Source organism: Microbacterium hydrocarbonoxydans (assembly GCF_000956475.1).
Taxonomy (GTDB): Bacteria; Actinomycetota; Actinomycetes; order Actinomycetales; family Microbacteriaceae; genus Microbacterium; species Microbacterium hydrocarbonoxydans_A.
Window position 1 is genome coordinate 633359 of the sequence record NZ_JYJB01000009.1, and the last position, 56054, is coordinate 689412.

Here is a 56054-nt window from a genome sequence, read left to right on the forward strand (position 1 = left end):
GGGTGCATCGAGCGCCGGATCGCCAGCAGCCGCTCGCCCTCCTCGCGATCGTGCGAGACCTGAACGACTCCGTCGTGGGCCGCGAGTACGGCGACCACGGCATCCGCTTCGGCGGCGGCCGCAGGTCCGTCGGTCTGGATCGTGAGCTGGGCGGTGCCGGCCGAAGGAGAGGGAAGACCGAGCAGCGACGCGACGGCGGCGAGGCTCGCCGCGTCCATCAGCTCCATGATGGCGGGCTGGATGCCTGCGGCGGTGACCGCGGCGGATGCTGCGGCCGCTGTCCGCACGCCGGGAAAGGTCGCCGCGATCGTGCACGTCGTGCCCTCGACGAGACGGCGCAGTTTGAGGGTCGCACCGACGATCACGCCCAGGACCCCCTCCGACCCGATCACCAACGAGGTGAGGTCGAGGCCGGTCACGCCTTTGACGCTGCGATGGCCGAGATGCAGGAGCCGTCCGTCGGCGAGGACGAGGTCGACGCCGAGCACCGCGTCTCGTACGACGCCGTACTTCGCGCAGAGCAGGCCGCCGGCGCCGGTGGCGATGTTGCCGCCGACCGTCGAGATGCTGCGGCTCGCGGGATCCGGCGCCCACCAGAGGCCGTGCGGAGCGAGCATGTCGTTGAGGTCGGCGTTGAGGATGCCCGGCTCGACGACCGCGAGCAGATCGTCGGGGCGGATCTCATGCACCGCCGTCATCCGGGCGGTGGACAGCACGATCTCGCCGGTTCCGGCGTTCGCGCCCCCGGCGAGACCTGTCCCGGCACCGCGGACCACGATCGGAGTGCGGGTCTCCGTGGCGATGCGGCATACCTGCTGCACGTGTTCGACGGTCAGCGCATGCACGATGGCGAGCGGAGTCCCCGACGCCGTGTGACCGGATCGGTCGCCACGGGCGACCTGAAGCGCTGCGGGGTCGGTGTCGACGATGTCGCCGAGAGCCTCCCGCAGCTGCTCGATCGCGTTCATGACAGGTTGCGACGCCCGCTGACGACTCCAGCGCCGACGGCGACAACGGCGAACGCCAGACCGATGAATGGCTGGTCCATGAGCCACCAGGCGATCGTGACGCCCACGTAGATCAGGAGCTCGACGGCGGCGCGCAGGAACGGATGCAGGCGCAGGACGGCCTTGGGAGAGAGGAACAGCGCCCAGACGAGCAGCACGACGACCGGTGCCCCGATGCCGAGGACGATGTTCCATGGCATCGGCCAGGTGGCGAAGCCCCAGAGCGCGAGCGTCGCGATCGCCACCACCAGGACGATGGCGCGGATGACGTCGAGAACGGTGACGTTCGGACGGTCGACGCCGGGCACGGGTGCGGATTCCTGGGACATGATCCCAGTCTATTCGCCGCTCGGAGGCTATCCGGCCGGTGTCGACGCGGCGTCGACACCGGTGAGAGCGGTGTCGGCCACGGTCGTGAGAAGGCTCTGGGCTTCGGGCACGGCCGCCGCCGCCGGGGCGGGCTCGGGGGCCGGCGACAGATCAGCCGGAGCGGTCTCAGCGGGTGCGGGCTCGGTCGCAGGGGGCGCAGGCGTCGTCTCAGCGGGCGCAGACGTGGTCTCTTCCGGGGCCGGAGCCACGGTGTCCGATGTCGTGGCCGGGTCGGCTGTCGTGGCCACAGGCGCGGCCGCGGCGTCGGGCTGGAGAGTGGAATCCGTGCTGCCGGACGTCTCGAAGATGACGAGAAGGCACGGGATCACGCCTGGGTAGTAGTCGTTGAGATCCCACAGCGTGGTGGATACGGCTTCGCCGTGCAGACCCTCTGCCGTGTAGAAGAAGTCGACCGTCGCATTCGCGCACATCTGCGCGAGGGTCGGTCGCAGATCGATGGTTCCCGCCCCCACTGCCGGGTCTGCCTCGGTCCCCACCAGCGCGGCCTCGCCGTTGCCTCCGGTCGAGCCGTCGATCAGGGTCGTGACCGTGACGCCCGCTGTGCCCGTGACAGGCACGCTGTAGTGCGTCGTGATGTCCCCTGCAGCCCACCAGACCGATGCGGCGCCGACCGTCGGCGTGCCCTCGGGCGCGGTGGGAGTCGGGTCGGTCGGATCTGTCGGGTCGGTGGGGTCGGTCGGGTCGGTCGGGTCCGTGGGGTCAGTCGGGTCGGTGGGATCGGTCGGCTCCACCGGGGGAACCGGCGGTGTGGTCGGCGCAGTCGTGACGGGTGCCTCTTCGACGGCGGGCTGCTGCTCGATCACGTCGGCAGGGGGAGGCGTCGGCTCTTCGGCAGGCGGAGTCTCGATCACGACGGGCGATTCGGTCGTCATCGAGTCATCGGGCGCGATGTCGGTCGAGATCGACGACGACGAGTCTGCGGCTGCCGCATCCGGCAGGGACATCGCCGGTCCTGCTCCGGAGAGAGCCGGAAGGATCGTGGCCGCGGCGACCACTCCTGCCACCACGAGGACTGCTGTTCCCGCGCCGACCAGGGCGCCCATTCCGGTGAGCGCGCCGCCGACGGTGCTGGCTGCAGCCCCCGCCGAGCCGCCGGCGCCTGCCGATCCGCCCGTTCCTCCGGTTGACCCGGTGCCTGCAGCGACGCCCCCGGCGACGCTCCCGCCCGCGACCACACCGCCCTGGATGACGCTGGACGGCATCGCTGCGAGTGCGACGATCGGCGTGCCGCCGCCTTGCAGCGTTGCCAGGTAGCCGGCCGAGCCCGCGATGCCGAGCACGAGCGGCAGCAGCACGAGAGCGAGACGCGTCGAGACGTCCTTCGCCTCGGCCGCGACGATCATGCACCGGGCGCATTCGTCGAGGTGCTGCTCCAGGCGCTTGTGATCGCGCGTGCCGAGGTTGCCTCGCGAGTACGCGCCGAGGTGCTCGATGGTCCACTGGCACTCGGAGCCCGGCTCAGCGCTGCGCAGATGGGCCTGGATCCACGCCTCGCGCAGGCCCTCGCGTGCACGGAAGGCGAGCTGCGACACGGCGCCGGCCTTCATGCCGAGCAGCGGCGCGACCTCGTTCGGCTTCATCTGCTCGATCTCGGTGTACCAGAGCACCTCCTGCCACCGGGAGGGAAGGCTGCGGAACGCCTGGGCCGTCAGGCTGCGATCGAGCGCCTCGTTGGACGCCTGCTCGGTGCTGTCGGGATCGGCGACGGAGTCGAGCTCGTCGATGGCCGACTCGCGGCGCGAGCGTCCCCAGGCTGCGGCTGTGTTGCGGATGCTGGTGAACAGGTAGGCGCGGAACGAGCCGTTGGGCCCACCCCCCTTGATGATCGCCTGGTAGATGCGGGTGTACGACTCCTGCACGAGGTCGTCGGCATCGATCGACGAGGTGATCGAGCGTGCGACGGACATGCCGGACGGGTAGTGGCGTCGCCAGAGTTCGCCGAACGCCTCGGCATCACCCGATCGGGTGCGCAGAACCAGTTCGGCATCGGCGATCGTGTCGTCGTGCAGGGTGTTCTCGTCGTCCACAGCCATCCATCTGTCGTGAAGCGCGGATGCGCCTTCACAGGAAGAGACGCGTGAGAGTCGTATTCATCACGCGTCTTTCCATTCTCACCCCAATCGCTCGGCATGGCCAGCCCTCGGGACAATCCGATCGAAATCCGTCGTGCCGGGAGAATCCCAGATCCGGGGCGAATCCTGTCGCGTGGCCGGATGCGCGACGGAAGATTCTCGAAAAACTTCTGAGAATGCGCGTAATGAATCGGGAGGAGCGTCGTCTCATCATGCAGAGACAGCTGATGGAACATCCACCGGGGGGCGGATTTCCTAGGCGCTGGTGCGAGGGGAAAAGCACCGGCAGGGCAGGTCGGGAGCCTCGGGGGAGGAGTTCCCGGCCGCCCTCTCTGACACGGGGAAATGGGGAAGAGGCTGCCGCTCTGGGGACCGGCGGCCTCCCATCCGCATGAAAAGAAGGACCGGAGTGCGCAGAGCTGCGCGTCGTCGCGCGATGCGTGGCCTCAGAGAGTCGGCCGCTCTCCCACCCATACGCGCACGACGTGCAGCTCCGCATCCAGCAGTACCGCGTCGCCGCAGCATCCGCTCCGCAGCGCTCCGAGCGCGTCGCCTGCGCCGATCGCGCGGGCCGGTGTCTCGGTCAGTGCCCGCACGGCAGCGGGCAGAGGCACGCCCGCCTGCACGGCACGACGCAGAGCCACGTCCTGTGTGAGTGTCGAACCCGCGATCGCGCCGGTGTCGTCCGCCCTGGCGACGCCGTTCTCGACGGTGACGCTGACGGCGCCCAGATCGTAGTGACCGTCGGCGCTGCCGGCCGCGGCCATGGCGTCGGTGATGAGCGCGACGCGCTCGGGCGCCGAATCGAACAGCAGCTTGATGACGTACGGGTCGAGATGCACGTTGTCGGCGATGCCCTCGAGCACGACCCGATGGTCCGCTGCAGCCGCGAGCACCGGGCCGGGCGCGCGGTGATGGATGCCGGGCATCGCGTTGAACGCGTGAGTGAGGATCGTGGCGCCGGCCTCGAACGCGGCTGTCGCGATCGCCGCGTCGGCATCGGTGTGCCCGACGGCCGCAGCGGCTCCCGCATCGACGATCTGCCTGATGGCATCGAGACCGCCCGGCAGCTCGGGGGCGATCGTCACCTGACGAACCGTGCCTCGGCCCGCATCGAGCAGTCGTGCGACATCCTCGGCGGCGGGCTCGCGCAGCAGCGAAGGCTCGTGCGCGCCGTGATGGCCAGGGTCGAGGAACGGTCCTTCGAGGTGTGAGCCGAGGATGTCGGCATCCGTCTGCATGAGATCGGCGATGGCCGACACGCTGCGGGCGAGGTCGTCGAGTGAAGCCGTGACGAGCGAGACGACGGCCCGCGTTGTCCCGTGGGCGCGATGCAGGGCGCGTCCTGTGCGGATGGCCTCGACGCCGTCGTCGAAGGACGCGCCGGCACCGCCATGGCCGTGAATGTCGACGAATCCGGGGGTGAGCACGGCATCCGCTCCTGCGATCGTGCTCGCGTCGACGATCTCGTCGGCGGGGGCCCAGTCGTCGCCCGTGCCCCGATCGGTCACGACGCCGCCCTCGATGCGCACCCAGCCGTCGTCGACGATCGCCCCGCCGTCGACGATGCGGGCGGAGTGGATGACGAGCGAGCCCGTCGGAGTGGGGTGAACAGTCATCGTGCGCTCCAAGGAACCTCTGCGCTGGGGTGGAAGCTGATGCCCTCAGCCTTCCACAGCGGGGCCATCGCTCCCAGGCGCTCGCGGAAGGACTCCCAGCTGCGCTCGGGGGCCGCACGCGGAGACCAGGAGATCTCGGCGTGCGCGGCGGCGCGCGGGAAGACGAGCTGCTCGACGTCGGTCCAGGTGCGGGCCGTCTCGGTCCACAGCGGCGCTTCGATGCCGAGGATCGCGGCGTCCGGCAGATCGAGCACGGCCGTCGGATCCCAGTCGTAGGCGGTCTGCACGTCGATCGTCCCGGCCCAGTCGAGGCCGAGCGGGAAGTCGGGGGAGTACTTCATGTCGAGGTAGGCCGCGTTCGAGGGCGACATGATCAGCGCGCCGCCCCTCGCCACGAAGCGCGCGGCTTCGGCAGCGTGCGCGTCCTCCGCCGTCGTGCCGCCCCAGTACTGCCCGACCGTGCCCTCGGCGATGTCGCCCGCCGAACCCATCTCGTGCCAGGCGAGCGGGGTCTTGCCCGCCTCGACGACGATCTGCGTCACGCGTGCGGCGAACAGGTCGAAGTCGGCCTGAGGTGTGCCGAGCGACTCGTCGCCGCCCACGTGGATGTAGGGACCGGGGGTCATCTCCGTGAGCTCGCGGACGACGTCGCGAATGAAGTCGTAGGTGCGGTCTTCGTGGATCCGCACGCTCGAATGCCCGACGCCCCACCCGGTGTACGGCTCTCCGGACACCGGCAGCGGCTGGCCGAGGCGCGCCGAATCGGCGACCAGGTCGTCACCCAGAACCGGTGCTTCCACGAGGTCGGGATAGGCGACGCCGATCGCGTGCGTGTGGCCAGGGAGGTCGATCTCGGGGATCACGATCATGTGGCGGGAGGCCGCGTAGTCCACGATCTCGCGGTAGTCGTCCTTGGAGTAGAAGCCGCCGGGGTCGCTGTTCGCAGCGCTCGCCGACGCGCGTTCGGTGAGCAGCGGCCACGAGTCGATCTCGATGCGCCAGCCCTGGTCGTCGCTGAGGTGCAGGTGCAGGTGGTTGAACTTGAGGGCGCTCGTGCTGTCGATGAACCGCTTCACGTCGGCGACTCCGAAGAAGTGCCTGGCCACGTCGAGCATGACGCCTCGGCGGGGGAAGCGCGGGGCATCCGCGATCTGCGCGCGGAGGAATCCCCAGCTGCCGTCCTCGTCTTGACGCAGCAGCTGCAGCAGGGTCTGGAAGCCGTAGAAGAGCCCCGCGTCGTCGGCGCCGATGATCTCGACCCTGTCGCCGACGGTAAGCGTATAGCCCTCGGATGCGGCGACGGCCGAGTCGACGCGCAGCACGATCTCGGCACCGCCGTCTGCCTCCACGAGGCGGATGCCGCTGCGCCGCTCGATCGCCGCGATCAGCTGCGTCGCGGCGGGCGCCGGCCCGGCGATGCGGAAGCCCGTGGCGACCGGCATCCGTCCTTCCTCTGCGGTCGCAGACACGGGAACCGGCACGAGCGGCAGAGGATACGGAAAGACCATGAACAAAACCTACCCTGCCGTGTTGCGGGCTGAACAGGGGCGGATGTCATCACGGCGTCATCGCCCGCGGCATCCGCTATGCTCGTAACCGTCGCGACTGGCGTCTGGGTGGACTACCACCGGGGAGCGACTGACCACGGAATTCGACCGCGCGCCTGGGCCGATGAAGCATCCCTTCGAATCCGTCGTCAGAGGAGCACGTCACATGACCGACCGTTACTTCAACGCCCCGCTCGCCGAGGTCGACCCCGAGATCGCCGAGGTCCTCGATCGCGAACTCAAGCGCCAGCAGACGTTCCTCGAGATGATCGCGTCCGAGAACTTCGTGCCCGTCTCGGTGCTGCAGTCGCAGGGCTCCGTTCTCACGAACAAGTACGCCGAGGGATACCCCGGCCGTCGATACTACGGCGGCTGCGAAGAGGTCGACGTCGCCGAGGAGCTCGCGATCCAGCGAGCGAAGGACCTCTTCGGTGCCGAGTTCGCGAACGTCCAGCCGCACTCGGGCGCCTCCGCGAACGCCGCCGTGCTGCACGCGATCGCCCGCCCCGGTGACACCCTGCTCGGCCTCTCGCTCGATCAGGGCGGCCACCTCACGCACGGCATGAAGATCAACTTCTCCGGCCGTCTCTACGACATCGTCGCCTACGGCGTGAACCCGGAGACCTCGACGATCGACATGGACGAGGTCCGCCGTCTCGCGATCGAGCACAAGCCGAAGGTGATCATCGCCGGCTGGTCGGCCTACCCGCGCACGCTCGACTTCGCGGCGTTCCGCGCGATCGCCGACGAGGTCGGTGCGCTGCTCTGGGTCGACATGGCGCACTTCGCCGGCCTCGTCGCCGCAGGGCTCCACCCGAACCCCGTGCCGCACGCCCACGTCGTCTCGTCGACCGTGCACAAGACGATCGGCGGCCCGCGCTCGGGCTTCATCCTCACCAACGACGCCGACATCGCGAAGAAGATCAACTCCGCGGTCTTCCCGGGTCAGCAGGGCGGCCCCCTCATGCACGTGATCGCGGCGAAGGCGACCGCGTTCAAGCTCGCGGGCACTCCCGAGTTCAAGGAGCGTCAGGAGCGAGTGCTGCGGGGAGCTGCGATCCTCGCGGAGCGCCTCTCGCAGCAGGACGTGAAGGATGCCGGCATCGGCGTGCGCTCCGGCGGCACCGACGTGCACCTGGTCCTGGTCGATCTGCGCGATGCCGCGATCGACGGCAAGCAGGCCGAAGACCTGCTGCACGACATCCACATCACCGTCAACCGCAACGCCGTTCCGAACGACCCTCGTCCGCCGATGGTCACCTCGGGTCTGCGCATCGGCACCCCGGCTCTCGCGACCCGCGGGTTCGGCGACGCCGAGTTCACCGAGGTCGCCGACGTGATCGCTCTCGCGCTGCTTCCCGGTGCGGACGTCGAGGCACTGCGCGCCCGCGTCGACGCGCTCGCCGCAGCCTTCCCGCTGTACCCCGACCTGCAGCAGTAAGCATCAGCATCCGCGATCCCGCTGCGCCGAGTGCACGGGATCTCGGCGAGTGCACGGCTTCTCGACGTGAGGAAGCCGTGCACTCGATGCCAAGCCGTGCACTCGGCGCGTGGCGACAAGGAGAAAGACGACATGACCGCGAAGATCCTCGACGGCAAGGCTGCCGCAGCCTCCATCAAGGCCGAACTCACCGAGCGCGTCGCCGCTCTCAAGGAGAAGGGCATCGTCCCCGGCATCGCGACGGTGCTCGTCGGCGCGGACCCGGCCTCCCAGCTGTACGTCGGCATGAAGCACCGGCAGTCCGAAGCCATCGGCATGAACTCGATCCAGCGTGAGCTCCCGGCGGACGCCACGCAGGAAGACGTCGAGGCGCTGATCGACGAGCTCAACGCCGACCCCGACTGCCACGGCTACATCGTGCAGCTGCCGCTGCCGAAGCACCTGGACACGGATGCGATCCTCGAGCGGATCGACCCGGCGAAGGATGCCGACGGACTGCACCCGACCAACCTCGGCCGCCTCGTGCTCAACGTGAACAACCCGATCACGACGCCGCTGCCGTGCACGCCGCGCGGCGTGATCGAGCTGCTGCTGCGCAACGACTACGACCTGGGGGGCAAGCACGTCGTCGTCGTCGGGCGCGGTGTCACGATCGGCCGACCCATGGGCCTGCTGCTGACCCGTCGCGACATCAACGCCACCGTCACCCAGGTGCACACGGGTACCCCGGACATGTCGCCGTACCTGCGTCAGGCCGATGTGATCGTGGCCGGGGCGGGCGTCAAGCACCTCATCAAGGCCGAGGACGTCAAGCCGGGTGCCGCGGTTCTCGACGTCGGTGTCACGCGCGAGACGGATGCCGAGACCGGCAAGAGCCTCGTGTTCGGCGATGTGCACCCCGATGTCGCCGAGGTCGCGGGGTTCCTCTCGCCGAACCCGGGCGGCGTCGGTCCGATGACCGTCGCGCTGCTCATGACGAACGTCGTCGAGGCCGCCGAGCGCCTCGTCTGACCGGCGCCGCGGTCTCAGCCCAGCTCGTCGAGCATGCGGCGCTGCTCGGCGGTCAGGCCGTCGTTCAGCTCCTGGCGGCCTTCTGCGGTCGCGGAGGAGTCGGATGCCGGAGCATCGCCTCCCCTCGGCCTCTGAGCCTGTCGAAGGGTCGCCGAGACGGTGTCGTAGACCTCTGCCGTCTTGGCGCGCAGCCGGTCGTCGAAGCGGTCATAGACCATCCAGCCGATCAGGAGCACGAGGGGTGGCAGAGCCAAGCCCCAGAACCCCGAGGCGCGCACGGCGCTCAACCACACGGTGAGCACCCAGATGATGAGTTCGACGATGTAGACGAGCGCGTATTGCACGGTCTTCTCGCCGACCTGCGAGCGGTCTCCTGCGGACTTCGCCGCGGAGCGCCGGAAGGCGGCGCCGAGCGCGGGCTTCACGAACAGCGCGGCGAGGGTGAGGATCACGGCCGCCCACAGTGCGTGGAATCCGACGCTGACGCGGCTGAACAGCAGGCCGATGAGCACCAGGACGACGACGTTGAACACATAGAGCGCGGCGAACCGGACGATTCCGTTCTTCATGGCTCCAGATTCCCACATCCGCGCCCTGGGCTCGGCGTCAGGCCTTCGCGCCGAGCGAGCCGTCGAAGCCGACGATGCGCGCCTGCTCGTCGAAGCGGAAACGCGCCGACCCCGAGGCATCGACCACGGTGGCCCCGGTGTAGTTCTCATCCGCCCAGGTGAGGTTCCAGCCCGCGAGGCGGGCGAGATCCCAGACCGCGGTCCGAGCGTCGGGAAGGGCGAGGCCGGAGAGGATGCGGGGGAGCGCGATGACCGCCGCGGCGACGGTGAGATCGGGCAGGGGCGCGTCGAGCAGGAAGACGGCACGCGTGCCGCCGCCGATCGGCGCCGAGTAGTAGGGGGCGCGTCCCGTGATCTCGGTCGCTGCGCCGCCGACCGTGTGCGCGGAGGCGGCGATCCAGGATTCATCTCCTGATGCATCGGCGGGGAACGGCAGCTCCGGGTCGAACAGCTCGGCGATGCCCTGCTCGAGCCCGTGCGCACGCAGTCGGCTCGCGAGCCCGTCGGCGGCGCCCTGTGGATGAGCCCAGGCCCACAGCAGGGAACGCGGTCCCGGGGCGATCGTCGCGATCAGATGCGCATGCGTGACGATCTGTCGCGAGGGATCGGCGTTCGCGGTGAAGGTGATCGTGCCGGCGGTCATGTCGGCGTCCCAGCGGTGATCGCCCAGCTCTTCGGTCGCGGTGACCAGGGCGTCCTGGCGGAGGGCGGTGAACAGGGCGGCGCGGTCGGCGAGCGACTGGAGAGCGGCGAAGGTCATGCGCTCAGTCTTATCGGGGTTGCTATGAATCCGCCAGCCGGGTCAGCGCGCGACCGCGCCCTCGATGCGTCCCATCCGCCAGACGCTGGGCACCAGCATCGTGCCCAGTGCGATCACGGCGTAGACGACCGCAGAGCCGACGAGCAGCGACGATACGTCGACGTGCCCGATCAGCCAGCCGAAGGCGAGGGTGCCCAGCGGCATGGCGACGAAGCTCGCCAGCATGTCGTAGCTCGCGACCCGAGACAGCTTGTCTCCGGGGATCTGCTCCATCTCGGTGACGTTCCATCCGGTGTTGAACACCTCGACTCCCGCGCCTGCCGCGAAGGCGGCCACGGCGACGACGAGGGCCTGCGGGTACAGCCCCATCACCGCCAGGGGAACCGCGAGAAGGCTCACCGCCAGCATCCCCCATCGCAGTGGCCGCCGAAGCGGCAGCCACATCATCAGGAGCGTCATGAGCAGGATGCCGGCGCCTTCGGCGCTGAGCACCCAACCCCATCCCGTGATGCCGAGGCGGGGATCGTTCTTGGCGATGTAGGGACCGGCCACGCCCCAGGCGCCGATGTGGATCGCGTTCATCACCATGAAGGCCAGGCAGATGCTCCACATCCACGTGCGCGACCAGAACTCGTGCCATCCCGTGCGCAGATCGCGGAAGAAGCTCGACTCGGAGGGATCGGGAGCCGGCAGCCTCACCATCGCCAGCAGCACGATCGCCACGATCCAGGCTGCCGCCTGGATCACCATGACCCAGGCGGGGCCGGCCGTGGCGACGAGCGCGCCCGCGATGATCGGCCCGCCGATCGTCGTGGCCGATCGCACGAACGAGAGCATCGCATTCGCCTGCTGCAGATGCGCGGGAGTCGTCAGCTGGGGGATGATGCCCTGCATCGCAGGCATCACGAAGGCGGATGCTGCGCCGTTCACGGCAGACAGCGCCGCGAGCAGGGGGATCGTCGCGCTGCCGGTGAACAGGAGCGCGGCAGTCGTGCCGATCGAGAGGATGTCGATCACGTAGCAGGTCTGGATCACGAGGGCGCGCGGCAGCCGATCGGCGACCACTCCGCCGAAGATCAGGAACACGACGTTCGACAGCGTGAACACCGTCAGCACGATCGCGAGGGACTCCGGCGCGTTGTCGATGCCGAGAACGGCGAACGCCAGCGCGATCGACGACATGGAGCCGGCGATCATCGTGATGGCCCTGGAGAGGAAGAACCAGCGGAAGCCGGTGTCCCGCATCGCGGCCAAGCCGCGCGTCATCGACGGGATCCGGGTCTCTGCATCCGTTCATCCTGCCACGCGGGCCGGGGCGGGAGCCGTCGGCGGACCCGTCGGCGGCTCAGGTTGGGGCGACCGCCGTCGACGAGCGCACCACCAGCTCGGCCGGCATCCGCACGTGCTCGGGCTCGCCGCCCTCGAGCATCGACAGCAGCACGCGCACGGCCGACTCGCCCATCTCGATGAGCGGCTGTCGCACCGTCGTGAGCTGCGGGACGCTGGACGCCGCCTGCGGAACGTCGTCGAAACCCACGACCGACAGATCGCGCGGCGTCGTGAGCCCGCGCTCCGCGGCCACCCGGATCATCTCGATCGCCGTGAGGTCGTTCGCCGCGAACACCGCAGTGGGCGGATCGGGGAGCGTGAGCAGGGCGTGCGCTCCCGCCGTCGCCGACGCGGCCCGGTAGCCGCCGTCGATGATGAGGGCGGGGTCGGCGCGGATGCCTGCGGCCTCCAGAGCCTGGCGGTAGCCCTCCTCGCGCTGCTGGGCCGACTCGAGGTCGGTGCGGCCGCGCAGATGACCGATGCGGCGGTGACCCAGCGAGATCAGATGCTCGGTCGCGGCCCTGGCGCCGTCGATGTTCTGCACGGCGACGGTCGCAGGCCCGTCGGGACCCGTGTGCGGGTCCACCGCGACGATCGGGACCGACGAGTGGGCGGGGGTCGTGGTCGGTGTCACGAGGATGGCGCCGTCGATCAGGGTGCCGCCGAGACGGGAGAGCGATCGTCGTTCCCAGCCCAGATGGTCGCCGGCCGATACCGTCCCCGCGTACGCCAGCACGTCGTACGGCGTGCCCTGCAGTGCGGTCGAGACGCCCTGCAGAAGCTGCAGCGCGAACGGCTCGAACTCGGCCACGAGAACGCCGATCACGTTCGTGCGTCCACGGCGCATCGAGGTGGCGACGAGCGAGCTCTCGTAGCCGAGCTCGGCCACGACCTTGAGCACGTGGGCGTGGGTCGCCGCTGAGACGCCGTCGCGATCGTTGATCGCCTTCGACACGGTGGCGACGGAGACCCCGGCTGCGCGGGCGACGTCGGTGATCGTCGGTCTGCGGTTCATGTCATCCAGTCTACGTTTGGAAAACGTTATCGATATCGATTGACACGATCGGGTTCGCAATGTCAGAGTGGGCGAAGCACATTTGGTGTGGGCGGCAACATATCAAGGCGGATGCCGCACGAGAACTCGACGAAGAGGAGAACACAGCATGAAGATGCGCAGAGCATGGGCGGCGGGCGTGAGCGTCGTCGCACTGGGGTCGCTCGGCCTGACCGGCTGCGCCGCCGGTGGAACCGATGCAGCGGATGACGGAAACGTGACGCTGACGGTCTGGCAGAACTCCACGACGGGTGACGGCAAGCAGTTCTGGGAGGACGCAGCGAAGGCCTTCCACGAGGAGAACCCGGATGTGACCGTCAAGGTCACCTCGATCCAGAACGAGGACATGGACGGCAAGCTGCAGACCGCCGTCAACTCGGGCGACATGCCGGATGTGTTCCTTGCGCGCGGCGGCGGCAAGCTCGCCGACATCGTGAGCGCAGGCAAGGTGAAGGACCTCACCGACCTCATCGACGACGACGTCAAGAAGGCGTTCGGCGATGCGCCGTTCAGCGCGTTCACGATCGACGGCAAGATCTACGGCATGCCGAGCGCCGTCCTCCCCGGCGGGATCTTCTACAGCAAGGACCTCTTCGCCCAGGCCGGCATCACCGAGGAGCCGAAGACCCTCGACGACCTCGAAGCCGCCGTCGACAAGCTGAAGGACGCGGGCATCGCACCGATCGCGCTGGGAGCGAAGGATGCCTGGCCCGCCGCGCACTGGTTCTACTTCTTCGCGGTGCGCGCCTGCAGCCAGGACATCGTGCAGAGCCTCTCGACGGATCCAGACTTCTCCGACCCGTGCTGGCTGACCGCCGCAGAGAACCTCGCCGACTTCGCGGCGATCGAGCCGTTCAACGACGGCTTCCTCACCACGACGGCGCAGCAGGGCGCCAACTCGTCCGCGGGGCTGCTCGCCAACCACCAGGCGGCGATGGAGCTCATGGGAGCGTGGGATGTGGGCGTGATCGCCAGCCTCAGCCCCGACGAGAAGCCGCTGCCCGATCTGGGCTGGTTCCCCTTCCCTGAGGTCGATGGCGGCGACGGCGAGCCCGGCGCCATGATGGGCGGCGTCGACGGCTACTCGTGCGCGGTGGATTCGCCGAAGGAGTGCGAGGAGTTCCTCAACTTCGTGTCGTCGAAGACCTGGCAGGAGAACTACGCCACCGCATTCCAGACGATTCCGGCCAGCCAGGACGCGAAGGGCGCGGTGACGGACCCCTCGCTGATCCCGCTGATGGAGGCATACGGCTCGGCTCCCTACGTGTCGCTGTGGCTCGACACTGCTCTCGGACAGAACGTCGGAAACGCCCTCAACACCGGCGTCGTCGAGATGCTCGCGGGCCAGGGCGACCCGAAGAAGCTGGTCGACAGCATCGCCAACGCGGCAGCGCGAGGCTGATCCGCGACATGACCGACACCCAGACGCAGATGGAATCCTCCGCGTCTGAGAAGAGCATCCGCACCGGAGCCGACATCTCGTCGGCTCCGGTGCGGAGACCGCCGCGGGCCGACTGGCGCAAGCGCGGCGAGATCGCGCTCCTCTCAGGCCCCGCCCTGCTCATGTTCGTCGGCTTCGTCATCTTCCCGGTGATGATGGCCGCGTTCTACGGCTTCTTCAAGTGGAACGGCTTCGGCTGGCCCACCGAATTCGTCGGCCTCGACAACTACCTGCTGATGGTGCAGGACCAGACCTTCCGCGACGCCGTGGCGCACAACTTCGCGATCGTGGTGCTGTCGCTGGTCATGCAGGGGCCGATCGCGATCCTGTTCGCGCTGCTGCTGAACCAGAAGATCCGCGGACGATCACTGATCCGCGTGCTGATCTTCACTCCCTATGTGATCGCCGAGGTCGTCGTCGGCACCGGATGGAGCCTGATGCTCCAAGACGCCGGCGCCCTCAACTCGCTGCTGGAGAAGTGGGGCCTGGGCGCTCTGCAGAACTCGTGGATCGCCGACCCGTCGATCGCGATCTGGTCGCTCATGATCATCATCACGTGGAAGTACATCGGCTTCGCCGTGATCCTGATGCTCGCCGGGATGCAGTCGATCCCCGAGGAGCTCTACGAGGCGGCCGCGATCGACGGCGCCGGGTTCTGGAAGACGCAGTGGAGCATCACGCTGCCGCTGCTCGGGCCGACCATCAGGATCTGGGCGTTCCTGTCGATCATCGGGTCGCTGCAGCTGTTCGACCTCGTGAACATCATCTGGGGCCAGTACATCGCTGCCACGGCAGGAACCTCGACGATGGCCACCTACATGTATCAGAACGGGCACCTGGCGGGGAACTACGGCTACGGCAACGCCGTCGCCGTCATGCTCTTACTCATCTCGCTCGTCGTGGCGCTGGTGTACCAGCGGTTCGTGCTGCGGCGGGACACCGAAGGCGCCCTCACCGGCGACAGCGGAAAGGCGCGCAGGCGATGACCGACACCCTCAAGACCTCGGTGGCCATCCCCGTGGCCACTCTCCGCGGGCGGCGCAATGCCGCCGGCATCCGCTGGGGGAGCCCGGGCGTCTACCTGCTCGCCCTGGTCCTCATCACGATCTGCATCACTCCCGTGCTGTACATCGTGATCGGCGGGTTCCGCACGAACTCGCAGATCACCGCCGATCCGTCCGCGTGGCCGGCGCCGTGGCAGATCGCGAACTACACCGACGTGCTCGCCAGCGAGGCGTTCTGGACGGCGATGCGCAACTCGACGATCTCGGCCGTGGGCACGACGCTCGGCGCGGTCGTGCTCGGGGTCATGGCGAGCTACGTTCTGGCCCGCTACGAATTCGGCGGCAAAAGCGTGATGTACTCGCTGTTCGCCGCCGGGCTGATGTTCCCGGTGACGGTCGCGATCACCCCGCTGTACCTGCTGATCCGCAACCTCGGGCTCGTGAACAACCTGGCCGGCATCATCCTGCCCCAGATCGCGTTCGCGCTGCCGACCACGATCATCATCCTGGTGCCGTTCCTGAAGGCGATCCCGAAGGAGCTCGAAGAGGCGGCCTCGATCGACGGCACGTCCCGACTCGGGTTCTTCTGGCGCATGGTGATCCCGCTGAGCCTGCCGGGCGTGATCACGGTCGGCATCCTGGCGTTCATCGGCGCCTGGAACGGCTACATGCTGCCGCTGTTCATCCTGAACGACCAGAGCCTGCTCACGCTGCCGCTCGGCGTGCAGAACTTCGCATCGCAGTACTCGGTCGACACGGCCCGCGTGCTCGCCTACACCTCGCTGTCGATGCTGCCCGCGCTGCTCTTCTTCAGCCTGTTCGAACGCCGCATCGTCGGCGGCCTGACCGGAGCGGTGAAGGGCTGACCCATGCTGACACACACGGAGACGACAGTGATTCCCGCTTTTCCCCAGGCCTCCGCCCGGGTGCAGTCCCTTCTCTCGCAGATGACCCTCGAAGAGAAGGCCGCGCAGATCGTCGGCTACTGGCTCGATCAGGGCGGCGAGGTCGTCGCCCCGATGCAGGGCGAGATGAGCGGCTCGGTCCCCTCGGGCGCGCTGGCCGACATCACCCGGCATGGAATCGGGCACTTCACCCGCGTCTACGGCACGCGCCCGGTCGACCCGGCAGAGCGCGCGGCGTGGCTGTGGGCCGAGCAGCGGCGTCTGCAGAGCGAGACCCGCCTGGGCATCCCGGCGCTGGTGCACGAGGAGTGCCTCACCGGCCTCGCGGCGTGGAAGGCCGCGACCTTCCCGACCCCGCTCGCGTGGGGCGCGTCCTTCGACCCCGCGCTCGTCGAGGAGATGGCCGTGTCGATCGGCGACTCGATGCGCGAGCTCGGCATCCATCAGGGGCTCGCCCCCGTTCTCGACGTGATCCGTGATCCGCGCTGGGGCCGCGTCGACGAGTGCATCGCCGAGGACCCCTACGTCGTCGGGGTGTTGGGCACCGCGTACGTGAAGGGGCTGCAGGACGCCGGTGTGCACGCCACGCTCAAGCACTTCGTGGGGTATTCGGGGTCGCGGGCAGGTCGCAACCATGCACCCGTGTCGGCCGGCCCGCGCGAGGTCGCCGACGTCTTCCTGCCTCCGTTCGAGATGGCGGTGGTCGAGGGCGGCGTGCGCTCGGTCATGAACTCCTACGCCGAGATCGACGGCGTGCCGCTCGGTTCGAGCGCGGAGTACCTCACCGCGCTGCTGCGCGAGCGCTGGGGCTTCGACGGCGTCGTGGTCGCGGACTACTTCGCGGTCGCGTTCCTCGAGATCATGCACCGCATCGCGGCCGATCGCGGAGAGGCCGCGCAGGCGGCGCTCACGGCGGGGATCGACGTCGAGCTGCCCACCGGCGATGCCTACCTCGAACCGCTGATCGAGCGTGTCAAGGCCGGGCTCTTCGACGAGGCGTACCTCGACCGCGCCGTTCTGCGGGTGCTCGGCCAGAAAGAGGACCTGGGGCTTCTCGAACCTGGCGCGTTCGCAGATGGTCCGCCGGCCGATATCGACCTCGACTCGCCGCGGCATCGGGACATCGCCAGGCGTCTCGCGGAGGAGTCGATCGTGCTGCTGTCGAACGACGGCGTGCTGCCGCTGGCGGCGACCGCGTCGACGATCGCCGTGATCGGCCCCAACGCCGATCGTGCTGAGGCGCTCATGGGCTGCTATTCGTTCGCGAACCACGTTCTCGCGCACCACCCCGAGTACCCGATCGGCTTCGAGATCCCGACCGTCGCCCAGGCGCTCACCGCGGAACTTCCGGGTGCCAGGGTGGTGGGAGCTCGCGGCTGCGAGGTCGAGGGCGACGATCGCTCGGGCTTCGCGGAGGCCGTGGAGGCGGCTCGCGCCGCCGATGTGGCGATCGTCGTCGTGGGCGACCAGGCGGGCCTGTTCGGCCGCGGAACCGTCGGCGAGGGCAACGACTCCGAATCGCTCGAGCTCCCGGGCGTGCAGCGCGAGCTGGTCGAAGAGCTCGTCGCCACGGGGACACCGGTGGTCATGATCGCGCTCACCGGCCGGCCCTATGCGATCGGGTGGGCGATCGACGGAGAGAACCGGCCTGCTGCCGTGATGCAGGCGTTCTTCCCCGGTGAGGAGGGCGCGGGTGCTCTCGCCGGAGTGATCGCCGGCCGGGTGAACCCCTCGGGGCGGCTGCCCGTCTCGCTGCCGCGGTCGGCGGGTGCACAGCCTTATTCGTACCTGCATCCGCGCCTGGGCGGCCCGTCCGACGTCACGGCGACCGATCCGACACCCGTGCGGCCGTTCGGCTTCGGCCTGTCGTATGCGAGCTTCGAGTACGACCTGCTCGCCGTCGATGAGGAGGTGTCCGCCGGCGCTGCGTTCGGCGCGGTGGTGCGAGTGACGAACACGGGCAGCATGGCGGCTGATCACGTGGTGCAGCTGTACGGGCACGATGTCACGGCATCCGTCACCCGCCCGGAGGCGCAGCTGCTCGGCTTCCATCGCCTCGCGCTCGCGGCCGGTGAATCGGCGGAGATCGCATTCACGGTGCCGACGCAGCGGTTCGCTTTCAGCGACCGCTCGATGGTCCGGATCGTGGAGCCGGGTGACGTGCATGTCTGGGCCGGAGCGGATGCCGCGACCGACGTGACGCGTCGGGCGACCGTGCGGATCACCGGCGCCGCCCACACGCTGACGCGGGCCGACCCGCGTCTCGTGCAGGCGGAGGTCGTGAGGGTATGACGCTGGTCGGCAACCCCATCCTGCCCGGCTGCCACCCCGATCCCTCGATCTGCCGGGTGGGCGGGGAGTACTTCCTGGTCACCTCGACCTTCGAGTACCTCCCGGGGCTGCCGATCCATCGCAGCAGCGACCTCTCACGCTGGGAGCTGATCGGCCACGCCATCGATCGGCCCGGGATGCTCGACATGAGCGGCATGGCCTCGTCGAGCGGGCTCTACGCCCCGACCCTGCGGCATCATGGCGGTCGGTTCTGGCTGATCTGCACCCTCGTCGACCAGCACGATGCCGCACGCGGCGGGAACTTCGTGATCACGGCGACGGACCCGGCAGGCCCGTGGAGCGAACCGGTCTGGCTCGACGTCGACGGCATCGATCCTTCGCTCTTCTTCGACGACGATGGCCGCGCCTGGGCGCACGGCACGAGACCCGCACGGGCGCCGCAATGGCACGATCAGACCGAAGTCTGGCTGCGGGAGTTCGATCCCGTGGCCATGGCCCTCATCGGACCCGAGCATCTGCTGTGGCGAGGGGCCGTGATCGGAGGAGTGTGGGCCGAGGGGCCGCACATCTACAAGGTCGATGGCCGCTATCTGCTGGTGGCGGCCGAGGGCGGCACCGAGATGAACCACGCGGTCATGGTGGCGAGAGCGGATGCCGTGACCGGCCCGTACCTCGGCGATCCCGCGAACCCGGTGCTCAGCCACCGTCAGCTCGGACGCACGGCCGACGTCGTCGCGGTCGGTCACGCCGATCTCGTCGAGGCTGAGGACGGCACCTCGTGGGCCGTGCTTCTCGGCATGCGGCCGTACGGAGGTCTGCACGCCAACCTCGGTCGCGAGACGTTCCTCGTGCCCGTCGTGTGGGAAGACGGCTGGCCGGTCTTCGCGCCGGGATCGGGGCGGGTGCCTGAGACCGTCGAGGTGCCTTTCGGACGGACGGGAGTGGCGGACGACGGATCGGTCGTCGTCGCCCCTGGCGATCTCCGGTGGACGTCGGTGCGCGCTCTGCCCGGCGAGGTGGCGGATGCCGTCGGCGAGGAGTGGCTGCTGCCCGTTCGCGCCGAGGGACCTCTGGATGCTCAGCCCTTCGCCTTCCTCGGGCTCCGGCAGCAGCACATCGATGTGGACGTCTCGCTGCGGATCACCGGACGGCTCGCCGAGGGCGAAGAGGGCGGCCTGCTCATCCGGCAGTCGGAGCGCGATCACGTGCGGCTCGCCGTGCTCGGCGGGGGAGAATCCGATGCCGCGCGCGTGACGGTCACGCTGGTGCGGCGCGGCGAGACCGTGGAACTGGGCGTGGCCACGCTCGAGGGGTCACTGGCCGACGGCGTCGAGCTCGCCTGCCGGGCGCGCGGACAGGACTACGAACTGCTCGCCGGTACCAGGGCGAACCCACCCAGGAGGGTGGCGACGATCGACGGCCGCAGTCTCGATTCCTTCTCCTCCGGAGGATTCCTCGGCCTGTGGCTCGGCGTGTACGCGACGAGCTCCGGTCAGGAGACCGAGAGCGTGCTGCGGGTCGGGAACGTGCAGTACCGAGCGCGCTGACGGCGACTCTCAGCGCACCCGCGACCGCAGTGACGCGGCGGCGGCAGCCGGGTCAGGGGCCTCGGTCACCGCGCGCACGACGACGATGCGCGAGGCGCCGGCCTCCGTCACCTCATCCAGGCGAGGACCGTCCTCGATCCCGCCGATCGCGAACCAGGGCTTTCGCGGCGCTGACGCAGCCACGGCTCGCAGAGTCGCGGTGCCGACAGCGGCGCGGCCGGGCTTGGTCGGCGTCTCCCACACCGGGCCGACGCAGAAGTAGTCGAGCGCGTCGTCGGCATCCGCTTCCGCCGCCTGCTCGACCGAGTGCGTCGAACGTCCGATGATCACCTCGTCGCCGAGCAGCCGCCGCGCCTGCGCGCAGGTCAAGTCCCCCTGACCGATGTGGAACACATCGGCGCCGACCAGGGCCGCGACGTCGGCGCGGTCATTGACGCAGAAGAGCTTTCCATGTCGGCGGGCGACCGCGGCGAGGATCTCGAGCGCCTCGATCTCCGCGCGCGCTTCAAGGCCCTTGTCGCGCAGCTGGATGATGTCGACGCCACCGGCATAGGCCGAGTCGAGGAAGTCCTCGAGGTCGCAGGTCTCAGTGCGAGCGGCGGTGCAGACGTACAGCCGAGCGGCGTCGAGCAGGGCCAGGCGCTCCCCGCGGGTGCGCAGGGGCGAGTCGGCGAGAGGGAGGAGCGCGGTCATAGCCCTAGAGTAGAGGGGTCCGCGGGAGCCCAGAGGGGCTGAGAGGGCCACGTGCCGACCGCTGAACCTGAAACGGATAATGCCGTCGTAGGAAAGGGCACGCATGCGCATCGCTGTGATCGGCGCCGGGATCATCGGCCTGGCGACCGCCGACGAGCTGGTCGGACGCGGCCACGAGGTGACGGTCTTCGACCCCGAGCCCGCGAACGGCTCAAGCCTCGCCGCGGCCGGGATGCTCGCTCACGCGGCCGAGATGTCATGGGGACAGGATGCGCTGGCTCCGCTGATGCGGGCGTCAGCCGAGAAGTACCCGGAGTTCGTGGATCGCCTGTCGGCGAAGAGCGCGCGATCACTCGGCCACCGCGCCGACGGCACGCTGTCGGTCGGCGTCGACGCCGCGGACAGGGAGGCGCTCGTCGCCCTGTCGCGGCTGCAGCGGGAGCAGGGGCTTTCTGTGGACCAGCTGACCGGCACAGCCGCCCGTGACTTCGAGGCGGGGCTCGGCCCTGCGGTGACCTCGGCCGTGTTCACCCCCGACGATCATCAGATCGATCCGCGGCTGGTGACGGCTGCTCTCCTCGAGGTGCTCGGCGACCGGGTGCGTCTGGAGAGCGTGGACGCGGTGACCCGGACAGGCGAGCGGGTGACCGGGATCAGACTCGCGTCGGGTGTTCAGATCGACGCGGATGCGGTGGTCGCGGCGGCCGGCCTCGGGACGGCGGCGATCGACGGCATCCCTGCGCTCCCGTTGCGGCCGGTGTGGGGCGACATCCTCCGCCTGCGCGTGCCCCCAGCCCTCCGTCCGCTGCTCACTCGCACCGTCCGCGCTCAGGTGCGTGGTCGATCGGCCTACCTCGTCCCGCGCGGCGACGGCACGGTGGTGGTGGGAGCCTCGGTGCGCGAGGGCGGCGTCGCAGGGGTGCACGCCGGGTCCGTGCTCGCGCTGCTGCGCGATGCCGAGACGGTCGTCCCCGGTATCGGAGAATGCGAGATCGTCGAGATGCTCGCGCGCCCCCGTCCGGCGAGTGCGGATGCCGTGCCGCTTCTCGGCCTCGTGGAGGAGGGGCTGCTGGTCTCCACCGGATTCGACCGGCACGGCGTGCTGCTCGCTCCGCTGGCGGCGGAGGTCGGCGCCGATCTCGTCGAAGGGCGACCGGTCGATGAGCGGCTCCGCTCCGCTGTGGACCCGCAGCGCTTCGCGGATGCTGCGGCGAGCCGCGCCCGAGACAACGCCGACTGGACCCCTCCCGCCGTCGTCGACCCGGTCGGCGCCGTCTCGAAAGGCTCGTCATGACGACCGCTTGCACGGTTCGCCTCAACGGCACCGAGCGCGAGGTGGCCGCAGGCGCCACCCTGCGCGATCTCGTCACCGATCTCACCGGACACCCGCTGCACGACGATGGCTCGCGTGTCGACGGCGGCCGGCTGGGCGTCGCCGCAGCCCTCGGCGGCGTCGTGGTCCCGCGCAGCCGGTGGGCGACGCGCACAGTCGCCGAGGGCGACGAGATCGAGATCGTCACGGCCGCCCAGGGCGGCTGAGCCCGCCCCCTCTGAAACGGAGCACACCATGAGCCTCACCGCACCCGTCGCATCCCCCATCCCCGCAGCCCCGGCGGCCGTCGCCGATCCGTTCCTCGTCGCAGGGGAGCAGTTCTCCTCACGCCTCATCATGGGCACCGGCGGCGCGACGAGCCTCTCGCTGCTGGAGAGCGCGCTGATCGAGTCGGCGACCGAGATCACGACCGTCGCGATCCGCCGCTTCGCCCCGGAGGCGCGCGACTCGGTGTTCGCGATGCTCGAGCGGCTCGGCATCCGGGCCCTGCCGAACACCGCCGGCTGCTACACCGCACGCGATGCCGTGCTGACCGCACAGCTCGCGAGGGAGGCCCTCGAGACCGACTGGGTCAAGCTCGAGGTGATCGCGGACGAGGAGACGCTGCTGCCCGACCCGGTCGAGCTGTACCGGGCCACGGAAGAGCTCGTCGCCGATGGCTTCCGGGTGTTCGCCTACACGAACGACGACCCCGCGCTCGCCCGGCGCCTGGAAGACGTCGGCGTCGCGGCGGTGATGCCGGCCGGGTCGCCGATCGGCAGCGGTCTCGGCATCCTCAATCCGCACAACATCGAGACGATCGTCTCGCGGGCCTCTGTTCCGGTGATCCTCGATGCGGGTGTGGGCACGGCCTCGGATGCCGTCCTCGCCATGGAGCTCGGCGTCGACGCGGTGCTTCTCGCGAGCGCTGTCACCCGAGCGCAGGATCCGGCGAGGATGGCGCGAGCGATGCGTGGCGCGGTCGACGCGGGGCGTCTCGCCCGTGCCGCCGGGCGCATTCCGCGGAGGCCGCTCGCGCTCGCCTCGTCGGCGGCCGACGGACTGATCGCCGCGCAGCCGTCCGAGGCCGACCTGTGAGCGCGCCCGCGCTCGTCGACCCAGGGCCGTCGCTGGCGCCGCACCGTGCCGCGCGCTTCGCGCGGCACCTCACGCTCCCCGGCGTCGGGGAACTGGGTCAGCGTCGACTCGCCGCGGCGCGCGTGCTCGTGATCGGCGCCGGCGGACTGGGCGCACCAGCCATTCAATATCTCGCGGCCGCCGGGGTGGGGCGGATGACCGTGATCGACGACGACGTCGTGGAGCTCTCGAACCTGCAGCGTCAGGTGCTGCACACCGAGGGCGACCTCGGGCGCGCGAAAGCCGAATCCGCGCGCTCCGCCGTCGGACTGCGCGATACCGAGGTCGAGGTGACGGCGCTGGTCGGCAGACTCGACCCGAGCAACGCCCTCGAGCTCTTCCGACAGCACGATCTCGTGCTCGACGGCAGTGACAACTTCGCGACCCGCTACCTGGCGAACGACGCCGCCGAGCTCACCGCCACGCCCGTGGTGTGGGGGAGCGTCCATCAGTTCTCCGGTCACGTCAGCGTGTTCTGGCCGGGTCGCGGCCCGATGCTGCGAGACCTGTTCCCTGAGATCCCGGATGCCGACTCGATCGAGTCATGCGCGGAGGGCGGCGTATTCGGCGTGCTGTGCGGCGTCGTCGGCTCGGCTATGGCTGCCGAGGCGCTGAAGATGATCTGCGGAATCGGCGAGCCGCTTCTCGGACGGCTCGCCCGGTACGACGCGCTCTCGGCGCGATGGGACGAGCTGCGCTTCGCCGCCGATCCCGATCGTCGTCCGGTCGTGGACCTCGAGGAGGTCGCCGTGGCGTGCCGCACGCTCTCGCCGCGGGGGCGTCCCGATGACATCTCCGCGGGGGAGGTCGCGGCGCGGCTCGCACACGGAGGCGCCGGACTCGTGGTCATCGATGTGCGCACCGCGGCTGAACGCGAAGTAGCCGCGATCCACGGCTCGATGCACGTGCCGCTCGACCGCATCCTCACCGGCGGATGGGCGCCGATCGCGGAGGAACTGGGAGAGGGGGCCGTCGACGGGCGTGACATCGTCGTCGCCTGCCAGGCCGGCATCCGCTCTGCGCGTGCGATCGACGCGCTCGCCGCGTCCGCGCCGACGGGAACCGCGCTGCGCAATCTCGCCGGCGGTATGGACGCCTACCTCGCCGCGACGAGGTCGCTGAGCAGGGGTCAGTAGCTGACGCGGCCCGGATCGTCGGATGCCGGGATGAACCGCGCCGCGAGAGCCTCGGTGGCGCGCGCGAGCAGCGCGACGTCGGCGCCCACCGCGACGAAGTCGGCCCCGGCGGCGATGTACGCGTCAGCGGCGACCGGGTCGAAGGCGTTCACGCCGACGGACTTGCCCGCCGCCTTCACAGCGGCGAAGACCTTCTCGACCGCGGCGATGAGATCGGGGTGGGTCTGCTGTCCGAGCAGTCCCATCGATGCCGACAGGTCGGACGGACCGACGAAGACGGCATCGACGCCATCGACGTCCGCGATCTCGGCGGCGGCATCCACTCCGGCTGCGGTCTCGATCTGCACGGTGAGGGAGGTGTGCCGAGCGGATTCCTGCAGGTAGCCGTCGACGCGGTTCCAGCGGGCGCTGCGGGCGAGGGCGCTGCCGACTCCGCGCACGCCCTCAGGCGGATAGCGGGTGGCGGCGACAGCCGCCCGCGCCTCGTCCGCCGACGACACCATCGGCACGATGATGTTCTGCGCTCCGAGGTCGAGCACCTGCTTGATCGCGACCTGGTCGTTCCACGGCACGCGCACGAGCGGGGCCACGGGGTACGCCGCGGCGACCTGCAGCTGCAGCAGGGTGCTCTCGAGCGTGTTCGCCGAGTGCTCCATGTCGATCAGCAGCCAGTCGACCCCGGATCCGGCGGCGACCTCGGTCACCAGCGGGCTGCCCGAGCATGCCCAGACGCCGATCAGCGAGCGATCGGATGCCGAGAGCTGCTCGCGGAAGGAGGGATCTAGACGAAGCGGCATGTGATGGTTCCCATCGGTCCGTAGTCGCACAGCACCTCGTCGCCGCGCGCCACCCACATCGGGCGTGTGAACGATCCTGCCAGGATGATCTCCCCGGCCTCGAGGCGCGCGCCGTGCTGGTGGAACTTGTTCGCCAGCCACGCGACGCCCGTGGCGGGGTGGCCCAGCACGCCGGCGGCGACGCCGGTCTCTTCGATCTCGCCGTTCTTGAAGAGCAGGCCGGGTACCCAGCGCAGATCGATCTCGTCTGGGCGCTTGCGCACCGTGCCCAGCACCATGGCGCCGTAGGCGGCGTTGTCGCTGATCGTGTCGACGATCGTGCGCCCCTCGAGCTCGATGTGCGAGTTCAGCACCTCGAGCGCCGGCACGGCGTAGTCGATGGCGGCGAGGGCGTCGTCGAGCGTGCAGTCAGGACCTTCGAGCGGATGCTTGAGCACGAACGCGAGCTCGACCTCGATGCGCACGTTCGAGAAATCGGCGGTCGGGATATCCGCGCCGGACTCGTAGACCGTGTCGTCGAACATCACGCCGTAGTCGGGCTCGGTGATGCCCGTCGCCTGCTGCATCGCCTTGGAGGTGAGGCCGATCTTGCGGCCCACGAGAGTCCGGCCCGCGGCGATCTGCGAGTCGCGCCACACTCCCTGGATCGCGTACGAATCCTCGACCGTCGCCTCGGGGTACCGGGCGGTGATGCGCGGGATCACACCGTGCGCGCGGTCGGCCTCCGCGAGCTCCGCCGCGATCTGCGCGATGGTGTCTGCTGACAGCATCCGTTCCTCCTCCTGTGCTCACATCCTGCGTTTCGTCTCGTCGCTTCGCTCCTCGCTCAACGACCGGCCGCTGATCCGGTCGTTGAGCGAGCGAAGCGAGACGAAACGTGTCGAACGACTAGAGCTGGTGGCCCAGCTTGTACTCGCCCTGCTTCCATTCCGGCATGGCGTCCTCGTCGTCCGGTCGGGTGTAGCTGAACCCGTCGGCGCCGATCGTGACGGCCATCTCGGAGCTGTCGGTGCGGGCGACGACCGGCTGCGGGTTGCCGTCGAGGTCGAGCACGAGGCTCGCATCGGTGTACCAGGAGGGGACGACGGGGTTGCCCCACCAGTCGCGGCGCTGGTTGTCGTGGACATCCCAGGTGATGACGGGGTTGTCGGGGTCGCCGGTGTAGTAGTCCTGCGTGTAGACCTCGACGCGGTGCCCGTCGGGGTCGCGCAGGTACAGGTAGAACGCGTTGCTCACGCCGTGGCGGCCGGGGCCGCGCTCGATGGCGTCCGACCGGCGCAGGGCGCCGAGCTTGTCGCAGATCGCGAGGATGTTGTGCTTCTCGTGCGTCGCGAAGCACACGTGGTGCATGCGCGGGCCGTCGCCGCCGGTCATGGCGGTGTCGTGCACGGTGGGCTTGCGGCGCATCCACGCGGCGTACACGGTGCCCTCCTCATCCTGGATGTCCTCCGTCACGCGGAAGCCCAGGTCCTGCATGAACTTCACCGCGCGCGGCACGTCGGGGGTGACCTGGTTGAAGTGGTCGAGGCGCACGAGCTCGCCGGGGATGTGCAGGTCGTAGCGCCACGACATGCGTTCGACGTGGTCGGTCTGGTGGAAGAACTCGTAGGGGAAGCCGAGCGGGTCGACCACGCGCACCGAGTCTCCGATGCCCTTGACGAAGCCGGAGGCGCTGCGGCGGACGTCGCAGCCCAGCTCGGTGTAGAACTCGACTGCCCGATCGAGGTCCTCGGGGGTGCGCACCCGGTACGAGAACACGGCGACGGCCGCGACCGGGCCCTTGCGGAGGACGAGGTTGTGGTGGATGAACTCCTCGGTGGAGCGCAGGTAGATGGCCTCGTCGTCTTCCTCGGTCACGTACAGACCCAGGATGTCGACGTAGAACTGGCGCGAGGCGGCGATGTCGGTGACCACGAGTTCCATGTACGCGCAGCGCAGCACGTCCGGCGGCGTGCTCGTGGGGGTCGGGGTGGGGTTGCCGGGATGGATCGGCGCCTCCTGGCTCACGTAAAAGCCCGAGGAGGTCAGCGTCATCTCGTCGCGGTTGGTCATGTCAGCGTCCTTGCTTTGTGTGCTCCGGTATGAATTTCTGTCGCAAAATCCGCGATTCTGCGACAGAAATTCATACCGGAGCGAGGGGAACGAGAGGAAGGGGATCAGTTCCTTCCGAAGGTGGGGTTGTGGGCGGGGCCCAGTGTGATGTGCACGCTCTGCTGGTCGGTGTAGAAGTCGATCGACCGGTAGCCGCCCTCGTGCCCGAGGCCGGACGCCTTGACGCCGCCGAACGGGGTGCGGAGGTCGCGCACGTTGTTCGAGTTCAGCCACACCATGCCGGCCTCGACCGACTGCGCGAAATTGTGAGCGCGCTTGAGGTCGTTGGTCCAGATGTAGGCGGCCAGGCCGTACTTCGTGTTGTTCGCGAGGGCCAGCGCCTCCTCATCCGAATCGAACGGCGTGATCGCGACCACGGGGCCGAAGATCTCCTCCTGGAAGATGCGCGCGTCGGGGGAGACGTCGGCGAAGACGGTCGGGGCGACGAAGTTGCCCTCCTCGAAGCCCTGGGGGCGGCCGCCGCCGGCGACGAGGCGGCCCTCGGTCTTGCCGATCTCCACGTAGCTCATGACCTTGTCGTAGTGCTCGGGGTGCACGAGCGCCCCGACCTCGGTGGCGGGGTCGTGCGGGTAGCCGACCTTCACGCGCTTCGCCTGCGCGGCGTAGCGCTCCACGAACTCGTCGTAGATCGAGCGCTCCACGATGATGCGCGAACCTGCGGTGCAGCGCTCGCCGTTGAGCGAGAAGACCCCGAAGATCGTGGCGTCGACCGCGGCCTCGAGGTCGGCATCCGCGAAGACGACGGCGGGGGACTTGCCACCCAGCTCCATCGACAGGCCCTTCAGGAAGGGAGCGGCGTTGCCGAAGATGATCTGGCCTGTGCGGCTCTCGCCGGTGAACGAGATCAATGGGACATCGGGATGCTTCACGAGGGCGTCGCCGGCATCCTCGCCGAGGCCGTTGACGAGGTTGAAGACGCCCTGGGGGAGCCCCGCCTCCTCGAAGATGCCGGCCCACAGGGAGGCCGACAGCGGCGTGAACTCGGCGGGCTTCAGCACGACCGTGTTGCCGGTCGCGAGGGCGGGGCCGAGCTTCCAGGACTCGAGCATGAACGGGGTGTTCCACGGCGTGATGAGCCCCGCGACGCCGATCGGCTTGCGGTTGACGTAGTTCATCTGCCGGCCGGGGACCTTGAAGGCGTCGTCGGCCTGCGCGACGATCAGGTCGGCGAAGAAGCGGAAGTTCTCGGCGGCGCGTCGGGCCTGTCCGAGGGCCTGGGTGATCGGAAGACCGGAGTCGTAGGACTCGAGCTCGGCGAGGCGGGCATCGCGCGACTCGACGATGTCGGCGATGCGATGCAGCACGCGGCTTCTCTCGCGCGGCAGCATCCGCGGCCAGGGCCCCTCGTCGAAGGCCCGCTTCGCCGCGGCGACTGCGAGTTCGATGTCGGCCTTCTTGCCGGCTGCCGCGGTCGTGTATGTCTTGTTCGTCACCGGGTCGAGCACGTCGAAGGTGTCGCCGTCGATCGAGTCGACGAAGGCGCCGTCGATGTAATGCTGGATGTGATCGGGCAGGTCGGCGGGGATGCGGGAATCGGTCATGAGCCTTCTCCAGGGGTGTGAGCGGTACGGGTGTGCAGCGCGTCGAGGAATGCGTCCCTCGTGCGCCAGCGGTGGTTGCGGGCCGCGAGCTCGATCTCGAGGGGATCGGCTCCGCCGCGGATCAGTTCGAGGATCTGCGCGTGCTCGTCGACGGAGTGCCTGGCACGGCCGGGCACGTACGCGAAGGTGGAGTCGCGGATGCCGGACAGCCGCGCCCATCCGCGATGCACGAGGTCGAGCAGGTGCGGGTTCGGGCAGGGTTCGAACAGCACGGAGTGGAACTGGCGGTTCAGCTCGGTGAAGGCGTGGGCGTCGAGGTGATCGAGCATCCGCGTCATCCGCTCGTTCACCTCTGCCGCCTGACTCAGCGCCGCGTCATCGAGGAGCGGTGCCGACAGTGCGGTCGCGGCGCCCTCGACGAGTCCGAGCGTCTGCATGGTGTGCGCGTACTCGCTCTCGTCGACGAGCGTCACCCGGGCTCCGACGTTGCGCTCGAAGGTGACGAGACCTTCGGCCTCGAGCCGTCGGATCGCCTCGCGCACCGGCACGACGCTCATGTTCAGCTCATCGGCGATCGAGCCGAGGACGAGGCGATAGCCGGGGCCGAACGTGTGCGCCGAGATGCGCGAGCGGATCCAGGTGTAGGCCTGCTCCGACTTGCTGGCGTTCGCGGTGGCGCTCACGGCTTGCTCCCTGAGCCGGTCGAAGGGCTCGTCGCGGACTCGTACTTCGCCCGCCACTCGGCGTTCATCGGGAACAGGCCGTCGACCGGGTGACCGGCCGCCACCTGCTCTGCGATCCAGGCATCCTCGATCTCCTGGGCGAGCGCGTCGTCGACCACCGCCTCCACCAGCGTGGGCGGGATGACGATCACGCCGTCGCCGTCGCCCACGATGATGTCGCCGGGCTGCACCGCCGCGCCGCCGCATGAGATCGTGACGTCGACGTCCCACGGCACGTGCTTGCGCCCGAGCACCGACGGATGCGCACCCTGCGAGAACACGGGCAGCCCGATCTCGGCGACGGCGTCGAAGTCGCGCACGCCGCCGTCCGTGACGACACCGGCGGCGCCGCGCGCCTGGGCGCGAAGCGCCAGGATGTCGCCCAGGGTTCCTGTGGTGTCGTCGCCGCGCGCCTCGATGACGATGACCTCGCCCTCGCGCACGGCGTCGAAGGCGCGCTTCTGCGCGTTGTAGCCGCCGCCGTGACTCGCGAAGAGATCTTCGCGGAAGGGCACGAAGCGCAGTGTCTTGGCGGTGCCGACGATCTTCGTGCCCGCGATGTTCGCCGAGACGCCGTCGATGAAGCACGAGTGGTGTCCGCGCTTGCGCAGCTGGGCGGAGAGTCCGGCGGTGGGCGCCTCGATCAGCTTGGCCCGCAGCTCGGGAGAGAGGCCAGGCTTGTCGGCCGGTGGCAGCCCCGCTGCTTCGCGTGAGCCCCACGCCTCGGTGCGCTGCAGGTCGTCGACCGCGGGGAGCGAGCCGATCCTGTCGTCGAAGGGCAGGTCTCCCTGCGTCACGGTCGTTGCCAGGGCTCCGGATGAGGGGGCACCGGGCGCGTTCGGGGCATCGACCTCGACCTCGACCACGTCCCCAGGCACGATGACCGACGACCCGGCGGGAGTGCCGGTCAGGATCACGTCTCCCGGTTCGAGTGTTAAGTGCTGGGAGAGGTCGGCGACGAGCTGCGCGAGCGGGAAGATCAGGCCGGTGGTGGTGTCGTCCTGGCGGAGTTCGCCGTTCACCCACGTGCGCACACGCAGTTCCGCAGGGTCGACGGCGCTCGCATCGATGTACTCGGGACCGATGGGCGTATAGCCGTCGCCGCCCTTGGAGCGGACGTTCGATCCCTTGTCATTGGCGCGGAGGTCGTACAGGCCGAGGTCGTTCGCTGCCGTCACCCAGCCCACGTGGGACCAGGCGTCGTCGAGGGAGACGCGACGCGCGGCTGTGCCGATCACGAGCGCGATCTCGCCTTCGAAGGCCAGGAGCTCGGTGCCTGCGGGGCGCTCGACGGTGCCGCCGGAGACGCCGAGGGAGCTTGTGGGCTTGAAGAAGTAGGAAGGGTGGGCGGGGCGCCGGCCGCGCTGGTCGGCGCGGGAGGCATAGCTCAGATGGATGGCGATGATCTTGCCGGGGCGGGGGATGGATGCCGTCACGGATGCGCCTCCTCGCGCTCTTCGTCGAAGCCTTGTGCGTCGTATTCGAAATCATATATCATCTGTTCATCCCTCGGCAAGCACTTCCGATTCCCGACCGAGTGGGTTGACGCCCCTCGGAGGTGCGCCGTGACAACGCAGTCACCAGCAAAGGAGACACCCATGACAGGGCAGTCATACGACGGGTTCACGCCCACCGGCACCATCGCGACCGCGGCCGATCGCCGCCGCGTCGTCTTCGCCACCGTGGTCGGCACCACCGTGGAGTGGTACGACTTCTTCATCTACGCCACGGCCGTCGGGCTGGTGTTCGGGCAGCTGTTCTTCGAGCCGCTCGGCGCGAACAGCGGGCTGATCGCGTTCGCGACGGTCGGAGTCAGCTTCCTGTTCCGGCCTCTCGGGGCGTTCCTGGCCGGCCATTTCGGCGACAAGCTCGGGCGCAAGACCGTGCTCATGTGGACGCTGATCCTGATGGGCGCCGCGACGGCGCTCATCGGCGTGCTTCCCACGTATCAGGCGATCGGGATCGCAGCCCCGATCCTGCTCGTGCTGCTGCGCATCATCCAGGGGATCTCCGCCGGTGGCGAGTGGGGCGGTGCGGTGCTGATGGCCGTCGAGCACGCGCCCAAGACCCGGCGCGGGGTCTTCGGTGCCTCGCCGCAGATCGGCGTTCCGCTCGGGCTGCTGCTCGCCTCGGGTGTGATGGCGCTGATGACCGTGATCGCACCGGGTGATCAGTTCATGTCCTGGGGCTGGCGCGTCCCGTTCCTGCTCAGCGTGGTGCTGATCCTCGTCGGGTACTACGTCCGCCGCAAGGTCGAGGAGAGCCCGGTCTTCCAGGAGCTGGCCGAGCGCAAGGAGAAGGCGCGGATGCCGATCGTGCAACTGTTCGCCAAGCACGCCCTGCTCGTGATCATCGCCGCCCTCGTGTTCGCGGGCAACAACGCCGTCGGCTACATGACCACCGGCGGCTACATCCAGGGCTACGCCACGAACCCGGAAGGGCCGATCGGGCTCGAGCGCGGCCCGGTGCTCTGGGCGGTCGCGGGCTCGGCGGTGACCTGGCTGATCTCGACGCTGTTCGCAGGGTGGATCTCCGACCGGATCGGGCGCCGCACGACCTACGTCATCGGATGGATCCTGCAGCTCGGTGGAGTGTTCGCGCTGTTCCCGCTCGTGAACACGGGGTCTATCGGCCTGCTGTTCGCGGGACTCGCCATTCTGACGATCGGGCTCGGCTTCACCTACGGGCCGCAGGCGGCCCTGTACGCCGAACTGTTCCCGGCGAGCATCCGCTTCTCCGGTGTCTCGATCTCCTACGCGATCGGCGCCATCGCCGGTGGTGCGTTCGCACCGACCATCGCGACCGCGATCGTGAGCGCCACCGGCTCGACGCAGGCGGTCACCTGGTATCTCGCCGGCATGACGCTCATCGGCCTGATCGCCACACTGCTGCTCCGAGACCGTTCCGGCATCCCGCTCGGGCCTGATCACGAAGCCGAGCAGGCCGTGAGCCCGATCTACGGGGTCGCGAAGGCCTGAGCCGAGGAGAGGTCGTCCGGGCGCGCAGGATGCGCGTCCGGACGACCACCCTCACGAGGCGCGCTTCGGGAACAGTCACCCGATGCGCGCTTTGTCGGGAGGTTTCGCGTTCGTCGGTCCGATCCGGCGCGACACGCCGGGATGTCACGCGTCGCTCCCGACGGAACGACTGTGGCATGCGTGATGTGCGGCGGCGCCACTCGGGCAGAAGGCGTTCGCCACGGACGACCGCGTGCCCGATCACGGGCTGACCTGATCAGCCCTCGAACGCCTCGCGGATCGTCATCGCCGAGCGCTGCAGACGTTCGGCGATCTCGGTATCGGCGATGCTCGTGGCCACATGCACCACCGCGATCGCCGCCGGGCGCTGGCCGCGCAATGCGAGGGGTACGGCCACTGACTGCAGGGTGGGGATGACCTCGTCATGGCTCGTCGTGAAGCCGCTGGTCTGCGCGGCGGCCACTTCCTCATGAAGACCGGCGGGGGCATCTGCCGGCCAGTCGGCAGGACGCAGCTGGGCGAGGATCGCCTTGCCAGGGGCCCCGACGGTGACCGGATGTCGGGCGCCGGGGCGCTGCGCCACACTCGCGACCGCATGGCGCGGCTCGATGCTCGCGAGGGTGATGCAGTCGTCGCCGTCGAGCACGGCGAGGAAGCATGTCATGCCCAGGTCGTTCGCGACCGCTGTGAGCTCGGGCAGGGCCTCGGCCTGGAGGTCGTGCGCGACACCCGCGGCGAGGGCCGCCATGCGTGCGCCGAGCGAGACCGCGCCCGAGCCGTCGCGGCTGACCAGGCGGTGATCCTCAAGCGTTCGGAGCAGACGATAGGCGATCGAGCGGTGCACGCCCAGGCGTGCCGCGATCTCATCGATCGTGAGGGGAGAGCGGGCGTCGGCGAGCTCTTCGAGGATGCGGATGCCGCGGCTGAGCGTCTGCGAGGCGGGAGTTGTTGTCTCGGGCATGCGGATTCCTTGCGCGGGGCGGCGGCAGTCTCTAGGCTGTGTTCAATAGTAGAACAGTCTGTTCGAATATAGAACAATGAATTCTGAATGGCAAGACCCGACAGCGACGTCTGGAAGGAATCGACGACGATGCAGTTCCACCACCACGGTTATGTCTCCGGTGATCCCCGCATCCTGCCCGCGGGCATCTCCGATCGCCCTGCCGACCTGCCCGAAGAGGTCGACGTGCTCATCGTGGGGTCCGGGCCTGCCGGCATGCTGCTCGCCGCCCAGATGTCGCAGTACCCGGACGTCACCACGCGCATCATCGAGAAGCGCGAGGGGCGACTCGTCCTGGGGCAGGCCGACGGCATCCAGCCGCGCAGCGTCGAGACGTTTCAGGCGTTCGGCTTCGCCGAGCGGATCATGGCTGAGGCGTACAACATCGGCTGGATGAACTTCTGGGGTCCGGATCCCGAGAAGCCCGACGAGATCGTGCGCACCGCGCGCACCGCCGACTACGCCTACGACATCTGCGAATTCCCGCACCTGATCGTGAACCAGGCACGGGTTCTCGACTACTTCGCCGAGGCTGCCGCCGACGGGCCGGGACGGATCGTCCCCGACTACGGCGTCGAATTCCTCGGGCTGACGGTGCACGACGAAGGGGAGTACCCGGTCGAGGTCACCATCCTTCAGGGCGGCAGGGAGCGGGCGATCCGCGCCAAGTACGTCGTCGGCTGCGACGGCGCGCGCAGCGGCGTCCGTCAGGCGATCGGCCGCACGCACGTCGGCGCCAGCGCCGCGCACGCCTGGGGCGTCATGGACGTACTGGTGAACACCGACTTCCCGGATTGGCGCACGAAGTGCGCGATCAACTCGGCGGCGGGGAACATCCTGCACATCCCGCGCGAGGGCGGCTATCTCAGCCGGATGTACATCGACCTCGGCGAGGTCGCCGCGGATGACGACCACAGGGTGCGTCAGACTCCGGTCGAGGGGATCATCCGCAAGGCGAACGCGATCCTGCATCCGTACTCGCTCGATGTGAAGCAGGTCGCCTGGCACAGCGTCTACGAGGTCGGTCACCGCGTGACCGACGGGTTCGACGACGCCACCGGCACCGATCGCAATCCGCGGGTCTTCCTCACAGGAGACGCCTGTCACACGCACAGCGCCAAGGCCGGGCAGGGCATGAACGTGTCGATGCAAGACGGCTTCAACCTGGGCTGGAAGCTCGGATCGGTACTGACCGGCCGCGCTCCGGAGTCGCTCCTGGCGACCTACGGTGCCGAGCGCCGCCCGGTCGCGCAGCAGCTCATCGACTTCGACCGCGAATGGTCGAGCCTGATGGCGCGCAAGCCCGAGGAGATCTCCGATCCCAACGAGCTGGCCACCTTCTATCTCGGCACGGCCGAGTTCCCGTCCGGTTTCATGACGCAGTACACCGCGTCCATGATCACCGGCACCGATGCGCACCAGGCGCTCGCCCTGGGCTTCCCGCTCGGCAAGAGGTTCAAGTCGGCCGAGGTCGTGCGGGTCGGCGACGGCAACGCGATCCACCTGGGACACCACGCCAGGGCCGACGGGCGGTGGCGTGTGTACGCCTTCGGCGACCGCGACGGCTCGGCGCTGAATACATGGGCGGATGCCGCGGCCCCCGTGTTCGCGCGGTTCACCCCGGCCGACGGAGATGCCGACGCGGTTTTCGATGTGAAGGCGGTGTACCAGCAGCCGTTCGAGGAGCTGGAGGTCACTTCGGCGCCTGCGCTGTTCCAGCCGAAGACGGGGCCACTCGGGCTCACGGACTGGGAGAAGGTCTACGCGGCCGGCCCGTCGAAGTGGACCGAGACCGACATCTTCGAGGCGCGAGAGCTGTCGCGCGACGGCGTCGCCATCGTCGTGCGACCGGACCAGTACGTGGCGGCGATCCTGCCGCTGGACGCTGTGGGCGAGCTGGAGGCGTTCCTGGAAGGGGCGTTCCTGCCCGCGACCTGAGCCGCCCGCTCGTCATGACATATGTCACGCTGAAGACGTGACAGCGCCGGACAGCGCCGAGAGCGTCCGCTCACGATGCTGGAACCATGAACACCACAGGCGCAGCATCCGCTGCCATCGAACTCACCGACGTGCGACGCCATTTCGGAGCGGGAGACCGTCGGGTCCAGGCCGTCGACGGCGTCACCCTCCGCATAGAGCGCGGCGAGGTCGTCGCCCTCCTGGGACCGAACGGCGCGGGCAAGACGACCACTCTCGACATGCTTCTCGGGCTCACGCGGCCGAGCGCGGGCACCGTCTCCGTGCTGGGAGCCGCCCCTGAGCGAGCGGCCAGCTCCGGAACGATCGCGGCGGTGCTCCAGACGGGCGGCCTGCTGGGCGATCTCACCGTGCTCGAGACCGTCGAGCTCATCGCGTCGCTGTACGGGCGGCCGGCGCTCGGCCGGGTTCCCGAGGCGATGGCGCGAGCCGACCTCGCACACCTCGCCAAGCGCAGGGTGTCGAAGTGCTCTGGAGGCGAGCAGCAGCGGATCAAGTTCGCGCTCGCGCTGGTTCCCGACCCCGACATCCTCGTCCTCGACGAGCCCACCGCCGGCATGGACGTCACGGCTCGGCGGCATTTCTGGGACGTGATGCGGGCCGATGCGGATGCCGGTCGCACGATCGTCTTCGCGACGCACTACCTGGAAGAGGCCGAGCAGTTCGCCCGGCGCACCGTGGTCATGCACCGCGGCACGATCGTCGCCGACGCCCCCACGGCCAGACTCCGCGCGAGCCTCGGCGAGCGCACGGTCGCGGCGACGCTGCCCACCGCGGATCGTGATTCGATCGTGGCCCGGGTGGCGGCGATCACAGGGGTGATCGGCATCCGCCTCGACGCAGACCGGCTCAGCCTGCGGGCCGCCGATTCCGACGCGGCCGCACGCGCCCTGCTCGAGGTCGGCGCTCGCGATCTCGAGATCGCCGCCCCCACGCTCGAAACCGCCTTCACCGCTCTCACGGAGGACTGACCCATGATCTTCTCACCCACCATGCTGCGCATCGAGGCGGTCCGCCAGCTGCGCAATCCCTACACGCTGGCCTTCACGATCGCGATGCCGATCGCGATGTACCTGCTGTTCGGGGCGAGCATGAGCTACGGACGCCTCTCGGCCGGCCACGGCAACGTGTCCTTCTACGTGATGACCTCGATGGCCGCCTACGGCACCGCGGTCGCGATGAGCTCGCTGACCTCGCTCGCCGCGACCGAGGTGAAGCAGGGGTGGGGTCGCCAGCTCGCGATGTCGCCGCTCACCACGGGCGGGTACGCCCTCACGAAACTCCTCACCGCCGTCGCCTATGCGGCGCTGTCCGTGCTCGGCGTGTTCATCGCGGGGATGCTGACCGGTGCCGAAGCGGATGAAGCCTGGCGGTGGGTCGCAACCGGCGGGATCATCCTCGGCATCGGCCTGATCTACGGACTGTGGGGGCTCGGGGTCGGGCTGTTCTTCGGGGGCGACTCGGGCACCGCACTCGCTTCGATCTCGATGACGTTCTTCGCGTTCTTCGGCAACGTGTTCATGCCTCTCGACGGCGTCATGCTCGACATCGCCCGCTTCACGCCGCTGTACGGCTTCGTGGCGCTGAGCAGGTGGCCGCTCACCGAAGGTCAGCTCACCACGGGGCAGGTGGACGATCTGGGGATGCTGCTGCTCAACGTCGCCGTCTGGGTCGTGCTGTTCTCTGCTCTTGTCGTCGCGGGCGTCCGGCGCTCGCGCGCACGTCAGTAGGTTGGACGCATGACCGATCATCGCAGCGACGCAGCCGCCTTCGCGGCGGCCGGAGCGCCTCCGGCCGCCTGGTCGGCGCCCGGCACGCGTTCGGATCGACCCAAGGACCCGTGGTCGCGGTTCGGGTGGCTGATGGCCGTGATCTGGCTGGTGTTCCTGATCTATCCCGTGCTCACTCTGATCGGCTCCGAGGCGGCCCTGCCCTGGGTGGTCGTCGGCTGGGTCGTCCTCGTGGCGTTCATCGTGCTGTACGTGGTGGGCTTCATGTACGGAATGCGCAACGCCGCATTCGGCGGCCCGGTGCCGCGACGGCAGTGGATCACCTTCGCTCTGCTGATCGTGTGCGCACTGCTCTCGATCCCGGCCGAGGGCGGATCGGCGCTGAGCTTCCTGCCGTTCATCATGTCGTTCGCCTCGTACGGGCTCACACGGCTCTGGCACTGGCTCACCTTCGTCGCCTCTGCGGCCGTCACCGCTCTGTGCGTGTTCCTCCTCCCCGGCGGCCTCGACTACCTGTCGGTGCTGTCCATCGTGGTGCTGCTCGGCGTCGTGAACACCGTGTCGACCTGGCTGATCCTGCGCTCGAGCGAGGCGGACCGCCTGGGCCTCGAGCTCGCGACGAGCGAGGGACGCGAAGCCGTCGCCCGCGATGTGCACGACTTGATCGGACACTCGCTCACGGTCGTCGGGCTCAAGGCTCAGCTCGCACGGCGGCTGATGGACAGCGATCCGGAGCGCGCGAAGGCGGAGCTCTCCGACATCGAGGCGCTCACGGCCGAGGCGATCGGCGGAGTGCGCGCCACTGTTGCCGGCGCCCGAGCCACGACGCTGGTCGAGCAGCTCGCGTCGAGTCGCGACGCGCTGCGGGCGGGTGATGTCGCTCTCACCGTCGAGGGGGCGCCCGGTGCCCTGTCCGCCGCGCAGGCGCTCACCGCCGCATGGATACTTCGCGAGGCGACGACGAACACGCTGAGGCACGCACGGGCGAGTCGCGTCGAGGTGCGGATCGCGCCGGGACGATTCGTCATGATCGACGACGGCCCGGGACCGGGGACGCGGGAGGGCAACGGCATCCGCGGCATGCGGGAGAGGGCTGCGGCCTCCGGAGCGACCTTCGTCGTGGCTGCCGGAGAGAGCGGCGGCACTCGGGTGGAGGTGACGTGGTGAGCGACAGCATCCGCCTGGTGATCGCCGACGATCAGGCTCTCGTTCGAGGGGCTCTCGGGGCGCTGCTCGACCTCGAGGACGATCTGGAGGTCGTCGGACTCGCCGCGGACGGCGAGCAGGCGCTGAGCCTCGTGGAAGAGCTCGCCCCCGACCTGTGCCTGATGGACATCCAGATGCCCGGCATCGATGGCGTGGAGGCGACGCGCGCGCTCCGGACCGCCAGCCCGCGCACCCGCGTGCTGATCGTCACCACGTTCGCGCGGCCCGGTTATCTGCGATCCGCGCTGGACGCGGGCGCGAGCGGATTCATCGTCAAGGACAGCCCCGCGGAGAAGCTGGCGGATGCCGTGCGGCGCGTGCACGCCGGCATGCGCGTGCTTGATCCCACCCTCGCCGAGGAGAGCCTGTTCGAGGGTGCGAATCCGCTCAGCGAGAGGGAACGGCAGGTGCTGCGTCTCGCCGCCGACGGTCGATCGGCAGGGGCGATCGCCGCGGAGGTGTTCCTGTCGGCCGGAACCGTGCGCAATCATCTGTCCGCCGCGATCGGCAAGACGGGAGCGGGCAACAGGGCGCAGGCGGTGCGGATCGCCGTCGACAAGGGGTGGATCTGACAGGTCGTCGGATGCGGTTCGGCGGTGGTTGCCGGGCCGCCGGCGTCGGCCGGATGCAATGTCGGAGGCCATGCGTAGGTTGATCCGCAGGCGGGAGACGCTCGCCGTGGAGGGTGTGTGTCATGACCTGGAAGATCGAACTCATCTTCATGCCGGTGACCGATGTCGACCGCTCGAAGGACTTCTATACCAAGATCGGCTTCAACCCCGACCACGACCACAGGGTGAGCGATGAGCTGCGCTTCGTGCAGATGACTCCTCCGGGGTCCGCCTGCTCGATCGCCTTCGGCACGGGGCTCGACATCCCGCTCGAGCCGGGACAGCAGAAGACGATCCAGGTGGTGGTGCCGAACGCCGACGAGGCGAAGGCGCAGCTGGAGGCGGTCGGGGTCGCGACCAAGGGCGTCGAAGACCTGGGCTGGGGTCGATTCGTGTGGTTCGACGACCCCGACGGCAACACCTGGACTCTGCAGGAGCTGCCCGACTACGCGGCAGCGAACCAGCAGGCCTGATTCGTCGCGAGCGGTGCGGTCGGCTCAGCTCGGCCACATCGCTCGCGACCTGTCAGGAGTTCACGCGGATGATCTCCTGCTGGTACGGGGCGATCACATCTCCCGAGATGCGCAGATCGAGCAGCAGGAATCGACGCGACGCGGCATCCTCACGCGCCCACTCGCCGAGCCTGTCGAGATCGGCCAGGGTGCGCACAACCACGCCCTCGGCACCCACAGCCGCGCCGAACGCGGCGAAATCGACCTCGGGGATGCGCATCGGCCCCTCGGCGAGACCCTTCAGCCCGTAGAGGTTGACCTCGGCGCCGTAGGCGGCGTCGTTCCAGATCACGGCGATGCCGCGGCCGGCCGCGGCCCGGACGGCCGATTCGAGGTCGGAGATCGCCATGAGCCCTCCGCCATCGCCGCTCGTCAGCACGATGGTCGAGTCGCGGCGGGCGAGCGCGGCGCCGACGACACTCGGCCACCCCTGGCCGATCGACTGGAAGGCCGTTCCCACCATCATCATGCGATCGGGAGCCGCGACCGGCCAGTACATGTTCGCCCAGCCGATGAAGTGCCCGCCGTCGGAGACGACCACACGGTCCTGCGGCAACAGCTCCGCGATCCGTCGCGCCGCGGAGCGCGGGTCGAGGCGGCCGTCGGCAGCGAGTTCGTCGCCGTGCGCGTAGGTGCGCGCCGCGGCCACGTCGACGGTCTCCCGCCATGGCGCTTCGACAGGCTCAGCGATCCAGCGAACGGAGCCGTCGTTGCTGTGGGTCCCTGAGCTTGTCGAAGGGTCCCGGTCGCGCAGCCGCTTCACGAGCTGCTCCGCCGCCACTCGTGCGTCCGCCCGGACGAAGCCGCCCACGTGCGGATGCGTGGCGGTCGGTGCGATGTCGATCTGGAACACGCGGGTGCCCGGTGCGAACAGCTCCCCGAAGCGCATCGTGAACTGGTTCAGCGAGGCGCCGAACACGACAGCCACATCGGCCGAGCGGATCAGCTCCATCGCGCCGTCGGCGCCGAAGCCGCCCGTCACGCCGAGGTCGTACTGCGTGTCGGGGAACACGCCCCGGCCCAGGGCAGAGGAGGCGGTGAGCGCGCCGGTCAGGGCGGCCAGTTCGCCGAGAGCCGATCCTGCATCGGCGAGCCAGGCCCCGCGTCCGGCCAGCAGGAACGGCCGCGTGGCAGCTCGCAGCGCCTGCGCGATCTCATTCAGCATCCCCTCGGCGTATTCGCCGCGGGGCGCGAGCGGCGCGGGAATCCGAGGCGAGGGCGCAGGCGGCACCTCGCCGGCCTCGAGGGCTGCCACGTCGTAGGGGATCGCCAGCACGACCGGCACCCGGTAGGTCAGGGCGTGCTCGATCGCGATGACGGTCGTGGCCGCGGCATCCGCTCGCCCCACGGTGTACGTGCGGGCGCCGACGGCTGATGCGAGGGCGATCTGGTCGACGTCCCACGGGCGCGGCCCCGACGTCGGCTCGTCGCCGACCACGAGCACCAGCGGCACGTGCGCCTGCACGGCCTCTGCGAGCGCCGTCAGAGTGTTCGTGAAGCCAGCGCCGTATGTCGAGGTGCCGGCCGCGATACGCCCGGAGGCGCGGAAATGCGCGTCGGCGGCGACCACGGCTCCCTGCTCGTGGCGGACCGCCGTGAAGACGGCATCCGTCTGCTTCTCGAGTGCGTCGAGGAAGTACGCGTTCCCGTTGCCCATCACGCCGAAGACGGCGTCGATGTGCTGAGCGAGCGTGAGGGCGACGTGTGCGGAGACCGTGGGCATGCGAAGGCCTTTCGAGACAGGGACGGAGAGAGCGCTTATTCCGTATGTGTCTCGCCCGCGCGACCGTGCGAGGGGCTTCGTGCCTCTTTTTCAGGCACCGGCCTGTGCAGACCGGACCACAGAATCGTACCGCGGCGACACCCCGTCGCGGGTCCGTCGCGAGGCCGTAACACCCGCGAAACCGCGACACGGAATCATGCGGACATGGAGCCCCTGTTCAACGGATACACCTCACGTCGAGTCACGGGGCGATCGGCGGCCCGCCCCTGGGACGAGATGTTCCGTACACCGACCCCGGACGCGGCTGACGTTCGCACGCCGTACCGCGACCTGTTCCCGGCGCTCGCGGGCATCGACGGCGCCGAGCTCCGGGCCCGCACCGATGCACTGGCCAGCTCGTACTTGGCACAGGGGGTGACCTTCGATTTCGCGGGAGAGGAGCGGCCGTTCCCGCTCGACGTGGTTCCGCGTGTGATCGCCGCCGACGACTGGCTGTACGTCGAGTCGGGAGTGAAGCAGAGGGTCAGGGCGCTGGAGGCGTTCCTCTCCGATGTGTACGGTCCGCAGCTCGCGGTGCTCGACGGGATCATCCCGGCCTCCCTGATCAGCTCGTCGTCGCACTTCCACCGGCAGGCAGCCGGAATCGTCGGGGCGAACGGCGTGCGCATCCACGTCGCCGGCATCGACGTCATCCGCGATGAGCGCGGCGACTGGCGCGTGCTCGAGGACAACGTGCGTGTGCCCAGCGGCGTCAGCTACGTGCTGGCCAACCGCCGGGTCATGGCGCAGACCCTGCCTGAGCTGTTCACGAGCCTGCGCGTGCGGCCTGTCGTCGACTATCCGGGTCGGCTTCTGCAGGCGCTGCGCGCCGCCGCGCCCGATGGAGTCGACGACCCGAACATCGTCGTGCTGACGCCGGGCGTGCACAACTCCGCCTACTACGAGCACACCCTTCTCGCCCGCATGATGGGCGTCGAGCTGGTCGAAGGTCGAGACCTGTTCTGCTCCGGCGGGCGGGTCTGGATGCACACGACGGCAGGACCCACGAGGGTCGATGTGATCTACCGTCGGGTCGACGACGAGTTCCTCGATCCGCAGCACTTCCGCCCCGACTCCGTGCTCGGAGCCCCCGGGCTCATGCTCGCGGCGCGCCTGGGCAACGTCACGATCGCGAACGCGGTCGGCAACGGCGTGGCCGACGACAAGCTCGTCTACACATACGTGCCCGAGCTCATCCGCTACTACCTGGGCGAGGAGCCGATCCTGCCGAACGTCGACACCTGGCGGCTGGAGGAGCCGGCCGCGCTCGAAGAGGTGCTCGACCGGCTCGATGAACTCGTGATCAAGCCTGTGGACGGCTCTGGTGGCAAGGGCCTCGTGGTCGGCCCCGACGCCTCGCCGGAGACGCTTGAGACGCTGCGTCGAACTCTGCTGGCCGATCCCCGCGGCTGGATCGCCCAGCCTGTCGTGCAGCTGTCGACGATCCCCACTCTCGTGGAAGACGGGTTCCGCCCGCGTCACGTCGACCTCCGACCCTTCGCCGTGAACGACGGTCAGGACATCTGGGTGCTGCCGGGCGGACTGACGAGGGTCGCGCTCCCGGAGGGCCAGTTGGTGGTGAACTCCAGCCAGGGCGGCGGCTCCAAGGACACCTGGGTGCTCGACCCCTCGCTGTTCACGGGGCCGGCGAGCGTGATCACGGGTGAGGAGGCGCCGGCCGCCGACGAAGTCTCGCTCGCCACGGGCGCGATCGCCGTCGTCGCCCCGCCCAGGGAGGAGCCTCATCCGCCGTTCCTCTCCTCGCCCCAGGATGAGGATCTCGAGACACGCCATCACCAGCAACAGCAGCAACAGCAGCAGCAGGGAGGCACGGGATGCTGAGCCGCATCGCCGAGGCGTTGTTCTGGATCGGGCGCTACGTCGAGAGGGCGGACGGCACCGCCCGCATCCTCGATGTGCACCTGCAGCTCCTGCTCGAGGATCCGTGGGTCGACGAGGACACCGCGTGCCGCGCGCTGCTGTCGGTCATGGGAACCGCGGCGGAATCGGATGCCGCCCTGGGACGCGACGACGTCGTGCGCCTTCTCGCACTCGACCGTGAGCACAGCGCGTCGATCGCGCACTCGATCGCTGCCGCCCGTGAGAACGCGCGGCGCGCCAGGGAGATCATCTCGACCGACCTGTGGGAGACACTCAACGAGTCGAATGCGCGGATGCCGCGGCGCATCCCCTCCGACAAGACGCATCCGTTCTTCCGCTGGGTGCGCGATCGCTCTGCGCTCGCGTTCGGTGTGGTGGACTCGTCGATGAGCCGAGACGAGGCATGGCAGTTCTTCGTGCTCGGACGCTCTATCGAGCGGGTGGACATGACGGCGCGGCTGCTCGCGACGCGTTCGCTGACGGATGCCGCCGGCCCCAGCTGGACCACGCTGCTGCGCAGCTGCGGAGCGTACGAGGCGCACCTGCGCAGCCACCGTGCGATGCCGTCCGCGGCATCCGCCGTCGAGTTCCTGCTCGTCGACCGGCTGTTCCCGCGTTCGGTGCTCTCGAGCATCCTTCAGGCCGAGGAGTGCCTGCGCGGCATCGATCCCGCGAGCGCCTTCGGTGCGCCTGATCGCGCGCACCGGGTGCTGGGGCGCATGCGCTCCGAGCTGGAGTACCGGCCGATCGGCGACATCGTGCGAGGCCTGTCGGAGAGCATGGAAGAGGTGCAGGTGGGCATGTCGATGGCGAGCGATGCGATCCGCGAGCGGTACTTCCCGTCGATCGCGATGCCGGTGTGGATCGGAGAGGCGCTGTGAGCCGGCTGCGGATCGTGCACCGCACCGGATTCCGGTACGAGCGGCCGGCGACCGCGTCGTACAACGAGGCGCGGATGCTTCCGCACTCGCGGGAGGGGCAGTTCGTGCTGCAGGCGGCGCTGGAGATCACGCCGCAGGCGACCCAGCACTCCTACGCCGACTTCTGGGAGACGAGGGTGTCGACCTTCGAGGTGCTCACGCCGCACGAGATGCTCTCGGTCACGGCGACGAGCGTCGTGGACGTGCGTCCGGAGCCGCAGAACACGACCTCGATCGACTGGGACGAGCTCGCCGCGAGGATCCCGCTGTCGCTGACGCTGGCCGAGTCGGTCGCGCAGACGCCGGCGACCGCTCCGGACGAGGAGATGCTGGAGCTCGCGCTGCGGATCGAGGCCGAGGGCGGCGATGTCGACGACACCGCCTTCGAGATCTGCCGCGTGGTCGGCGAGGCCATGGAATACCGACGCGGCGTGACCGGCGTCACCTCCACGGCCAGGGACGCGTGGCCTGCACGGTCGGGCGTCTGCCAGGACATCGCGCATGTCGCGCTCGGAGTGCTCCGGGCCGCAGGCATCCCGGCTCGCTACGTGTCGGGATACCTGCACCCCGACCCGACGGCGGCGATCGGCCAGCCGGTCATCGGCGAGTCGCACGCGTGGGTCGAGTGGTACTCGGGGGAGTGGCGAGGGTACGACCCGACGAACCTGACGGAGATCGGGGAGTCGCACGTGTACGTCGGCCACGGTCGAGACTACGGCGACGTCGCGCCGCTGCGCGGCGTGTACGCCGGCCCGAGCGCCTCGGAGCTCTTCGTCGAGGTCGAGATCACCCGCCTCGACTGACCGGCGAAGCGACGGCGAAGCGACGCTCTTCGATGCACGAGAATGGGACGATGACGGATGCATCGAACGAGCGCGAGACGCTCACGTGGGACGGCTTCGGAACGGCGACGAGAGATCTCGCGCGCAGCATCCTGAGCTCCGGCTTCGAGCCCGAGGTCGTCGTGGCGATCGCCCGGGGCGGTCTGCTGCCTGCCGGCGCGATCGCGTATGGACTCGGCGCCAAGAACTGCGGCGCGATCAACGTCGAGTTCTACACGGGCATCGGCACCGTGCTCGATGCGCCCGAGGTGCTGCCTCCTGAGCTCGACATGGCATACCTCGACGGTCGCCGGGTGCTGCTCGTCGACGATGTCGCCGACTCGGGCAAGACTCTCGCGCTGGCCGTGCAGCTCCTGAAGGACAAGGGCGCCGATGTGCGCTCGGTCACGATCTACACGAAGCCCACGACGATCATCCAGCCCGACTACGCCTGGAAGGACACGGACCTCTGGATCAACTTCCCGTGGTCGTTCCAGGGCACCGTGCGCGAAGAAGACCTGGGGCTGCCTCCGACGGCCTGACGCGCGGGTTCGCGGCGGCATCCCTTCGCCGTCACGTGCGAAAAGTCGGACTTTCGACGCGACACGCGGCTGCGTGCGGTCCTGGCGCGGCGTGTCGTCGCGACACTCCGACTTTTCGCACGCGTGGCGGCACCACGCGTGGCCGGCACTCGCGCGCGCCTCACGTGCGCAGCAGCGCGCGCAGCGACTGGATCGTGTCGGCATCCGCCAGCGTCTTGTCTGGCCGATAGCCCTTGACGCGGGCGAAGCGCAGGGCGATGCCGCCCGGGTAGCGGGGGGAGCGCTGCACGCCGTCGATCGCGATCTCGACGACCAGCTCCGGGCGCAGGAAGACGGCGGATGCGGTGCGCCGCTCCTCGTGCTCGGGGAACGTCTCGGTCTGCCAGCGCAGCAGCTCGTCGGTCAGACCCTTGAACGTCTTGCCGACCATCACGAAGCCGCCCGGTTCACCGAACTCCCCGTCGGGGTCGCGGGCGCCGAGATGCAGATTCGACAGCCAGCCACGTCGGCGCCCCGACCCCCACTCGGCTGCGAGCACGACCAGGTCGTAGGTGAGCACCGGCTTGACCTTGATCCAGGACTTTCCGCGCCGCCCCGCCGTGTACGGCGAGTCGATCGCCTTCACGAGCACGCCTTCGTGGCCCGCAGCGAGGCCCTCGCGCGACAGCTGCTCCGCGGCATCCGCGTCGCGGGTGACGATGCCCGGCATGCGCCATTCGCCCGCGACGCGCTCGAGCTCGCCGAGGCGTACCGAGAGCGGCTCATCGATGAGGTCGCGACCGTCGACGTGCAGCAGATCGAAGAACCAGGGGCGCAACGCCACCTCGCGGGCGACGTCGGCGCCGAAGCGCGACATGGTCTCCTGGAAGGGGCGCGGACCGCCGTCTTCGTCGAGTGACAGCGTCTCGCCGTCGAGGATGAGGTCGGTCGCGGGGAGCGCGCGCACGATGTCGACGATCTCCGGCACACGGCGTGTGACGTCGGCGAGGCTGCGCGTGTACACGCCGACCTCGTCGCCGTGGCGGTGCACCTGGATGCGGGCGCCGTCGAGCTTGTACTCGACCGACGCTTCGCCGGTCATCTCCAGTGCGGCCGTGGGACTGGCGGCGGTCGAGGCGAGCATGGGCTGCACAGGTCGGCCGACGCGCAGCCCCACCTCGTCCAGATCCTCCGCGGTGCCGGTGAGCGCGAGCAGCGCGGTCTCGCCCAGGTCGCCGGAGAGCATCGCGGCCCGCCGCACGGATGCGCTCGGGCGGTCGGCCGCCTTCGCGATCGCGTCGAGCAGCACGCCGGAGAGCGCACCGGTGCGTAGCTCGCCGAGCAGCGCGCGGACGAGGAAGTCCCATTCGTCGGCGGTCGCGCGCGCGGCGAGACGGCCGAGGGTGCTGCTGCGAGCGGCCGCGGAGCCGGAACCCGACACAGCAGCCAGTTCGTCGAGCGAGCCGTCGATGTCGGCGAGGGTGAGCTCGGATGTGGTGGCGTGCGACACTTCGAGGGAGGTGAGGCCGCGCCAGCCCACTCCGAGACGGCCCTGCCGCGGGCTCGCGAGCAGCAGCCCCGTGAGGGGGAGGATCTCCTCGGGCCGGGCCTCGCGCAGCAGCGCCGCGAGCGCGTCGATCTTCGCGAGTCGCGACGACGTGGCCGCGACCTTCTCGGCCGTGGCCACCACCTCGGAGAACATCATGCGGGCATTCTCGCACCGGCATCCGACATGCACGACGGGCTTGCGTCGCACGCACCGCTCACTCAGCCGTCGGAGACCGCAAGCTCATCCAGGTGGCGTGCGAGCATGCGCAGCATCTGCGCGGATGCCTGGGCGTCGCCGCTCCACAGCAGGTGCATCGCGATTCCGTCGAGCACGGCCCGCAGCCGTTGTGCCTCGTAGGGGGCGTCCCGCCCGCGGTCGAGTCGTCCGCTGTGCGCGAGGATCTCGATGGCCGCGAGGCATGCACGGTCGATGCCGGTGCTGAGCCTGCTGGCAGCCGGGCGAAGGCTCGGGTCGGTCAGCGAGAGAACCCCCAGCTGGATCTGCGCGACGAGCTCGGCGCGTCGCTCGTCGTCGAGCGGCAGCAGCTGAGCCAGAAGCTCGTCGACCAACTCACGTCCGTCGACGTCGAGGGCGGCGATCCTCGCCGAGACGCGCTCCTCGATCAGCTCCAGACAGTACTGCCGCAGCGCATGCTGCGTGGGGAATGCGCGTCGCAGGGATGCTGCGGCGATCTCCGCTTCGGCGGCGACCCCGCGCACCGAGAGCGCCGCGAGACCGTCGCGGGCGAGCACGCGCAGAGCTGCGGCCGCGATCTGCTCGGTGCGCGCCTCCGCATCGATTCTCCGGGGCATGGCGTTCAGCGCGCCGTGACGGTAGACGAGGATGCCGGCCGCTTCGGCCAGATGGTGTAGCTCAGCGCCCAGACAAAGTCGATCGCGAAGATGATCCCGAGCACCGCGAAGAAGTCGGAGAGCGCCGCGGTGCGCTCGGCGTCGCCGACCAGCAGGATGATGGCCCCGAGGATGGCGGCGGCGATGGCTACTGCGAGGCCGGTGAGGAGCGCGTCCATCCAGCATTTGAGTGTGTAGCGCGCGCCGGTGAGGCGCTCGGGCGCGGGGCCCCCGGTGAACCGCTGCTGGAAGCGCACGTCCGCCCACGAGACCATGCGCCTGCCGTACGCGACAGAGATGCCGATGTAGATCGCCGCCAGTCCGTGGTGCCACGAGGCGGTGCCTCCGCCGAGCAGGTCGATCGCGACCAGCGCGAGAAGGACGATGTCGATCACGGGGGCGAGGATCAACAGGGCGGCGCCCAGACGGGGCCGCCGAAGGAGATATCTCGCAGAGAGTCCGGCGATGATCGCCACCCAGAAGGCGACCTCGCAGACCACGATCGCGACCAGGATCATGCCGGCGTCCTTTCGTTCCGATTTTATTAGTACGAGTGTACTCACAAAATCGTCACGTCGACGCTGCCGGCCGAGCGCAGCCGAGAGCGGATGCCGCGATTCAGCGTCCCTGGAACTTCGGCCGTCGCTTCGCCTGGAACGCGGCGAACCCCTCCCTGTAGTCCGAGGTGTCGCAGAGCGCTGCCTGCGCCGCGTTCTCGATCGCGACCGAGTCCCACAGCGCGAGCCGCTCGTCGCGGATACGCGCGATCAGCTGCTTGCTCGCGAGGAACGCCGCAGTGGCGCCACGGGCGGCGGTGGCGGCGGCATCCGTCACCGCCTGCACCACCTCGTCGTCGGGGAACACCCGCGAGAACAGACCAGACTCGACGGCCTCACTGCCGCTCATCAGTCGCCCCGTGTAGATGAGGTCGAGCGTCTTGTGGGCTCCGAGCCGGTCGAGGAACAGTGCGTGCCCGCCGGAGTCGAGCGTCGCGCCGAGAGCGGCGAACGGAGACCCGATCTTCGCGGACTCGGCCACGTAGACGACATCAGTGGCGATGAGCAGGCCCAGGCCCACCCCGAGGCATGCGCCGTGAGCGACGGCGAAAGTGGGGGCCGGAAACGTCGACATGCGCCGCAGCAGCGGGGTGACGAGACCGCCGAGATAGCCGATCACGTCGTCGTCGCGGGGATCCACCCCGGAGATGTCGCGGCCTGCGCAGAAGGCCCGCCCCTCACCGCGCAGCACGAGCGCGCGAACCCCGGCCGCCTCGGCCGCGTCGTACACCGATCCGAGGTCATGCAGAGCCTGCTCGTCGAGGGAGTTCAGCTTCGACGGCGCATTCAGGGCGATCGTGGCGACGTCGTCGGCGATGGTGAGATCGATCATCGGATGCTCCTCAGACGTCGTAGTCGACCACGAGGCGGTCGCTGGTCGGGTGGGACTGGCAGGTGAGCACGAAGCCGCGAGAGATCTCGTCGGGTTCGAGCGCGTAGTTCTCGGTCATCGTGACGCTGCCCTCGATCACCCGGGCGCGGCAGGTGCCGCAGACGCCTCCTGCGCACGCGAACGGGGCGTCGGGTCGCACACGCAGTGCGGCGTTCAGCACCGACTCGTGCGCGTCGACCGGGCTCTGCACGGTGGACGACACGCCGTCGAGCGTCACCTCGATCTGCACGGTCTTCTCGCCCTCGCGAACCTCGACCGGTCGCGCAGCGCGCAGCGGCTCCTCACCGGTCGTGAACAGCTCGAACCGGATGCGGTCACGCTCGACACCGAGGCCGGCGAGCACCTCACGGCACAGGTCGACGAGCGCGAGCGGGCCGCACAGGAACCACTCGTCGACGTCGGCCGGGAGGATCAGGGTGCGGAAGATCAGCCGCAGCCTCTCCTCATCCAGCCTGCCGGACAGCACGGGGGCCGTGCGCTGCTCGCGAGACAGCACGTGGTGCAGGACGAGGCGCGTGGGGTAGCGGTCCTTCAGATCGGCGAGGTCCTCGAGGAACATGACGTCGAGCGTCGACCGGTTCGTGTAGAGCAGCGTGAACCGCGAGGTGTCCGAGCGGCTCAGCACGGTCTGCGCGAGCGACATGAGCGGGGTGATACCCGATCCCGCCGCGATGCCGACGACGTGGCGGTGGTCGAGATCGGCAAGGCCTGAGGTGAAGGTGCCCTGCGGGCTCATCACGTCGATCTCGAAGCCGGGCTTCAGCCCGGTCTGCGCCCAGGTCGAGAACAGGCCGCCTTCGTCGCGCTTCACAGCCACGCTGAGTCGTGTCGGCGTGCCGTCGTCGCGATGCTCCGGAGCACGGCACAGCGAGTAGGAGCGCCGCACCTCGACGCCGTCGAGGACCGTGCGCAGCGCCACGTACTGGCCGGGCAGATGGTCGTAGTCGTGAGCCAGCTCTGCGGGAACGGTGAAGGTCACCTCGACCGCATCGTCGGTCAGCGGCCGCACGTCCTCGACGGTCAGGGTGTGGAATCGAGCGCGCGTGCGCGCCGGCTGGGGGCGAGCGGATGCCGCAGGCGAGACCTGCGCGGATGCGAACAGCGACATCAGTGCACCTTGAAATGGTCGAAGGGCTCGAGGCAGGCGCGGCACTCGAACAGCGCCTTGCACGAGGTCGATCCGAAGCGCGAGACCTCGCGGGTGTCGAGAGAACCGCAACGCGGACAGCGCACGCTGATGGCGAGGCGGATGGGACCGCCCTTCGAGAGACTCGGGGACCCATGCGCTGCACGACCGGAGGGCGGGGCGATGCCGTACTCCTCGAGCTTGCGCTTGCCGGCATCCGACATCCAGTCCGTCGTCCACGCGGGCGAGAGCACGAGGCGCACGTCCACCTGCGCGAAGCCCGCGGCGGTGAGCGCGAGGATCACGTCGTCGCGGATCGCGTCCATCGCGGGGCAGCCGCTGTACGTGGGCGTGATGTCGACGTGCACGCGGTCGCCGTCGACCTCGACGGCCCGCAGCACGCCGAGGTCCTCGATCGTGAGAACGGGCACCTCGGGGTCGGGGACGGAGGCGGCGATCCGCCATGCCTCGTCGCGAGTGAGAACAGAGGTCACCATGTCGCCCCCGGATGCCGACGGGCCAGGACTTGCATCTCGGCGAGCAGATGACCGAACGGCGTGGAGTGCGAGCCGTGTCGCCCTCCGGCCGACGATGCCGCGACAGTCGGGATTGCGAGCTCGGCCTCGGTGAACACGGTGCTCACGACCGCGTCGAATCCGGCACGCAGGGCCGAGGGGCGCGCGGCGGCCCCGCCCAGGCGCTCGATCAGCTCGTCGTCGCGAAACAGCTCGTCGACGTACGGCCAGATGTCGGCGACCGCCCGGGTGATCCGCATGCGCGACTCATCCGTGCCGCCGGCGAGGCGCAGCATCCACTGCACCGCGTGGTCGCGGTGATAGTCGACCTCTTTGAGAGCCTTCTCCGCGATCGCGGCGAGCGTCGCGTCGGTGCTGGTTCGAAGCGCGGAGTACAGCTCGAACATGTAGCTCGAGACCACGAACTGCCGGGCGATCGTCTGTGCGAAGTCTCCGTTCGGCTGTTCGACGATCCAGGCGCTGCGGAACTCCGGCTCGTCGCGGAAGTAGGCGAGATCGTCTTCGGAGCGGCCGTCGTAGGAGCCCGCGTAGCGCAGGAGCGAGCGGGCATGCCCGAGCAGGTCGAGGGCGATGTTGGCGAGAGCGACGTCCTCTTCGAGCTCGGGCGCGCGCGAGATCCAGGCGCCGAGCTGCTGCGAGAGGATCAGGGCATCGTCACCGAGCCGCAGTGCGTACTCGGCGATGTCGGCGGATGCCGCGACCCCGCCGGCTCCGGTGAGCTCATCGCTGAGCTTCAGCTCGTCGACCGAGACGTCGCCGTGGGCAGAGACGTCGCGATCTGATCGCGGCGTTTCGTCTCGCTCCTTCGTCGCTCGCTCAACGACCGGGGGGTGGGCCGGAGATGCCCCGTTCACAGGTGCGGCACCCCCTCGGACGCTGTGTAGTACACGGCGTGCCTGTAGTTCTTGCCAGCGGGACTCTCGAAGTAGGCGCCCTTCGCGTCGGGGTCGCTCGTCGTGATCGCCTCGGCGGGCGCGACCCAGATCGAGACGCCCTCGCCCCGTCGGGTGTACAGGTCCCGAGCGTTCCGGATCGCCATCTCGGCATCCGGAGCATGGAGCGACCCGACATGCACGTGGCTCAGCCCGCGGTTCGCGCGGACGAAGACCTCCCAGAGAGGCCACGGCTCGCGCTCGACGGCGCCAGGGGTCGCCATCACGCCACCTTCCCCTCGGAGCGCGCGGCCTGCTTGCGCGCGTACTCCGCCGCCGCCTCGCGCACCCAGGCTCCGTCTTCGTGCGCGGTGCGGCGACGTTCGAGGCGCTCGGCGTTGCAGGGTCCGTTGCCGCGGAGCACCTCGAAGAACTCGTCCCAGTCGATCTCGCCCATGTCGTACTCGCCCTTGTCCTCGTTCCAGCGGAGGTCGGGGTCGGGGAGAGTCACGCCGAGGATCTCGGCCTGCGGCACCAGCATCCCGACGAAACGCTGACGCAGCTCGTCGTTGGAGAATCGCTTGATCTTCCACTTCATCGACTGGGCCGAGTTGGGGGACTGGTCATCCGGCGGGCCGAACATGGCAAGGCTCGGCCAGTACCAGCGGTTCACGGCATCCTGCGCCATCTGACGCTGCTCGTCCGTGCCACGCATCAGTGCGAGCAGGATCTCGAAGCCCTGCCGCTGGTGGAACGACTCCTCCTTGCAGACCCGCACCATCGCCCGCCCGTAGGGGCCGTAAGAGGCGCGGCACAGGGGCACCTGGTTGCAGATCGCGGCGCCGTCGACGAGCCACCCGATCGCCCCCATGTCGGCCCAGGTCGGCGTCGGGTAGTTGAAGATCGAGGAGTACTTCGCGCGACCGGTGATGAGCTGCTCCATCATCTCGTCGCGGGTGATCCCGAGCGTCTGGGCCGCGGAGTAGAGGTAGAGGCCGTGTCCGGCTTCGTCCTGCACCTTCGCCATGAGGATCGCCTTGCGCTTCAGGCTCGGGGCGCGGGTGATCCAGTTGCCCTCGGGCTGCATGCCGATGATCTCGGAGTGCGCGTGCTGGCTGATCTGGCGGATCAGGGTCTTGCGGTAGGCATCCGGCATCCAGTCGCGCGGTTCGATGCGCTGCTCGTTCGCGACGAGTTCGTCGAACAGGCGCTCCTCTTCGGAGAGCTCGCCGTCTACAAGGGAGAGGTCTGCGGGGGTGGTCATCGTCGACTCCTCAGCTTCGGTCGCCTTTACTGACCGTTCGTTAGGTAATTCTGGCATGACGAATCCCGCCGTGCAAGGCCCGGCCTCAGCGCGAGCGCGAGACCAGCTCGAGGAGCGCTCGGCCGTATGCCTCGGAGGGGTCGGGATGCTCGAACCGCAGCGTCTCCCCGGCGATCTCGACCACGACCTCGAACGTGTCGTCGAGGCGGCTCAGGCGGCGGAATGTGCCGCGGAGGAGTTCGCGCAGCTGATCCTCGCGGGGCAGCCACACCGCGTCGGCCAGGGTCACGGCGTCGAGCGCCCATTCGGTGGTGCCGTTGAACGCGAGGTCGGTGCCGCTGGGAGTCTGCCGGGCCTCGATCGTCATCTCGCTCACCGTGAACACGTCGGCCTCGGCTTCGAGCTCCACATCGTCGGGGAGATCGAGCTGGAACCGGTCACCCTCGGCCGGACGCCAGGACAGTCCGGCGTCACGCAGGGCGACGGCGAGTTCGCGGGTGATCATGCATCCACGCTAGACGACGGGCGACGTCATCGCCGGGTCAGCGAAGCGCGAACGTCTCCAGGACCCATCGTGTCCATCGTTGCGCCAGCGCTGCGCGCGCGCGGGCGCTCAGGTGCGGCATGGCGGCCGACAGGGGTCCGCCCGCCGCGAGTGCGCTGTCGTATGGGAGGCGCATCTGAACGGGCACGTCGTGAGAGGAGGATCTGCGTCGTCCGAACGCAGAGGTGATCACGGGCAAGGTGCGCGGCTCCGCTCCGAGGCCGAAGCGGGCAGTGACGTCGGTGACCCGCTCATGGAGGGCGTTCACCCCGTGGGTCGATTGAGCGCCGACCAGGACGAGGTAGCCGTTCGTGAGGGCGGAGGCGGCTTTGCGCTCGTCGTAGCGTCCCCCGTCGATGAGCTGGTGTGCGCTTGCCGGGGCAGGCGGGAGCGCGAGCCCGAATCGTCGGTCGAATGCTGCCGAGTCTTCTGCGATGACGGTGGGCAGGCGGACGCCATGGCTGATGAGGAGGTGCAGGCTGAGCGCGGCGAGCGTGGTGGTGCCGGTGCCGCCGCTCGCACCGAGGAAGGTCACGGTCGTCATCGTGTCTGCTCGGTTCTCCCGGGCATGTGGGCGACCTGGACGACGTGCGGGGACTCGCCGCGGCGGACGTAGCGGCCACGTCCTGGGGGGAAGCGTTCGGCGTGCACGCGGGGAAGGATCTGTCCCTCGCTGCGGTCGCCAGACAGGAGCAGGAGGGCCCCGCCGGTGTCTCGGATCCCCTGAAGGAACGGGCTGTACATTGCTCTCACGGATCCGGCCACCGGGCGGGACAGGATGATGTGGAAACGGGTGTCCCGGGCGGTGGGCAGGTGCGCGGCGAGGGCCGTGAGGTGTTCGATGCCGCCGGCGCTCATGATGTCGTGGTCGTCGACGATCAGGACGACGCGGGGTGCGACCGCGAGGGCGGCGGGGTCGAGGCTCGGGCGGCGGGAGAGCTCGGTGGCGATGGAGGATGCGAGCCCTGACGTTTGAGCGGTGGTGCGGGCGTGCGCCGCGAGATAGGCGTCGGGGATCGTCTCTCCGACATGCCCACGGGAGTCCACGATGGCGATGGCGAGTTCGTCCGGAGTGAACCGCTCGATGAGCCCAGCGACGATCATGCGGAGCGTGCTGGATTTGCCGCTGCGGGCGTCGCCGAACACGAGGAGGTGCTGGTCGGAGCGGGTGAACTCCCAGAACGCGGGTTCCATGGTGTCCTGCCGGAGGCCGAACGGGACGGAGTCCGGCTCGTCGACGGCCTCGGGGAGCTGGTCCGGGTCGAGGTCCTGCGGGAGCAGTCGGATGGGCGCCGCGGATGGGCCGGACCAGGAAGCGGCGACGCGGTGCCCGAGCGTCTCGACGGCGTCTCCGAGTTCGCCTTCGTCTGCGGCCTCCAGGACCGGAAGGGCGACCTGGCCGATGAGTCCGTTGTCGCTGAGGGCGCGGCCGGGAGCCGCAGCGCGGATGGTGCGTGCGAGGCTCCGGTCGACCTGGGAATCTCCGGCGTCGTTGAGACGCATCTCGATCTTGGTGCCGAACAGGGATTGATGAGCGATGCGCAGTTCGCTCCAGCGGGACAGGGCGACGACGATGTGGACCCCGTAGTTCGCTGCGCGCATCATGATCGCCGTGAACGCGGCATCCAAGTCATCGAACTCCTGACGCAGGGCGCCGTACCCGTTCACGAGGACGACGATCTCGGCAGACGCGAGCTGCGGGATCTGTCCTGCTGCGTGCCGGGACCGCAGCTGCGAGACCGAATCGATCCCGGTGTCCTTGAAGATCTGTTCGCGGGTGGTGAGCATCGCTTCGAGTTCTTCGATCAGGCGTCGCATCCGAGCGGGGTCGGAGCGGGTCGCGACGCCGCCGACGTGCGGGAACGGCTCCAGACGGCGCAGACCGCCACCGGCGAGGTCCATCCCATAGATGGCGACGTCCTTGGGCGTGCGAGTCAAAGCGAGGGAGACGGCGATGGTTCGCAGGAGCGTGCCGCGTCCCGATTGCGGGCTGCCGATGATGGCGAGGTGTCCGCCGCCGCGGGTGAGATCGAGGATCCACGGGGACTGCGTCTGATGCGCGGGGTCGTCGATCAGCCCGATGGGCAGCTCGAGATCCGTCGCGGCATCCTGCTCGCCGAGGATCTGTCCGAGGGCGAGTCGTTCCGGGAGCGGCGGCAACCACGCCGAGGTGACTGTGCGGTCGTCGGCTCGCAGGCGTGTCACGGCCTCGTCGATGAACAGTTCACCCATTTCCGGTGCGGAGAGCGCGGGGGCCGGGACCGGACCGTCATCCGTGTCTTGGGAGATGCCGTTGTACAGCGGGAGACGGAAGACCCGATTCCGCTCGCCGTCGGTGGTGACGGGCGCGGACCGGGCGGGTACCGGTCCGGAGACGAATCCAGCGCGGAACCGCTGGTACACCGATGTGTCGACTTTGAGGATGCCGTAGCCGGGGAGGGCTGGGAGGCGATACGCGTCGGTGGTGCCGAGGACGACGTGGGATTCGCTCTCGCTGAAGGTACGC

General features: G+C 69.3%; 52 protein-coding genes and 2 riboswitches (2 of these 54 running past the window's edge). Of the genes, 22 read left to right on the forward strand and 30 right to left on the reverse strand.

Features of this window, described 5'->3' with window-relative positions; all coding sequences use genetic code 11:
- The 5 genes from RS84_RS12135 to RS84_RS12155 form a co-directional block, all read right to left on the reverse strand.
- On the reverse strand, positions 1-968 hold the 5' portion of the coding sequence (locus RS84_RS12135; RefSeq protein ID WP_045258009.1) for an FAD-binding oxidoreductase. It extends 397 nt beyond the left edge of the window; 968 of the gene's 1365 nt are visible here — the first part of the coding sequence; the start codon lies at positions 966-968; its stop codon lies off the left edge, out of view.
- On the reverse strand, positions 965-1336 hold the full coding sequence (locus RS84_RS12140; RefSeq protein ID WP_045258010.1) for a YrdB family protein: 372 nt from the start codon (positions 1334-1336) through the stop codon (positions 965-967). Before RS84_RS12140 ends, RS84_RS12135 begins: the two co-directional genes overlap by 4 nt.
- Before the next feature lie 27 nt (positions 1337-1363).
- A complete protein-coding gene (locus RS84_RS18695; protein ID WP_082062166.1) occupies positions 1364-3430 on the reverse strand; it encodes a sigma-70 family RNA polymerase sigma factor in 2067 nt (688 codons plus the stop codon).
- 485 nt (positions 3431-3915) lie between these two features.
- The gene (gene nagA, locus RS84_RS12150) at positions 3916-5088 is read right to left on the reverse strand and encodes an N-acetylglucosamine-6-phosphate deacetylase (protein WP_045258011.1); all 1173 of its coding nucleotides are present in this window, start codon (positions 5086-5088) and stop codon (positions 3916-3918) included.
- Positions 5085-6596, reverse strand: a complete 1512-nt coding sequence (locus tag RS84_RS12155; RefSeq protein WP_045258012.1) for a family 20 glycosylhydrolase — start codon at positions 6594-6596, stop codon at positions 5085-5087. Before RS84_RS12155 ends, nagA begins: the two co-directional genes overlap by 4 nt.
- Positions 6597-6679: 83 nt before the next feature.
- Positions 6680-6764, forward strand: a riboswitch (ZMP/ZTP riboswitch).
- 37 nt (positions 6765-6801) lie between these two features.
- On the opposite strand from RS84_RS12155, the gene glyA reads away from it, so the two are divergent.
- Both glyA and RS84_RS12165 read left to right on the forward strand, forming a co-directional pair.
- Positions 6802-8076 (forward strand): serine hydroxymethyltransferase, encoded by a 1275-nt coding sequence (gene glyA / locus RS84_RS12160; protein ID WP_045258162.1) that lies wholly within the window; start codon positions 6802-6804, stop codon positions 8074-8076.
- A 132-nt stretch (positions 8077-8208) separates the two neighbouring features.
- The gene (locus RS84_RS12165) at positions 8209-9087 is read left to right on the forward strand and encodes a bifunctional methylenetetrahydrofolate dehydrogenase/methenyltetrahydrofolate cyclohydrolase (protein ID WP_045258163.1); all 879 of its coding nucleotides are present in this window, start codon (positions 8209-8211) and stop codon (positions 9085-9087) included.
- A 14-nt stretch (positions 9088-9101) separates the two neighbouring features.
- Here RS84_RS12165 and RS84_RS12170 read toward each other — a convergent pair whose 3' ends face one another.
- From RS84_RS12170 to RS84_RS12185, 4 genes are all read right to left on the reverse strand, one after another.
- Entirely contained in the window at positions 9102-9656 is a 555-nt protein-coding gene (locus RS84_RS12170) for a hypothetical protein (protein WP_045258013.1), read from the reverse strand.
- Between the two features lie 37 nt (positions 9657-9693).
- Positions 9694-10416: a DUF6882 domain-containing protein gene (locus RS84_RS12175; RefSeq protein WP_045258014.1), complete on the reverse strand. Its 723-nt coding sequence runs from the start codon at positions 10414-10416 to the stop codon at positions 9694-9696.
- Between the two features lie 42 nt (positions 10417-10458).
- Positions 10459-11682 (reverse strand): MFS transporter, encoded by a 1224-nt coding sequence (locus RS84_RS12180; RefSeq protein WP_045258015.1) that lies wholly within the window; start codon positions 11680-11682, stop codon positions 10459-10461.
- A 79-nt stretch (positions 11683-11761) separates the two neighbouring features.
- Positions 11762-12760, reverse strand: a complete 999-nt coding sequence (locus RS84_RS12185; protein ID WP_045258016.1) for a LacI family DNA-binding transcriptional regulator — start codon at positions 12758-12760, stop codon at positions 11762-11764.
- A 148-nt stretch (positions 12761-12908) separates the two neighbouring features.
- Between RS84_RS12185 and RS84_RS12190 the strand changes: the two genes are divergently transcribed.
- Genes RS84_RS12190 through RS84_RS12210 form a run of 5 tightly spaced genes read left to right on the forward strand, consistent with a single transcriptional unit; the run spans position 12909 to position 19988 of the window.
- Complete coding sequence (locus RS84_RS12190; RefSeq protein WP_045258017.1) at positions 12909-14201, forward strand: ABC transporter substrate-binding protein; 1293 nt, start codon at positions 12909-12911, stop codon at positions 14199-14201.
- Positions 14202-14230: 29 nt separating this feature from the next.
- Complete coding sequence (locus RS84_RS12195) at positions 14231-15226, forward strand: carbohydrate ABC transporter permease (protein ID WP_045258164.1); 996 nt, start codon at positions 14231-14233, stop codon at positions 15224-15226.
- On the forward strand, positions 15223-16110 hold the full coding sequence (locus tag RS84_RS12200) for a carbohydrate ABC transporter permease (RefSeq protein ID WP_045258018.1): 888 nt from the start codon (positions 15223-15225) through the stop codon (positions 16108-16110). The genes RS84_RS12195 and RS84_RS12200 overlap by 4 nt, the downstream gene beginning before the upstream one ends.
- Positions 16111-16113: 3 nt before the next feature.
- Positions 16114-18441, forward strand: coding sequence for a beta-glucosidase family protein (locus tag RS84_RS12205; protein ID WP_045258019.1), 2328 nt, complete (start codon positions 16114-16116; stop codon positions 18439-18441).
- Positions 18438-19988: a glycoside hydrolase family 43 protein gene (locus tag RS84_RS12210; RefSeq protein WP_045258020.1), complete on the forward strand. Its 1551-nt coding sequence runs from the start codon at positions 18438-18440 to the stop codon at positions 19986-19988. The genes RS84_RS12205 and RS84_RS12210 overlap by 4 nt, the downstream gene beginning before the upstream one ends.
- A gap of 9 nt (positions 19989-19997) precedes the next feature.
- Here the strand turns inward: RS84_RS12210 and thiE are convergent, their stop codons facing one another.
- Positions 19998-20681 (reverse strand): thiamine phosphate synthase, encoded by a 684-nt coding sequence (gene thiE / locus RS84_RS12215; RefSeq protein WP_045258021.1) that lies wholly within the window; start codon positions 20679-20681, stop codon positions 19998-20000.
- 11 nt (positions 20682-20692) lie between these two features.
- Positions 20693-20792, forward strand: a riboswitch (TPP riboswitch).
- Between thiE and thiO the strand changes: the two genes are divergently transcribed.
- The 4 genes from thiO (at position 20785) to RS84_RS12235 (ending at position 24266) form a co-directional block, all read left to right on the forward strand.
- On the forward strand, positions 20785-21975 hold the full coding sequence (thiO, locus tag RS84_RS12220; protein WP_082062168.1) for a glycine oxidase ThiO: 1191 nt from the start codon (positions 20785-20787) through the stop codon (positions 21973-21975). It overlaps the preceding riboswitch by 8 nt.
- Positions 21972-22220 (forward strand): sulfur carrier protein ThiS, encoded by a 249-nt coding sequence (thiS, locus tag RS84_RS12225; protein ID WP_045258022.1) that lies wholly within the window; start codon positions 21972-21974, stop codon positions 22218-22220. The genes thiO and thiS overlap by 4 nt, the downstream gene beginning before the upstream one ends.
- A 28-nt stretch (positions 22221-22248) precedes the next feature.
- Positions 22249-23091, forward strand: coding sequence for a thiazole synthase (locus tag RS84_RS12230; RefSeq protein WP_045258023.1), 843 nt, complete (start codon positions 22249-22251; stop codon positions 23089-23091).
- Complete coding sequence (locus RS84_RS12235; protein ID WP_045258024.1) at positions 23088-24266, forward strand: ThiF family adenylyltransferase; 1179 nt, start codon at positions 23088-23090, stop codon at positions 24264-24266. Before RS84_RS12230 ends, RS84_RS12235 begins: the two co-directional genes overlap by 4 nt.
- Here the strand turns inward: RS84_RS12235 and RS84_RS12240 are convergent.
- From RS84_RS12240 to RS84_RS12265, 6 genes are all read right to left on the reverse strand, one after another.
- Complete coding sequence (locus tag RS84_RS12240; protein ID WP_045258025.1) at positions 24260-25063, reverse strand: HpcH/HpaI aldolase family protein; 804 nt, start codon at positions 25061-25063, stop codon at positions 24260-24262. The two genes, RS84_RS12235 and RS84_RS12240, sit on opposite strands and share 7 nt — an antisense overlap.
- Positions 25048-25833, reverse strand: coding sequence for a fumarylacetoacetate hydrolase family protein (locus RS84_RS12245; RefSeq protein ID WP_045258026.1), 786 nt, complete (start codon positions 25831-25833; stop codon positions 25048-25050). Before RS84_RS12245 ends, RS84_RS12240 begins: the two co-directional genes overlap by 16 nt.
- 118 nt (positions 25834-25951) lie before the next feature.
- Positions 25952-27115 (reverse strand): 3,4-dihydroxyphenylacetate 2,3-dioxygenase, encoded by a 1164-nt coding sequence (hpaD, locus tag RS84_RS12250; protein ID WP_045258027.1) that lies wholly within the window; start codon positions 27113-27115, stop codon positions 25952-25954.
- A gap of 104 nt (positions 27116-27219) precedes the next feature.
- Positions 27220-28716, reverse strand: coding sequence for a 5-carboxymethyl-2-hydroxymuconate semialdehyde dehydrogenase (gene hpaE, locus RS84_RS12255; RefSeq protein WP_045258028.1), 1497 nt, complete (start codon positions 28714-28716; stop codon positions 27220-27222).
- Positions 28713-29399, reverse strand: a complete 687-nt coding sequence (locus RS84_RS12260; RefSeq protein ID WP_045258029.1) for a GntR family transcriptional regulator — start codon at positions 29397-29399, stop codon at positions 28713-28715. Before RS84_RS12260 ends, hpaE begins: the two co-directional genes overlap by 4 nt.
- Positions 29396-30874, reverse strand: a complete 1479-nt coding sequence (locus RS84_RS12265; RefSeq protein ID WP_045258030.1) for a fumarylacetoacetate hydrolase family protein — start codon at positions 30872-30874, stop codon at positions 29396-29398. Before RS84_RS12265 ends, RS84_RS12260 begins: the two co-directional genes overlap by 4 nt.
- 162 nt (positions 30875-31036) lie before the next feature.
- Here RS84_RS12265 and RS84_RS12270 point away from each other — a divergent pair, with 162 nt between their 5' ends.
- Positions 31037-32416 carry an MFS transporter gene (locus RS84_RS12270; RefSeq protein WP_045258031.1) on the forward strand — a complete coding sequence of 460 codons (1380 nt, stop codon included), beginning with the start codon at positions 31037-31039 and terminating at the stop codon, positions 32414-32416.
- A gap of 256 nt (positions 32417-32672) precedes the next feature.
- Here the strand turns inward: RS84_RS12270 and RS84_RS12275 are convergent, their stop codons facing one another.
- A complete protein-coding gene (locus RS84_RS12275; RefSeq protein WP_045258032.1) occupies positions 32673-33377 on the reverse strand; it encodes an IclR family transcriptional regulator in 705 nt (234 codons plus the stop codon).
- 129 nt (positions 33378-33506) lie between these two features.
- On the opposite strand from RS84_RS12275, the gene RS84_RS12280 reads away from it, so the two are divergent.
- The 6 genes from RS84_RS12280 (at position 33507) to RS84_RS12305 (ending at position 39413) form a co-directional block, all read left to right on the forward strand.
- Positions 33507-35354, forward strand: coding sequence for an FAD-dependent monooxygenase (locus tag RS84_RS12280; RefSeq protein WP_045258166.1), 1848 nt, complete (start codon positions 33507-33509; stop codon positions 35352-35354).
- 86 nt (positions 35355-35440) lie between these two features.
- Complete coding sequence (locus tag RS84_RS12285; RefSeq protein ID WP_045258033.1) at positions 35441-36364, forward strand: ABC transporter ATP-binding protein; 924 nt, start codon at positions 35441-35443, stop codon at positions 36362-36364.
- 3 nt (positions 36365-36367) lie between these two features.
- Entirely contained in the window at positions 36368-37123 is a 756-nt protein-coding gene (locus RS84_RS12290) for an ABC transporter (RefSeq protein ID WP_045258034.1), read from the forward strand.
- Positions 37124-37132: 9 nt separating this feature from the next.
- Positions 37133-38290 carry a sensor histidine kinase gene (locus RS84_RS12295; RefSeq protein WP_045258035.1) on the forward strand — a complete coding sequence of 386 codons (1158 nt, stop codon included), beginning with the start codon at positions 37133-37135 and terminating at the stop codon, positions 38288-38290.
- Entirely contained in the window at positions 38287-38901 is a 615-nt protein-coding gene (locus tag RS84_RS12300) for a response regulator transcription factor (RefSeq protein WP_045258167.1), read from the forward strand. Before RS84_RS12295 ends, RS84_RS12300 begins: the two co-directional genes overlap by 4 nt.
- 122 nt (positions 38902-39023) lie before the next feature.
- Positions 39024-39413 (forward strand): VOC family protein, encoded by a 390-nt coding sequence (locus RS84_RS12305; protein WP_045258036.1) that lies wholly within the window; start codon positions 39024-39026, stop codon positions 39411-39413.
- Positions 39414-39465: 52 nt separating this feature from the next.
- On the opposite strand, the gene RS84_RS12310 is transcribed toward RS84_RS12305, so the two are convergent.
- Complete coding sequence (locus tag RS84_RS12310) at positions 39466-41175, reverse strand: thiamine pyrophosphate-binding protein (RefSeq protein WP_045258037.1); 1710 nt, start codon at positions 41173-41175, stop codon at positions 39466-39468.
- Between the two features lie 204 nt (positions 41176-41379).
- Between RS84_RS12310 and RS84_RS12315 the strand changes: the two genes are divergently transcribed.
- The 4 genes from RS84_RS12315 to RS84_RS12330 are packed head-to-tail and all read left to right on the forward strand — an operon-like array spanning position 41380 to position 45378.
- Positions 41380-43056, forward strand: coding sequence for a circularly permuted type 2 ATP-grasp protein (locus RS84_RS12315; RefSeq protein ID WP_045258038.1), 1677 nt, complete (start codon positions 41380-41382; stop codon positions 43054-43056).
- Positions 43050-43976, forward strand: coding sequence for an alpha-E domain-containing protein (locus RS84_RS12320; protein ID WP_045258039.1), 927 nt, complete (start codon positions 43050-43052; stop codon positions 43974-43976). The genes RS84_RS12315 and RS84_RS12320 overlap by 7 nt, the downstream gene beginning before the upstream one ends.
- On the forward strand, positions 43973-44818 hold the full coding sequence (locus RS84_RS12325) for a transglutaminase family protein (RefSeq protein ID WP_045258040.1): 846 nt from the start codon (positions 43973-43975) through the stop codon (positions 44816-44818). Before RS84_RS12320 ends, RS84_RS12325 begins: the two co-directional genes overlap by 4 nt.
- Before the next feature lie 50 nt (positions 44819-44868).
- Complete coding sequence (locus RS84_RS12330) at positions 44869-45378, forward strand: phosphoribosyltransferase (RefSeq protein WP_045258041.1); 510 nt, start codon at positions 44869-44871, stop codon at positions 45376-45378.
- Between the two features lie 160 nt (positions 45379-45538).
- On the opposite strand, the gene RS84_RS12335 is transcribed toward RS84_RS12330, so the two are convergent.
- The 12 genes from RS84_RS12335 to RS84_RS12390 form a co-directional block, all read right to left on the reverse strand.
- A complete protein-coding gene (locus RS84_RS12335; RefSeq protein ID WP_045258042.1) occupies positions 45539-47062 on the reverse strand; it encodes an ATP-dependent DNA ligase in 1524 nt (507 codons plus the stop codon).
- Between the two features lie 62 nt (positions 47063-47124).
- Positions 47125-47718, reverse strand: a complete 594-nt coding sequence (locus RS84_RS12340; protein ID WP_045258043.1) for a TetR/AcrR family transcriptional regulator — start codon at positions 47716-47718, stop codon at positions 47125-47127.
- A 5-nt stretch (positions 47719-47723) separates the two neighbouring features.
- Entirely contained in the window at positions 47724-48275 is a 552-nt protein-coding gene (locus RS84_RS12345; protein ID WP_045258044.1) for a hypothetical protein, read from the reverse strand.
- A gap of 100 nt (positions 48276-48375) precedes the next feature.
- Positions 48376-49146 carry an enoyl-CoA hydratase/isomerase family protein gene (locus RS84_RS12350; RefSeq protein WP_045258045.1) on the reverse strand — a complete coding sequence of 257 codons (771 nt, stop codon included), beginning with the start codon at positions 49144-49146 and terminating at the stop codon, positions 48376-48378.
- Positions 49147-49156: 10 nt separating this feature from the next.
- A complete protein-coding gene (gene paaE / locus RS84_RS12355) occupies positions 49157-50314 on the reverse strand; it encodes a 1,2-phenylacetyl-CoA epoxidase subunit PaaE (protein ID WP_045258046.1) in 1158 nt (385 codons plus the stop codon).
- Positions 50314-50829, reverse strand: coding sequence for a 1,2-phenylacetyl-CoA epoxidase subunit PaaD (paaD, locus tag RS84_RS12360; RefSeq protein ID WP_045258047.1), 516 nt, complete (start codon positions 50827-50829; stop codon positions 50314-50316). The genes paaE and paaD overlap by 1 nt, the downstream gene beginning before the upstream one ends.
- Complete coding sequence (paaC, locus tag RS84_RS12365) at positions 50823-51605, reverse strand: 1,2-phenylacetyl-CoA epoxidase subunit PaaC (protein ID WP_045258168.1); 783 nt, start codon at positions 51603-51605, stop codon at positions 50823-50825. Before paaC ends, paaD begins: the two co-directional genes overlap by 7 nt.
- A 113-nt stretch (positions 51606-51718) precedes the next feature.
- On the reverse strand, positions 51719-52024 hold the full coding sequence (gene paaB / locus RS84_RS12370; RefSeq protein ID WP_045258048.1) for a 1,2-phenylacetyl-CoA epoxidase subunit PaaB: 306 nt from the start codon (positions 52022-52024) through the stop codon (positions 51719-51721).
- Positions 52024-53004 (reverse strand): 1,2-phenylacetyl-CoA epoxidase subunit PaaA, encoded by a 981-nt coding sequence (gene paaA, locus RS84_RS12375; protein ID WP_045258049.1) that lies wholly within the window; start codon positions 53002-53004, stop codon positions 52024-52026. The genes paaB and paaA overlap by 1 nt, the downstream gene beginning before the upstream one ends.
- Before the next feature lie 85 nt (positions 53005-53089).
- A complete protein-coding gene (locus tag RS84_RS12380; protein WP_045258050.1) occupies positions 53090-53509 on the reverse strand; it encodes a hypothetical protein in 420 nt (139 codons plus the stop codon).
- A gap of 37 nt (positions 53510-53546) precedes the next feature.
- A complete protein-coding gene (locus RS84_RS12385; RefSeq protein WP_045258051.1) occupies positions 53547-54092 on the reverse strand; it encodes a hypothetical protein in 546 nt (181 codons plus the stop codon).
- Positions 54089-56054, reverse strand: the final stretch of a protein-coding gene (locus RS84_RS12390) for a type VII secretion protein EccC (RefSeq protein ID WP_045258052.1). The gene runs 1970 nt beyond the window's last position; the window shows 1966 of its 3936 coding nt (coding positions 1971-3936); its start codon lies off the right edge, out of view; it ends in the stop codon at positions 54089-54091. The genes RS84_RS12385 and RS84_RS12390 overlap by 4 nt, the downstream gene beginning before the upstream one ends.

Excerpts from the sequence above, each read along its gene's own strand:
- RS84_RS12175 (WP_045258014.1), bottom strand. The coding sequence starts at position 10,416 with ATGACCTTCGCCGCTCTCCAGTCGCTCGCCGACCGCGCCGCCCTGTTC.
- paaB (WP_045258048.1), bottom strand. The coding sequence starts at position 52,024 with ATGGCGACCCCTGGCGCCGTCGAGCGCGAGCCGTGGCCTCTCTGGGAG.
- RS84_RS12320 (WP_045258039.1), top strand. The coding sequence starts at position 43,050 with ATGCTGAGCCGCATCGCCGAGGCGTTGTTCTGGATCGGGCGCTACGTC.
- RS84_RS12195 (WP_045258164.1), top strand. The coding sequence starts at position 14,231 with ATGGAATCCTCCGCGTCTGAGAAGAGCATCCGCACCGGAGCCGACATC.
- thiE (WP_045258021.1), bottom strand. The coding sequence starts at position 20,681 with ATGACCGCGCTCCTCCCTCTCGCCGACTCGCCCCTGCGCACCCGCGGG.
- RS84_RS12270 (WP_045258031.1), top strand. The coding sequence starts at position 31,037 with ATGACAGGGCAGTCATACGACGGGTTCACGCCCACCGGCACCATCGCG.
- RS84_RS12230 (WP_045258023.1), top strand. The coding sequence starts at position 22,249 with ATGAGCCTCACCGCACCCGTCGCATCCCCCATCCCCGCAGCCCCGGCG.
- glyA (WP_045258162.1), top strand. The coding sequence starts at position 6,802 with ATGACCGACCGTTACTTCAACGCCCCGCTCGCCGAGGTCGACCCCGAG.
- RS84_RS12305 (WP_045258036.1), top strand. The coding sequence starts at position 39,024 with ATGACCTGGAAGATCGAACTCATCTTCATGCCGGTGACCGATGTCGAC.
- hpaE (WP_045258028.1), bottom strand. The coding sequence starts at position 28,716 with ATGACCGATTCCCGCATCCCCGCCGACCTGCCCGATCACATCCAGCAT.
- RS84_RS12350 (WP_045258045.1), bottom strand. The coding sequence starts at position 49,146 with ATGATCGATCTCACCATCGCCGACGACGTCGCCACGATCGCCCTGAAT.
- RS84_RS12310 (WP_045258037.1), bottom strand. The coding sequence starts at position 41,175 with ATGCCCACGGTCTCCGCACACGTCGCCCTCACGCTCGCTCAGCACATC.
- RS84_RS12340 (WP_045258043.1), bottom strand. The coding sequence starts at position 47,718 with ATGCCCCGGAGAATCGATGCGGAGGCGCGCACCGAGCAGATCGCGGCC.
- RS84_RS12280 (WP_045258166.1), top strand. The coding sequence starts at position 33,507 with ATGCAGTTCCACCACCACGGTTATGTCTCCGGTGATCCCCGCATCCTG.
- RS84_RS12155 (WP_045258012.1), bottom strand. The coding sequence starts at position 6,596 with ATGGTCTTTCCGTATCCTCTGCCGCTCGTGCCGGTTCCCGTGTCTGCG.
- RS84_RS12185 (WP_045258016.1), bottom strand. The coding sequence starts at position 12,760 with ATGAACCGCAGACCGACGATCACCGACGTCGCCCGCGCAGCCGGGGTC.
- RS84_RS12165 (WP_045258163.1), top strand. The coding sequence starts at position 8,209 with ATGACCGCGAAGATCCTCGACGGCAAGGCTGCCGCAGCCTCCATCAAG.
- RS84_RS18695 (WP_082062166.1), bottom strand. The coding sequence starts at position 3,430 with ATGGCTGTGGACGACGAGAACACCCTGCACGACGACACGATCGCCGAT.
- RS84_RS12170 (WP_045258013.1), bottom strand. The coding sequence starts at position 9,656 with ATGAAGAACGGAATCGTCCGGTTCGCCGCGCTCTATGTGTTCAACGTC.
- RS84_RS12245 (WP_045258026.1), bottom strand. The coding sequence starts at position 25,833 with ATGCTGTCAGCAGACACCATCGCGCAGATCGCGGCGGAGCTCGCGGAG.
- paaD (WP_045258047.1), bottom strand. The coding sequence starts at position 50,829 with ATGGTGACCTCTGTTCTCACTCGCGACGAGGCATGGCGGATCGCCGCC.
- RS84_RS12240 (WP_045258025.1), bottom strand. The coding sequence starts at position 25,063 with ATGCCGCTTCGTCTAGATCCCTCCTTCCGCGAGCAGCTCTCGGCATCC.
- RS84_RS12180 (WP_045258015.1), bottom strand. The coding sequence starts at position 11,682 with ATGACGCGCGGCTTGGCCGCGATGCGGGACACCGGCTTCCGCTGGTTC.
- RS84_RS12385 (WP_045258051.1), bottom strand. The coding sequence starts at position 54,092 with ATGACGACCGTGACCTTCCTCGGTGCGAGCGGCGGCACCGGCACCACC.
- RS84_RS12295 (WP_045258035.1), top strand. The coding sequence starts at position 37,133 with ATGACCGATCATCGCAGCGACGCAGCCGCCTTCGCGGCGGCCGGAGCG.
- RS84_RS12190 (WP_045258017.1), top strand. The coding sequence starts at position 12,909 with ATGAAGATGCGCAGAGCATGGGCGGCGGGCGTGAGCGTCGTCGCACTG.
- RS84_RS12200 (WP_045258018.1), top strand. The coding sequence starts at position 15,223 with ATGACCGACACCCTCAAGACCTCGGTGGCCATCCCCGTGGCCACTCTC.
- hpaD (WP_045258027.1), bottom strand. The coding sequence starts at position 27,115 with ATGACCAACCGCGACGAGATGACGCTGACCTCCTCGGGCTTTTACGTG.
- thiO (WP_082062168.1), top strand. The coding sequence starts at position 20,785 with ATGCGCATCGCTGTGATCGGCGCCGGGATCATCGGCCTGGCGACCGCC.
- RS84_RS12285 (WP_045258033.1), top strand. The coding sequence starts at position 35,441 with ATGAACACCACAGGCGCAGCATCCGCTGCCATCGAACTCACCGACGTG.
- RS84_RS12210 (WP_045258020.1), top strand. The coding sequence starts at position 18,438 with ATGACGCTGGTCGGCAACCCCATCCTGCCCGGCTGCCACCCCGATCCC.
- RS84_RS12290 (WP_045258034.1), top strand. The coding sequence starts at position 36,368 with ATGATCTTCTCACCCACCATGCTGCGCATCGAGGCGGTCCGCCAGCTG.
- RS84_RS12335 (WP_045258042.1), bottom strand. The coding sequence starts at position 47,062 with ATGATGTTCTCCGAGGTGGTGGCCACGGCCGAGAAGGTCGCGGCCACG.
- paaE (WP_045258046.1), bottom strand. The coding sequence starts at position 50,314 with ATGTCGCTGTTCGCATCCGCGCAGGTCTCGCCTGCGGCATCCGCTCGC.
- RS84_RS12345 (WP_045258044.1), bottom strand. The coding sequence starts at position 48,275 with ATGATCCTGGTCGCGATCGTGGTCTGCGAGGTCGCCTTCTGGGTGGCG.
- RS84_RS12140 (WP_045258010.1), bottom strand. The coding sequence starts at position 1,336 with ATGTCCCAGGAATCCGCACCCGTGCCCGGCGTCGACCGTCCGAACGTC.
- RS84_RS12275 (WP_045258032.1), bottom strand. The coding sequence starts at position 33,377 with ATGCCCGAGACAACAACTCCCGCCTCGCAGACGCTCAGCCGCGGCATC.
- paaA (WP_045258049.1), bottom strand. The coding sequence starts at position 53,004 with ATGACCACCCCCGCAGACCTCTCCCTTGTAGACGGCGAGCTCTCCGAA.
- thiS (WP_045258022.1), top strand. The coding sequence starts at position 21,972 with ATGACGACCGCTTGCACGGTTCGCCTCAACGGCACCGAGCGCGAGGTG.
- RS84_RS12330 (WP_045258041.1), top strand. The coding sequence starts at position 44,869 with ATGACGGATGCATCGAACGAGCGCGAGACGCTCACGTGGGACGGCTTC.
- nagA (WP_045258011.1), bottom strand. The coding sequence starts at position 5,088 with ATGACTGTTCACCCCACTCCGACGGGCTCGCTCGTCATCCACTCCGCC.
- RS84_RS12380 (WP_045258050.1), bottom strand. The coding sequence starts at position 53,509 with ATGATCACCCGCGAACTCGCCGTCGCCCTGCGTGACGCCGGACTGTCC.
- RS84_RS12315 (WP_045258038.1), top strand. The coding sequence starts at position 41,380 with ATGGAGCCCCTGTTCAACGGATACACCTCACGTCGAGTCACGGGGCGA.
- RS84_RS12205 (WP_045258019.1), top strand. The coding sequence starts at position 16,114 with ATGCTGACACACACGGAGACGACAGTGATTCCCGCTTTTCCCCAGGCC.